Genomic DNA, 57,671 nt, shown 5'->3' with positions numbered 1-57,671 from the left:
GGCCGAGCAGCAGGTGATGCTCAGCCTGGCCAAGCGGCAGATGTGGGCCCGGCTCGTGGGCGAGGCGCTGGGCGGGCTCGGCAGCGGCCTGGTCTACCTGGCGCTCGGCATCCTGCTCGCGATCGCCGCGATCCCGCTGGCCGTCGCGGGCACCGCCGTGCTGGCGATCAGGTCGGGCCAGGGGTCGCTGTCCAACCTGATGTTCGCCACCAACCACCTCTACGAGGAGGGCCTCTACTTCACCGACTTCCTGGAGTTCTGCGCCGACGCCGAAACCCGTCTGCCCGGCCCCCGGCCGGCCGCCGCCCCGCGGAGCTTCCAGCGGATCTCCGTCTCGGACGCCACGTTCACCTACCCCGGCGCCGACGATCCCGCGCTGCGCGGCGTCTCCATCGAGATCGAACAGGGCGAGGTCATCGCGTTCGTCGGCGAGAACGGCTCGGGCAAGACCACCCTCGCCAAGATCCTGTCCGGCCTGTACGAACCCGACAGCGGCGCGGTCTTCTGGGACGACCTCGACCTGCGCGACGTCGACCCCGAGGAGCTCCGGCTGCGCACCGCGGTCATCGCGCAGGACCACACCCGCTGGCCGCTCACCGCCCGCTACAACATCACCATGGGCACCGGCAAGGGCGAGCCCGCCCTGCACGCGGCGGCCTCGGTGGCCGGCGCCGACGAGGTCATCGCCGAGCTGCCCCACGGTTACCGCACCCTGCTCGACCGGCGCTTCAAGGACGGCCACGAGCTGTCGGGCGGCCAGTGGCAGCGCATCGCGGTGGCCCGCGGCTTCCACCGCGACGCGCCCCTGCTCATCTGCGACGAGCCCACGGCCGCCCTCGACGCCCGCGCCGAACACGCCCTGTTCGAACGCATCCGCGGCCACTCCGACGGACGCACGGTCCTGCTGATCACCCACCGGCTGGCCAGCGTCCGCTACGCCGACCGCATCTACGTGCTCGACCACGGCAAGGTCATCGAGCACGGCGACCACGCCGCCCTGATGTCACTCAACGGCCTGTACGCCGACCTCTACACCCTCCAAGCCAGCGCGTACCGATAGCGGCCCGCTAGGAAAGAGCGGCCTCCAGGACGGCGCGGGCGATGGGGCCGGCGGCTGACGGAGCGGCGCGTTCCACGACCACACCCACGGCCACCTCCGGCCGGTCCGCCGGGGCGAACCCCGTGAAGAGCGCGTGATCCTCCACCGCCCCCGACTTGGCCGCCACCGCCACCCCCCGGGACGAGGCCGCCGTCCCGGAGCCGCCGGCGCCGGGCGCCGTGAGCATCATCGAGGTGAGCTGCCTGGCCAGGGTGGCGGGCATGGTCACCCGGTACGGCTTCGGGTTGGCCCGGTCGATGAGCGAGCCGTCCGGCAGCCGTACGTCCTCCACCAGGTACGGGCGCATGAGGACGCCGTGGTTGGCGACGGCGGCCGACAGCATGGCGATCATCAGCGGAGTGGCCCGGTCGTGGTAGCGGCCGATGGCCGACAGGGCGGTCTGGGCCCGGTCCATGTTCAGCGGATAGGTGCTGGCGGTGACCCGCAACGGGATGGTGAGGTCGCCGGCGTTGAAGCCGAACGCCTCCGCCTGGTCGCGCAGGATGTCCTGCCCCAGTTGGAGGCCGATGCCGGCGAAGGCGGCGTCACAGGAGGACCGGAAGGCGTCCGGCAGCGTCGGATGAGCCTGTCCGCAGAGCCCGGAGCCGGCCAGGCCGGCCACCGTGCCGCCGGGGAACCGCAGCCGGGCAGGGGTGTCGACCCGCGAGGTGGGTGTGTACTCACCCGACGACAGCGCGGCGGCCGCGGTGACCAGCTTGAACGCCGAGCCCGGCGGGTAGCTCTGGTTCACCGCCCGGTTGAGCAGCGGCCTGCCGGGGTCGCCGCGCAGCCGCCGGTCCGTCTCGGCCAGTTCGGCGAGGTCGGTCGTGGTGTAGGCGTTCGGGTCGTACGACGGGTAGCTGGCCAGGGCGAGGATCGCGCCGGTCGCCGGGTTGATGGCGACCGCGGCGCCCGGCCGGCCCGCCGCCCTGAGTCCCTCGTACGCGGCCCACTGCGCGCGCTCGCTGATCGTGAGCCGGACCGCAGCACCCTGGGCGCCGCCGTGCCCGACCAGCGAGCGGACCTGGATCCTCGGGTCGTCGCCGGACAGCACGCCGTCCGCGGCCTGCTCGATGCCCGTGGTCCGGTCGAGCGACGCCTCACCGGTCACCGGCGCGTACAGTTCGCCGTCGGTGTAGACGCGGCGGTACGCGTACGCCTCGCCGTCCGTCTTCCGGTTCGTGGCGATGATCGCGCCCTCGTACGTGAGGATGTCGCCGCGTGGATGATCGAACCTGGCGATGACCGAGCGCTGGTTGCGCGGATCGGCGTTGAGCCCCCGTGTCCCGAACCCCTGGACGAGCGTGAGGTCGGCCAGCAGCACGAACAGCAGCGCCGCGCACATCCTGGCGACGCGGCGCAGCGGGATGTTGATCCGTTTCGCCCTGGGTCCGGCCATAGTGCCGGTCTAACAACCGGACCCCCAAGGCAGGGCTAGACGACTCTGCGGTAGTAGGAAATCTTGTTCTGGATGTAGTGCTGCCGCTCGGTGAGGTTGGCGATCTGCTCCCGGACGCGGCCGTCATGCTCCTCCAGGAGCTTGATCCGGTCCGGGATCGTGTGATCGCCCGCGCGGACCAGATCGGCGAAGCGGAGCATCTCGGCGATCGGCATGCCGGTGTCGCGCAGGCACCGGATCGTGCCGAGCCAGCCCACGTCCTGCTCGCTGAACCTGCGCTGCCCGGCCGCGTTACGGCCAACGGGTTCGAGCAGGCCGATCTTCTCGTAATAGCGCAACGTGTCCAGGGTGAAGCCGGTCTCCTCGACCACTTCGGCGGGTGTGTAGACGCTCACGGCAGAAGCATCGCACCTGGAGCCCACTCCAGGTCAACCGAGCCCGCGACTTGACATGGACCGCACTCCAGCTTTCACAGTCGGGGCCATGAACATCGCACTCGGCACGATCGCGTTCGGCACCGCCGTCGACGAGAAGGACACCTTCGCCATCCTGGACCGGTTCGCCGAGGCCGGAGGCACCATGCTCGACACGGCGGAGGGGCTGTCCGCCGCCGCCATCGCCAAGGCCGCCGAGGGCAGCCTGCAGAGATTAAGGACGGACTACATCGATGTGTATTGGTCGCACATCGAGGACCGCTCCGTCCCCGTGGAGGAGACCCTGGGAGCGTTCGACGAGCTCGCCCGGCAGGGCAGGATCCGCAGCTCGGGCGCCAGTAACCTGGCCACCTGGCGGGTCGAGCGAGCCAGGAACCTGTCGGCGGCGCGGGGCTGGCTGCCGTACACATATCTGCAGCTCCGCCACACCTACCTGCGTCCGCGACCGCTCACGCGGCTCGCCGAGGCGGGGCACACGCTGGCGACGGACGAGACGCTGGAGTATGTACGCGCCGAGCCCGATGTGACGCTGTGGGTCTACAACACGCTGATGGCGGGCGCCTACACACGGGCAGACCGCCCGATCCCGGAGATCTACCACCACCCGGGCACCACCCGGCGGCTGGCCGTGCTGCGCGAGGTGGCGGCGGAGGTGGGCGCGGCGTGCTGAGCCCGCGCTTGTCGCTGAGACGGTCAACACTGAGACGATCAACACTGTGGCGGCCTCGGGAGCGCTCCCGTGGAGAGCCGCAGGGACGACTGATGCTGGCCACCGGCGGTCTGTGGCTGGTCGAGGACATCCCCCAGACCACCCGCCGCAGTCAGGGCAGGTGGTTGGCCAGGTAGCGGTGGACCAGCTGCTTGCACTCGACGATCATGTCGGGATCGCCGTCGGGGCTCATCCGGAACGCCAGCTTGAGCACCGCGTCCGCCGCCTCGACCGCCACCAGCAGCGCCCGGTCGAGCCCCGGCCCGACCGGCGCGTCGAGCAGGTCGAGCGTGAGCGCCCGCAGCCGGTCGGCGACGATGACGTTGTTCTCCAGCGCCGCGTCGAGCATCCGGTTGGTGCCCTCGATCGCCGGCCCGCCCGGCGCCACCAGCACCTCTCCGAAGTCGACCACCGCGAACCCCGGAACCGTCCGCTTCATCTCGACGAACTCGTCGATGGACAGGTCGACCAGGTCGGTCCAGTGGTCGAGATCGGCCTCGGCGATCCGTTCGGTGAGGCGTTCGGTGACGCGGTGGAGGAAGGCGTCGAGGTTGCGCAGGGCCAGCGCTCGCACCAGGCCCTGCTTGTCGGAGAAGAACTGGTAGAACGTGCCTATCGGCACCTCGGCCCGGCGCGCGACCTCTTTGGTGGTCAGTGCCTCGTAACCGACCTCGTCGAGCAGGTGTGCGCACTCGTCGAGCATCCGTTCGACTCGCTCCACGCTGCGGCGTTGGGCCGGACGCCGGCGCAGGGTACTCGTCATGCCCCCCATCTTGGCGTATTACCGCCAGGTAGGGTTCCGGAGTCCTCGGCCAGTTAACATGAGTGGCACTCGGATAATCGCTAAGGAGCGGATATGTTCCTGTGGGGTACGGCCACTGCCGCCTACCAGATCGAGGGCGCCGCCAAGGATGACGGCAGGGGCGCCTCCATCTGGGACACCTTCGCCCATGAGCCGGGCCGTACCCGCGACGGGCACACCGGTGACGTCGCGTGCGACCACTTCCACCGCTGGCCCGAGGACATCGCGCTCATGGCGGACCTCGGCGTCAACGCCTACCGCTTCTCGATCGCCTGGCCACGGGTGCTGCCGCTCGGCACGGGCCGGGTGGAGCCGAAGGGCCTGGACTTCTACGACCGGCTGGTCGACGGGCTGCTGGCGGCGGGGATCGCGCCGGTGCCGACCCTGTTCCACTGGGACCTGCCGCAGGCGCTGCAGGACGTCGGCGGGTGGATGAACCGCGATATTTCCCATCACTTCGCCGAATACGCGGCAATCGTGGCCGAGCGCCTCGCCGACCGCGTCCCCATGTGGATCACGCTGAACGAGCCGTTCGTGCACATGGCCTTCGGGTACGGCATGGGCGTCCACGCCCCCGGCCAGGCCCTGCTGTTCGACGCCCTGCCCGTCGCCCATCACCAGCTGCTCGGCCACGGCCTGGCCGTACAGGCGTTGCGCGCGGCCGGGGCACGACAGGTGCTGATCACGAACAACTGCACCCCGGTCTGGCCCGCCTCCGGGTCGGCCGAGGACCTGGCCGCGGCCGACGCGTACGACACCCTGCACAACCGCCTGTTCAACGACCCGATCCTGCTGGGCGAGTATCCGGACCTGAAGGCCATCGGCGCCCTGGACGACGTGGTCCGCGACGGCGACCTGGCCGTCATCTCCACGCCCCTGGACGGCCTGGGCATCAACTACTACAACCCCACCCGCATCGGCGCGCCCGCGGACGACGGACTGCCCTTCACCGATCTCGGCGTCACCGGCTACCCCACGACCGCCTTCGGCTGGCCGGTCGTGCCCGACGGCCTGCGCGAACTCCTGACGGGCCTGCGCACCAGGTACGGCGCCGCGCTCCCGCCGGTGTACGTCACCGAGAACGGCTGCTCCCAGGAGGACGTCCCCGGCCCGGACGGCACGATCGACGACCAGGGCCGCATCGCCTTCCTCGACGGCCACATCAGGGCGGTCGAGCAGGCGGCGGCGGAGGGCGTCGACGTGCGGGGCTACTTCGTCTGGTCGCTGCTGGACAACTTCGAGTGGGCCGAGGGCTACCACCAGCGCTTCGGCCTGGTGCACGTGGACTTCGACACCCTGCGCCGCACCCCGAAGGCGTCGTACGCCTGGCTGCGCGACCGCATCGCCGCCGCGGAGCCGCAGAGCCCCTAGAAGACCGAAACGTGCACGTGGTCGTAGTGGTTGGCGGTGACGCCGCCCCGGTCCGACATGGGATCCCAGCCGCCGCCTGACCGGATGTCGTAGTAGCGCTGCTTCCAGATGATGTACATCACGCCGATCCGGGGCCCGTTCTTGATCAGCCACTCGGCCAGCGCGTCGCCCCGGTCGGCGTCGGCCCCGGTGGCCGCCCTGCCGCCGCTCGACATCATGAAGTCGCAGGCCCGGCCCTTGCCGTGCTCGCCGGGGTCACCGGGACGCAGGCAGCCCACGCCGTACGGCATGGGGAAGTTCTGCATGATCTGTGCGCGTACCGCGATCAGGCGCGGCGTGAGCCCCGAGGAGCCACCCGGCTGCTGGAAGCCGAACTTGGCGAGCAGCCGCTCGATCTCGCGGCGCTTGCCCTGCATCTCCTTGATCTCTTTTCGCAGCTTGTCGATCTTGCCGGCGGCGGTCCGCTTGGCTTCCTTCGCCTTGTCGATCAGCACCTGGATGCTCTGCATCTTGCTGATGCGCTCGTTGGCCAGGTAGGTCATGTTCGCCGCCTGGCCGAGCGCGACGTACGGGTCGACCGTCGGGATGAGGAGCTGGGTGCCGTCGATCGGACCCGCGATGTAGGTGTTCTGGGCGATCGACGCCACGGCGGCCTTGGCGTCGGCGAGCCGGGCTTCCAGGTCGCCGGAGTTGTCGGTGGCCTTCTTCGCCTGGATCCGGACCTCTTCCAGGCTCTGGATCTGGCCTCGATAGAGCTCGTTGAGCTGGGACGCCTGCTTGGTCAGCTTGCGCAACTCGGCCGGATTGGGATCGCCGTAGGCCGGGAGTGGGAACGCGAACAGCCCCGCCAAGACGATGGCGAATAGGGCGAAGCGACTGATTTTCACGTCCGTCCTCCCCTCATAGACGGAGCGAAACTATAGAAGATGATCTTGATTTCTGTCACCTGAACGCCACAAGTCACGCCCCCTTGGCGAACTATCGAGTCGTTTGTCCGATCTAAGTCTGAGATAAAGATTGGGTCTTGCCGGACGCGACAGATCGGTCTGAGATGGCGACGAAACTCGTCTCTGCGAAGGGGCAGATCCGTGTCTCGATTACTGGCCCTGTCCACGGCCGTCATCCTCGGCCTCGGTACCTCCCTCGTCGCCCTGGAAGCCCAGGCCACGATAGACCCGTTACCAGCCCGCGACAGGATCGAGCTCTACCAGCTTGAGAGCACTCCCGGCACCGGCCAGGCGCTCAGGGAGAAGGGCTTCGACGTCGTTCAACAGGACACGCGGGGCGGCAGGGAACACGTCGAGGTGACCGCCGCCCAGACCGGCCTCGACGGCCTGCGCAAGCTCGGCTACCAGCCGGAGCCGGTACGCAACCCGCAGGGCCAGAGCCAGTTGGAGGCGGCCAAGGCGCAGGCCGCCGGCGGCTACACCGTCTGGAGGTCCTACTCCGAGCCCGGCGGGATCGCCGACCAGCTCAGGGCCATCGCCAACGCGAACAAGGACCTCGTGAAGATCGAGTCCCTCGGCAGGACCCTGAAGGGCCAGGACATCCTCGCCGTCAAGGTCAGCGCGCTGGCCAGGGTGCTGCCCGACGGCGTCAAGCCGGCGACCCTGTACTCGGCGACGCAGCACGCCCGCGAGTGGATCTCCACCGAGGTCGACATGCGGCTGCTGAAGTACGTGATCGCCAACAGATCCTCGCTCAGAGACCTGCTGAACAGGACCGAGCTCTGGTTCGTGCCGGTCGCCAACCCCGACGGCTACGACTTCACCTTCACCGAGGGCAACCGCCTGTGGCGCAAGAACCTGCGCGACAACAACGGCGACGGGCAGATCACCACCGGCGACGGCGTCGACCCGAACCGGAACTACGCCACCAACTTCCACTACGACGAGGAGGGCTCCTCGTCGATCCCGAGCAGCGAGACCTACCGCGGCACGGGGCCCGCCAGCGAGCCCGAGACCAGGGCGCTCGACGGGCTGCTCCGGCGGATCAGGTTCAAGGGCCAGGTGAACTACCACTCCTTCGGCCCGCTGCTGCTCTATCCGATGGGCTGGCAGATCGCCACCAAGACCGCGGACAACCCGATCTACGAGGCCATCTCCGGTAACGACGCCAACCCGGCCATCCCGGGCTTCGACCCCGACCTGGGCGCCGAGCTGTACACGACCAACGGCGAGACCACCGACCACGCGCACAGCACGTACGGCACCCTGGCCTGGACGCCCGAGCTCGACGAGGGCTGCGACGGCTGCGGATTCGTCTTCCCCGACGACGAGGCGCTGGTGCAGGCGGAGTTCGCGAAGAACATCCCGTTCGCCATGGACGTGGCCAAGTCGGCCACCAACTGGTCCGAGCCGGTCAACCACCTCGGCAACGCGACGGCCGACTTCGTGCTCGACCCGTTCGAGGTCAGCTACGGCAGGGACCAGGTGGTCCAGGTGGACGCCAAGCGCAAGCTCGGCCCGGTCCTCCTGAACTACCAGGTCAACGGCGGCAGGACCAGGACCGTGCCGACCGGCGAATGGCGGGGCGGCGAGCGCTACGGCAAGGGCTACAACACCTACTACCACTGGCTGCGCGGCAAGATCACCGGAACCCGGCCGGGAGACAAGGTCAAGGTCTGGTTCAGCTCGATCGGCAGGAAGAGCGGGGACTTCACCTACCAGGTCGCCGGCGACATCGGCGGCAAGGTGCTGGTGCTGGCCACCGAGGACGTCACGGGCCTCAGCCCTGTCCAGGGCGTGACCGAGGCCAAGTACGCCGACGACTACGTCAAGGCGCTCGACGAGGCCGGTTACAGCTCCGACGTCTACGACATGGACACGATGGGCCGCAAGGCTCCCCACCCGCTCGGCGTCCTCAGCCACTACAAGGCGGTGGTCTGGGAGACGGGCGACGACATCATCCCCCGATCGGCCGGCCAGGTGCCCGGCACCACCTCCAAGGGCGGCGTCGACACCGAACTGGCCGTGCGCGACTACCTGAACGAGGGCGGCAAGCTCGTGCACGCGGGCAAGTACCCGTCGTACGCGGCCAACAACAACGGCGCGTACTACTACCAGCCCGACCAACCGGCCCAGCCCGAGTGCGCGGATCCCGACGACCCGCCGTGCATCCAGGTGTTCAACGACTTCCAGCAGTACTGGCTGGGCGCGTACGTCTTCTTCGACGACTCGGGCACCGACCCGGCCACGGGCGTCCCGTACGCGCTCGACGGCGCGGGCGGCCGCTTCCGGGGCTTCCACGGCACGCTGGAGCCGAGCCACACCAACTCGTTCGTGGCGACGTCGGCGATCCTGCCGGCCGCCCAGTTCCCGCGGTTCGCCAGCTCCGCCCCCGTCAAGTGGGCCCGGCCCGGCGGGCCGTTCGACCCGCACACCGGTTCCTGGGACGTCTACAGCGGCATCGCCGACGTCTCCTGGAAGCGGCTGACCAAGACCGTCGACCTGACCGGCAGGACCAGCGGCGACCTGTCGTTCTGGACCTCCTACGACACCGAGGCCGGCTGGGACTTCTTCACGGTCGAGGCGCACACCGTGGGCGGGGACGACTGGACCACGCTGCCGGACGTCAACGGTCACACCACGCAGAGCACGGGCAGCAGCTGCGACCCGCCCGGCGGCGGCGAGGGCTGGCGCGCGATCCATCCGTTCACCCAGCGCTACCAGGGACCGGGCTGCGAGCCGACCGGCACCTCCGGCTCGTGGAACGCGGCCACGGGCAACTCGGCCGGCTGGCAGCAGTGGAAGGTCGATCTGACCCCGTACGCGGGCAAGCAGGTGGAGCTGTCGCTCTCGTACGTCAGCGACTGGGGCACCCAGGGCGCGGGCGTCTTCCTCGACGACTTCACCGTCACGCTGAACGGCGCGACGGCGGAGCAGACCTCGTTCGAGTCCGACCTGGGCGACTGGACCGTGGCGCCGCCGCCGGCCGGCAGCCCACCCTCGATCAACAACTGGGCCCGTACGGACCAGGTGTTCGAGGAGGGCGGCGGCATCACCACCGAGGACACCGTCTACCTCGGGTTCGGCGTCGAGAGCCTGACGACCCAGGCCATGCGCACGGACCTGGTCAAGCGGTCCATGCGGCACCTGCTCGGCTGATCCGCCGGAGGGGCCCGGCATGCGAGTACGCGTGCCGGGCCCCTCTTGCGCGCGTGGACAGAACATGGTTCGGTCAGCTTGAGGCGTCCGTAGGCAAGCAAGCATTCGGTCAAGCAGGAGGCTCACGACATGCGCCAGCACGACACGCTGTTCATCGGGGGCGAATGGGTGGCCCCGGCGGGGACCGGCACCATCGAGGTCATCTCCCCCCACACCGAAGAGGTCGTCGGCCGCGTGCCCGACGGCACCGCCGAGGACATGGAACGCGCGGTGGCCGCGGCGCGGCAGGCGTTCGACCACGGCCCGTGGCCGCGCATGACGTTCGCCGAGCGGGCCGAGGTGATCGGCAGGCTGGCCGAGATCTACGCCGCCCGGCAGGGCGAGATGGCCGCGCTTATCACGGAGGAGATGGGCTCGCCGATCACCTTCTCCAACCTGGCGCAGGCGCCGCAGCCCCTCGGCATGCTGCAGTACTACGCCGACTACGGCAAGACGTTCGCCCAGGAGGAGCAGCGGCCCGGCCTGTTCGGGCCGACGACCGTGCGGCGGGAGCCGGTGGGCGTGGTCGCGGCCATAGTGCCGTGGAACGTGCCGCAGTTCGTCGCGATGACCAAGATCGCGCCCGCGCTGCTGGCCGGGTGCGCGATCGTGCTCAAGCCCGCGCCCGAGACGCCGCTCGACGCGTACCTGCTGGCCGAGATGGTCATCGAGGCCGGGATCCCGGCCGGAGTCCTCAACATCGTGCCCGCGGGCCGCGAGGCCGGCGAGCACCTGGTCTCCCACCCGGGCGTGGACAAGGTGGCCTTCACCGGCTCGACCGCCGCGGGCCGCCGCATCGCCGCCATCTGCGGCGAGCAGCTCAAGCGGGTCAGCCTGGAGCTCGGCGGCAAGTCCGCGGCGATCATCCTCGACGACGCGGACCTGCCGGGCAGCATGGGCATGCTGGCGATCGCCTCGCTGATGAACAACGGCCAGGCGTGCGTCGCCCAGACCCGCATCCTGGCCTCCCGCAGCCGCTACGACGAGGTCGTGGACGCGGTCGCGAACATGGTCACCTCCCAGCCCGTCGGCGACCCCGCCGACCCCGGCACCGGCATCGGCCCGCTGGTCGCCAAGCGGCAGCAGGACCGCGTCGAGGGCTACATCAAGGCCGGCATGGACGAGGGCGCCAAGGTCGTCGTCGGCGGAATGGACCGGCCGATGGACCACGGCTGGTACGTCGCCCCGACCGTCTTCGCGGGCGTCACCAACGACATGCGCATCGCCCGCGAGGAGATCTTCGGCCCGGTGCTCGCGGTGATCCCGTACGAGGACGAGGCGGACGCGATCCGCATCGCCAACGACAGCGACTACGGCCTGGCCGGCACCGTCTGGACCGCCGACACCGACCACGGCATGGAGGTGGCCCGCCAGGTCCGCGCCGGCACCTACGGCGTCAACTGCTTCATGCTGGAGTCGAACGCGCCCTTCGGCGGCTACAAGGCCAGCGGCGTGGGCCGCGAACTCGGCCCCGAGGGCCTCAGCAGCTACCTGGAGTACAAGTCGATCGCCCGCCTGGGCTGAAGAGCGAGGGCTCCGGTACGACGTACCGGAGCCCCACTCCGCAGGATGTACACCCAGCGCGCCCCCGCAACGCTAGGTGCGAAACCCGCTACTCCACGAAGTATGTCCCATGGTCACCGCCTCGACGGTTTCCTTCCCCAAGGACTTTCTCCCGGCGGATTTCTTCCATCCGCCCTAGATAGACGTCCATTACTCAGAAAAGGTTCGAGCCGATCCACTTTCCGATGCGACGGATGAGTTCCGGCCCGGCGGCGGACTCCGCGTGGCCGTACCCCTGCTCGATCCAGAGCCTCTTGGGCTCGCGCGCTCCCTCGTAGAGCTGGTACGCGTGATCCAGCGGAAAGAACGTGTCGGCGTCGCCGTGGACGATCAGCAGCGGCGTCGGGGAGATCAGCGCGGCGGCCTCGTGGGGCGGCACCGGGATCGGCTCCCACCGGCCGCGGGCGATCCTGGTGCGCTTGGCCATCCTGGCAGCCCATCTGCCGATCGGCTGCTCGATGGCCCAGTGCACCTGGCGCATCGGCTTGGTGCCTCGGTAGTACCAGCGGGCCGGGCCGCTCACCGACACCACCGCGTCGACGCCGCCGATCAGTCCGGCATGCCGTACGGCCACGGCGGCGCCCATGGAGAAGCCGACCACGGCGATCTTGGGGTAGCCGATCACCCGCGCGTGCCGTACGGCGGCCTCGACGTCGAGGATCTCCTTGTCGCCCACGGTGGACTCGCCACCGGACCGCCCGTGCCCGCGGAAGTCGAACGCGATCACGCCGCCATAGTTGCTCAGCACGTGCACGATGCGCCTCGTGGCATGGTCGCGCCACCCGCCGGTGAATCCGTGCGCCACCACGATGCCGAGGCCGGAGCGGGTGGAGGGCGTGTGCGCGGCGTCTATGCGGACGCCGTCCTCGGTGCGGAGCATGACCGGGAAGTTCGGGGCGAGCGGCATGCTTCCGAGCTTATGGTCACCGGTTGTCGAGGCCGTGTTCGGCTGCCCAGACCGCGATCTGGGCGCGCGAGCTGAAGCCGAGCTTCTCCATGATGTTGGCGACGTGCCTGGCGACCGTCGCGGGGCTGATCACCAGCTGCGCCGCGACGGCCCGGTTGCTCAGGCCCTCGGTGAGCAGCCCGGCGATCTCCCGCTCGCGCACCGTCAGCGTCGCGTTGCGCAGCTCGCGGATGGCCGGGCCCGACAAGGACACGAACAGCGAGGCGGGCAGGGAAGGGGTTGGGAAGGCGGGCTCGTGGACGTCGGCGGCGTCGGACGCCCGCCCATCGCACGCCCGCCCATCGCACGCCCGCCCATCGCACGCCCGGCCATCGCACGCCCGGCCATCGGACGTCCGGTCGAGGATCCGCCGGGCCACCGCGCCCGGTTCCTGTTCGGTGCCGCTCGCCCAGAGCAGCGCCACGCGCCCCTCACCGAGCTTGTCGCGGGCCAGCGAGAGCAGCTCCTGGGTGCGGGCCGGGCCGTCGTGCTGGCCGATCGACTCGCGCAGCGCGCTCGCCGCCGCGGCGGCGAGGACCGCCCCGTCGAGATCGCCCTCGGCCTGCGCCAGGACGGACAGGGCGACCAGCGCACGGACGACGCCGCTGCGCCGGCCGGTCTGCCTGCTCAGCACCAGACTGGCGGCCAGACTGCGCCGGGCGGCGGGGAAGTCGTGCAGCCGGGCCGCCACCCTGCCGACCTTGGCCTGGCAGCGGGCCAGCTCGACCCGGTTGTCGAGCTCCTCCAGGATGGGCAGCGCCGCCGCGTGGTGCCGCATGGCGGCCTCCAGGTCGCCCCGCGCCTCGGCCACCGCGCCCAGATGGGTCAGGGCCCTGGCGAGGGTCCAGTGGTGGCCGGCCTCCATGGCCAGGGCCAGCGCCTCCTCACCGAACCGCTGAGCCTGGCGCGGCTGCCCCTGGAACAGCGCCAGGTTGAGCCGGGCGATGCGGGCGGTCGTCAGGTTGAACAGGTCGTCGTGCCCGGCCGCCGCCGCTTCGAGCTCGCGCAGGTAGCGCAGCGCCCTGTCGCTCTGGCCGGTGCGGAAGAAGACGGCCAGGGCCACGCCATAGGTGACGCCGAGCCAGTGCGTGTAGGGGTGCCGCTTCTGCTCCTCGATGCTCTCCTCGATGAGCCCGGCGGCCCGGTCCAGCTCGTCGCGGGTTTCCAGCCCGAAGGCGAGGCCGCCCTTGGCCACGCCGATCAGGTCGGCGGGCACGTCGGACAGGTCGAGACCGAGCAGCCGCTCGTACCAGCCGACGCTCTCCCTCAGGTCGCCGCGTACCGCGAGGATGGCCAGCGCCGCGCGGGCCAGTCGCAGCCCCAGCTCGGCGCTGCCGGACTCGGCGGCCCAGTCGATCGCCGCCCGGCAGTCGTCGAGGAGCGTGCGGCCCCTGGCGAAGTGCACGGCGCGGGCCGGCCACGACAGCCGGCGGTGGAGCGAACCGGCCTCGTAACAGCGCTCCATCTCGGCGCAGATCACCCGGAGGTGGCCGCCGCGCAGCCGCGCCTCCTCACCGGCCTCGCGCAGCCGCTCGGCGGCGTAGTGCCTGATGGTGTCCAGCAGGTGGTAGCGGCCGCCGTCGCCGTGGTGGAGCACCAGCGACTTGTCGACCAGGCCGCTGAGCACGTCGAGCACCTCGCCGCCGCGCAGGAGGCCGCCGTCGGCGCACACCTGCTCGGCCAGGTCGAGGTCGAAGCGCCCGGCGAACACCGACAGCCTGCGCAACAGCACGCGTTCCTTGTGGTCGAGCAGGTCATGGCTCCACTCGACCGTGGCCAGCAGCGTGCGCTGACGGGCATGGGCGGTGCGGTCGCCGGTGGTCAGGAGCCGGAAGCGGTCGCCGATCCGGTCGGCGATCCGGCCGGGGCTGAGCAGGCTGCTGCGGGCCGCGGCCAGCTCCAGCGCCAGCGGCAGCCCGTCGAGCGCCCGGCACAGCCGGATGACGTCGGGCATGCTGTCGGTCACCGCGCGGGCTCCGGCCGCGGCCGCCCGCTCGACGAAGAACAGCACGGACTCGGCGTCGGGATGACACTCGTCGGGCAGGTCGAGCGGCGGCACCCGCCAGATCAGCTCACCGGGGATGCGCAGCGGCTCGCGGCTGGTGAGCAGGAATCGCAGCTCGGGGCAGTCGGCGATCAGGCCGGCGACCAGCTCGGCGCACGGTTCGACGAGGTGCTCGCAGTTGTCGAGGAGGAGCAGCGTCCTGGTGCCGCGCAGCCGGACCCGGAGGCCGTCGAGCAGCCGCTCGGAGCCTTCCTCCCGGACGCCGAGCACGTCGGCCATCTCCTTCACGATCAGCTCGGGGTCGCTGACGCGGGCGAGCTGGACCAGCCACACGCCGTCGGTGAAGCCGGGCAGCGCCGTGGCCGCGACCCGCAGCGACAGGCGGGTCTTGCCGATGCCGCCCACTCCGCTGAGCGTGACCACGCGCTCACCGCGGACCAGCGCGCTCAGCTCGGCCACGTCGCGTGCCCGTCCGACGAAACGGTTCGGTTCGGCGGGGAGGTTGTGCTGGACTTGCGCAGTCATGAGGTAGGTCCAAGTGTTGGCGGGGGGATCACACTCCCTCACAGTCTCCCTTGGTTCGCCACCTGGCGCGATCACTTTCCGTACACAGTTCGCGACTGACCGGATATGAGTGAAGATCCGCGACGCTCACCACCATGCGGACCCAGGACTCTTTCGCCGCGTCCATCGCCTGAGGCAGGTCGGAGATCATCAGCCGGGCCCGGCTGGCGACGATCCGATCTCGCAGCCGGCCCGCGTCGAGCTCCGGCGGGATCGGCCAGACGATCGCGCCGGCGGCTATCACCGCGTCGGTCGCCACGAGCAGATCGGGACCGACGGTCAGGCAGATGAGCACCGTGTCGCCCGCGCGCACGCCCCGGCGGCGCAGCTGGACGGTCGCGGCGGCCGACCTCTCGTCCAGCTGCCCCTCAGTGAGACACAGACCGGTGCCAGAGTCCACCATCACGATGCGCTCCTCCATGCCGCCCACGCTATGGAGGGCATCTCGTGCACACATGGGGCGGAATATGCAGATCGCTATGCAGAACCGCGGGGCTGTTCGGCGGCCCACACCGCGATCTGAGCGCGCGAGGTGTAGCCGAGCTTCTCCATGATGTTGGCGATGTGCCTGGCCACGGTGGCGGGGCTGATGACCAGTTCCTCGGCGATGGCCCGGTTGGACAGGCCCCTGGTCAGCAGGGCCGCGATCTCCTGCTCGCGGGCGGTCAGCAGCGAGTGCCTGACGGGCTCGGCCACCACGGGACCCGCCTGGACCGGCCGTTCGCCCGCGAGGACCTGGCGGGCGGCGTCGTCGGGACTCATCGTCCTGCCCCGCGACCAGAGCGCCGCGGTACGGCTTTCGCCGAGCTTGCCGCGGGCACGGGTGAGCAGCTCCTCGATGCGGCTCGTCGCGGAGAGCTGGCCCATCGACTCGCGGAGCGCGGTGGCCGAGGCGGCGGCCAGCACCGAGCTCTCCAGGTCGCCTTCGGCCTCCGCCAGCACCGACAGGCCCACGAGGCAGCGGGCCACGCCCTGGCGCTGCCCGGTCAGTCTGCTCAGTGACAGGCTCGCGGCCAGCCGTTCCCTGGCCACCCCGAACTCGTGCAGCAGCGCCGCGACCCGGCCGATCCTGGCCAGGCAGCGGGCCAGCTCGATGGTGCCGTTGAGCTCCTCCAGCCACGGGACCGCCAGTTCGTACTGGGCCAGCGCCTTCACCAGGTCGCCGCGTGCCTCGGCGACCGCGCCGAGCTGCGTCGCGGTCCTGGCCAGCAGCCAGCGGTGCCCGTGCTGGCGCGCCTTGGCCAGGGCCTCCTCACCGTGGCACTGGGCCTCGCGCAACCGGCCGCGGGTGAGCGCCACCGCCGACAGCCCGGCCAGCCCGGCCGCCTGGTTCCACTGGTCGCCGGAGGCGGTGGCCACGGCCAGGCCGGTCTCGGCGTGGTGCAGGGCCTCGTCGGACAGGCCCATGCGCAGCAGCACCACGACGATCAGGCTGTGCATGACGCAGGTGGGGAAGACGTTGTCGTCGCCCAGGCCCGCCAGGCTGGCCCTGGCGCACTCCAGTGAGCGGGCCAGCTCGTCGCGGCCCTCCAGCCCATAGGCGAGGTACGCCTGGGCGTGCGCGATCTGCTCGTCGGACACCTGAGTCAGGTCGAGTGCCAGCAGGCGCTCGACCCAGCCGACGATCTCGGCCGGGTTGGCGCTGCTGACCGGGAGCAGGCTGGTGCTGTACGCGCACAGGCGCAGGCCCAGCGGCGCGTTGCCGGACGCGATCGCCCAGTCGAGCGCGGCCCGCTGGTCGTCGACCAGGCTCCGGCTGGCGGTCAGCGCGGCCAGCCGCACCGGCCACGGCAGGTCGGGCTCGACCATCTCCGTGCCGAAGTGGCGCAGCTGCAGCTCGCACAGCACCTCCAGGTGCCGGTCGCGCAGCACCTCGCGCTCGGCCGCCTCCGCCAGCCGTTCGGCCGCGTAGTGCTTGATGGTCTCCAGCAGCCGGTAGCGCCGGCGTTCCTCGTCGCACAGCACGAGGGACTTGTCGACCAGAGCGCCGAGCAGGTCGACGATCTCGGCCTCGGAGATGGGCCGGTCGGCGCAGATCTGCTCGGCGAGTTCGAGGTCGAAGGACCCGGTGAACACCGACAATCTGCGCAGGAGCACCTGCTCCTTGGCCGACAGCAGGTCGTAGCTCCATTCGACCGCGGCCAGCAGCGTGCGCTGCCGGGGCGGAGCCGTGCGGCCGCCGGTGGTGAGCAGGGAGAAGCGGCCGTCGATCCGGTCGACGATCTGCCCGGGGCTGAGCAGGCTGGTGCGGGCCGCGGCAAGCTCCAGCGCGAGCGGCAGCCCGTCGAGCGCCCGGCACAGCCGTACGACGTCTCCCCGGCTCGCCTGGCTCAGCTTGGTGCCCGCGGCGGCGGCGCGGTCGACGAAGAGCAGCACGGACTCGGCGTCGGGATGCCGCTCGTCGGGCAGGTCGAGCGGCGGCACCCGCCAGACCAGCTCGCTGGCGATGCGCAGCGGCTCGCGGCTGGTGGCCAGGATGCCGAGACCCCGGCACGCCGCGACGAGCTCGGCGGCCACTTCCGCGCACTGGTCGATCAGGTGCTCGCAGTTGTCGAGCAGCAGCAGGGCGTGCGTGTCGCGCAGCCGGGCCGTCACCGTGTCGAGCAGCGGGCGGGTGCCCTCTTCGTGGATGCCGAGGGCGTGGCCGATCTCCTGAAGGATCAGCTCGCCCCGGGTGAGCCTGGCCAGCTCGACCAGCCACACGCCGCCCGGATAGGAGGGCACCAGCCGGGTGGCGACCCGCAGGGCCAGCCGGGTCTTGCCGATGCCGCCGACCCCGCACAGGGTGACCACGCGGGTCTCGCCCAGCAGCCCGCACAGGTCGTCGACGTCGCGTTCGCGACCCACGAACCTGTTGGGCTCGGCTGGAAGATTGTGCCTGGGGGGCTCGGACATTGTGGTCACCCTGCGTCGCGGAAGGATCACACTCTCCCACAGTGTCGCAGATTTCACCGGGTGAGCGAGCTGACGACGGCCCTTTCGTCCACAACCCGCAACGTTGGATCACCGAGCAGGCGCCTGACCACCTCGTTCGGCGCGACCACAAGGGTGGCCTCGTGCTCGTGGGCGAGCACGCGGCAGCCGATCAGGCTCGGCTCGTGCGCGATGATCACGTGGGCGCCCGACATCAGCGCCAGGTCGAGCACCCGCAGTCCTTTGAGCGGATCGCTGACCGCCGCGAGCACGACGTCGTCCTGCCTGACCAGCACCCGCGACGACAGCTTGCGCAGGTCCGACGCCAGCTCGTCGTGGTCGTAGACGTGTTCGCCGTCGACGCTCAGCGCGGGGCCGGCCAGCGGGCCGAACTCGACCGTACGCTCGCCCAGCAGGTCGCCGAACGACAGCTCCCCCGGCGTCGGCTCGAAGGTGAAGACCTTCTGCACGTCCACCGCGAGCGGGTCGTAGTCGCGCTGGGCGATCATCATGCGCGCCGTGCCGGTGGCTCCGAGCACCGCCACCCCGCCGGACCAGGCGACCGAGTGGACGGCGACGGCGAACCCCGCACCGAGCGGCATGTCGACGATCACGCGGTCGCCGTAGCGGAGACCGTGGCGGCGCAGCCCCGCCGCCGCGTGCGTGACCTTCCGCGCGAACGCGGAGTACGACAGCACCTCTCCGGTTCTGACGTCGCTCACCGCAGGCTGCTCGCCCTGTACGGGAGAGGCGCCCAGCACCAGCTCTGTCCAGGTCATGCCGCCAATGTAGGCATCCGGGCGCACAGGGACATGCGCAGAATTGTGCAACCCGCTATGTACGTACGGCGCCCGGGAGAACCGCCCATAGTCTTGATCCATGCGGGACGACTCCACCGAGGCGACCTCCACGGAGCGCATCCTCGACGCGGCCTACGCGCGGATGCTGGAGCACGGCCTGCGCCGCCTGACCGTCGACGACGTGGCCAGGCAGGCGGGCCTGTCGCGGATCACCGTCTACCGCCGCTTCTCCCGCAAGAGCGACCTCATCCAGGGCGTGATCCTGCGCGAGCTCGCCCGGTTCCTGCGCGCGTTCGAGCAGGCGGTCGGGCCGCTGCCGACCATGGCCGACCGGGTGACGGAGGGGTTCGCGGTCACCCTGCGCCTGGTGCGCGGGCATCCGCTGCTGAGCAGGCTGCTGGCGACCGAGCCGGAGCTGATCCTGCCGCACCTCACGCTGGAGGCGGGCGCCTATCTCGCGGTCGCCAGGGAGTATCTCGCCGCCCACCTCGACACCCCGGACGCGGAGGCGGTGGCCGAGATGTTCATCCGCATCGCGCTGTCGTTCGTGCTCACTCCGGACAGCGCGATACCGCTGGACAGCGACGACGAAACCCGTGCATATGCCAGGCGTCACCTCGTCCCGCTCCTGCCATCAGAGGGGATCAACTAGACTTATAACGCCGCGACTTCGCGCGGTCGCCCCCACGATCACAGAGCGAGACGTCATCATGCCTTTGAACAGCCGCGACGACCTGCGGAACATCGCGATCATCGCGCACGTCGACCATGGCAAGACCACGCTGGTCGACGCCATGCTCTGGCAGTCCGGGGCGTTCCGCGCCAACCAGGACGTCGACGACCGCGTCATGGACTCCAACGACCTAGAGCGCGAGAAGGGCATCACCATTCTCGCCAAGAACACCGCCGTAAGTCACGGCGGCATGACCATCAACATCATCGACACTCCGGGCCACGCCGACTTCGGCGGCGAGGTGGAGCGCGGTCTGTCGATGGTCGACGGTGTCGTGCTGCTGGTCGACGCGTCGGAGGGGCCGCTGCCGCAGACCCGCTTCGTGCTGCGCAAGGCGTTCGGCGCCAAGATGCCGGTCATCCTCTGCATCAACAAGGTCGACCGGCCCGACTCGCGCATCAAGGAGGTCGTGGACGAGGTCTACGAGCTCTTCATGGACCTCGACGCGACCGAGGAGCAGATCGACTTCCCGATCATCTACGCCTCGGCCAAGGCGGGGCGCGCCTCCATGAACCGTCCCGAGGACGGCGGCCTGCCCGATGCCGAGGACCTGGAGCCGCTCTTCGACATCATCAAGTCGACGATCCCGGCGCCCACCTACGACCCCAACGCCCCGCTGCAGGCCCACGTCACCAACCTCGACGCCTCCTCCTACCTGGGTCGCATCGCGCTCTGCCGGATCCACCAGGGCGTGCTGCGCAAGGGCCAGCAGGTGGCCTGGTGCCGTACCGACGGCACGATCCAGCGGGTCAAGATCACCGAGCTGCTCATGACCGAGGCCCTGGAGCGCAAGCCGGCCGAGGAGGCGGGTCCCGGCGACATCATCGCGATCGCCGGCATCCCCGAGATCATGATCGGCGAGACGCTGGCCGACCCCGAGGACCCGCGCCCGCTGCCCCTCATCACGGTCGACGAGCCGGCCATCTCGATGACCATCGGCACCAACACCTCGCCGCTGGTCGGCAAGTCCAAGGGCTCCAAGGTCACCGCCCGCATGGTCAAGGACCGGCTGGAGAAGGAGCTCGTCGGCAACGTGTCGCTGCGCGTGCTCCCCACCGACCGGCCCGACTCCTGGGAGGTGCAGGGCCGCGGCGAGCTGGCGCTGGCCATCCTGGTCGAGCAGATGCGCCGCGAGGGCTACGAGCTGACCGTCGGCAAGCCGCAGGTGGTCACCAAGACCATCGACGGCAAGGTGCACGAGCCGGTCGAGCGCCTCACGGTCGACTGCCCGGAAGAATACCTGGGCGCGATCACGCAGCTCCTCGCCGTCCGCAAGGGCCGCATGGAGCACATGACCAACCACGGCACCGGCTGGATCCGGATGGAGTTCGTGGTGCCGGCGCGCGGCCTGATCGGCTTCCGCACCGAGTTCCTCACCGAGACGCGCGGCACCGGCCTGGTGCACCACGTCTTCGACTCCTACGAGCCGTGGTTCGGCGAGCTGCGCACCCGCAACAACGGCTCCCTGGTGGCCGACCGCTCCGGTCCCGTGACCGCCTTCGCCATGCTCAACCTCCAGGAGCGGGGCACGCTGTTCGTGTCCCCGACCACCGAGGTCTACGAGGGCATGATCATCGGCGAGAACTCCCGGTCCGACGACATGGACGTCAACATCACCAAGGAGAAGAAGCTCACCAACATGCGCTCCTCCACGAGCGAGGAGACCGAGAAGGTGATCCCGCCGCGCAACCTGTCCCTGGAGCAGGCCCTCGAGTTCATCCGCGAGGACGAGTGCGTGGAGATCACCCCGGACCACGTACGCATCCGCAAGGTGGTTCTCGACGCCTCCGCGCGTGGGCGGACCGCCGCTCGCGCCAAGCGCGCCTGATGGGTTAAAAGTCAGGTGTGACCACACCGTGACCGGACTGGATGGAACAACTCCCGCCGCGAGTGAATCATCCACTCTGTGGGGAAGCTCCGGATGTTCATCGCGTTCGGGCTGGCGATGGTCTCGGCAGGAGCGATCGTCTGGTGCACGGTGGCGGCCAGGCCTGTGCCGCAGACCGCGCGGGCCGTGGAGCCCGCTGTGCCCGATCCGTGGGAGTTGGTGCAGAACGAGCCGCGCGTAGATCACGACCGGCAGGCCACGACCGAGGTCCAGGTGACCGGGGCCGGGCCGGGTGATCTACGCGCCGTGCCCGAGGGCCGGCTAGACGAGCGGCAGCGCCAGGTGAAAGTGACCATCAAGCACCGGCTGCGCATGAACGAGGCCGACAAGCTGGTCGAAACGCTGCGGCAGGGCGGTGGCTTCCCCGACGGGATCCGGCGGTTCACCGACGAAGGGTTCGGGGCGATCAAGGTGGGCGGCACCGCGCTGGCCCCGACCACCCGGCCGGCGCCGACCCTCACCACGAAGGACGGGGTGACGACGGCCGAGTTCCGGGTGACGTTGCTGCGCCAGTTCGCGCCCGGCGCGCTGATGACGCTCGACTTCAACGCGCCCAGCGCCAAGCCGCTCCTCGTGCAGCAGCGCACGATCAGCCTGCTGCCGGGCGAGTGGACCGTGCTCCAGTCCGAAAGCATCAAGCCCGACCGGGAGGAGCCGGACCTCCTGCAGTTCACCGTCGGGTCGTATCTGGTGCGCGTGACGTTGGCCCAGGACTCCTACGGGTTCCCGGACGCGATGGAGGAGAGCGACTTCTCGTGGACGGCCGGGCTCGGCGTGCTCACCGCGATCGCGCTGGTCGCCTTCCTGGCGCGCTCGCTCGGCATGGCCTGGTGGAACCGGCAGCCCAACCGTGAGCTCGTCCTCGGGCTCGCCCTGATCGCCCCCCTGGTGCTGCTCCCGCTCCTGGCCCCGAGCTGGCGGCCCCTGGCGTACGTGGCCCTGTTCCTCGCGGTGCCGGCGCTCACGGCGCGGCACGCGAGCCGGGCCCTGCCGACCAGCCCGCCGTGGACCACCCGCGACATGCTCGTCGTGACCGGGCTCGGCTGCCTCGTCGGCCTCGGCATGCTGTCCTGGTCGTGGCTGCATCAGCAGTTGCCCGGCCAGACGTTGCTGATCGGCTCCGTGGTCGCGGCCGTGGCGGCCGCGGCGGCGGCGGTGGTGTTCAGCGTGGACCTGGGGGTCCGCGTGGTGATCGTCCGGCTGGCGGTGCTGGCGGCCGAGGCGGCGATCGGCCTGCTGGCGCTGGCGCTGTGGGGCCGGGCGCTGCTGACCGGGGTGTACCCGCCGGACAGCATCCGGCTGGTGCTGGCCCTCGGCTGGGCGATGATCCCGATCGCCGCCATCGCGGTGGCCACCAAGACGTGGACCCGCACGGCGGTCGTGGGCGCCCTGCTCGTGAGCCTGCTGGTGCAGAGGTGGCCGACGGAGTGGCTGGACGCCGGGTCGTGGGACATGCCCTCGACGAACGCGGCGAACCTGCCGATGATCGGCATCCTGCCACTCGACCCGCTCGTACGCGGCGTGCTCGGGCTGTTGCTGCTGGCGTTCGCGCTGCTGGTGCTCCGGCTCAGGCGGCTCGGCGGCTCACTGGCCGCGCTCGACCACCCGGCGACGCACGCCACGGTGATCGTCTGCCTGATGGTGCTCTACCTCACCCCACGGGGCAGCACCACGCTCACCGCCGTCAACGTGGCGCTGCCCCAGCTGTCGATCACCTCGATCATCGCCTGGGTGACGGCCCGCTGGCTGCTCGTACGCCCCCACCCGGCCGTCGTCGAGCCCACCTCCGCCGAGGAGCACCGGCAACTGGTCAGGGCCGCCCTGCACAAGCGGCTGCTGCTCATCTCCGAGCAGGAGCTCTATCGCATCGGCCGGGGCAAGCTGGGCGCCGGCGAGCTGTCGATGGCTGAGTTCGACACGCGGCGGCTCGAACTGGAAGCCGCGCTGCACGAGCACGGGCGGCACCCCGAGACGGCTCTCGCCACCGCCGCCGGCTGCACCCCCTGGCACAACGGCGTGCACGCGTTCGTGATCAGCCTGCTGCTGAGCACGCCTTTCGTGCTCGTGTACGGCTGGCCGTCGGGGGCCGACCTGAGCAGCTTCGTGTTCGACTCCCGTTACCTGCTCACCCTGCCCGCCTTCGGCTTCCTGTTCGGGTACTTCTATCCGCGCATCCGGGGCACCCAGCCGATGACCAAGGCGCTCCACCTGATGGCGGCGGCACTGGTCACGGAGCTGTCGGCGTACCTGCCGACGCTGTTCGAGCCGGACGTCGGGGCGGCGGACAAGGTGCAGGTCATGGCCATCGTGGTGGGCGAGGTGGCGCTGGTCTGCATCGGGCTCGGGCTCTACTGGGAATGGCGCATCATGCATCTGGCCGGGGAGCCGTGGGCGCGGGTGCGCAACATCCGCAGCGTACGCAGCCTGGCCACGCCGCTGCTGGCCGTCGTCATCGCGGCGGGCACCACGGCGGCGACGTCGGCGGCGGGCCAGACCGTGGACCGCATCCTCAAGGGAGACCAGGTGTCGTCGTCGTCCTCCCCGTAGCCGCCAGGACCACGTAGCCGTCCTGGGAGAACCGCACCTGGTAGCCGCTGCCGACCAGGAACCGGACGCGGTCCCGCTGTTCGGTCACGTTCGCGAACGGGAAGATCCGCCGCCCCACGTCGGCCACGACCCAGGGGGCCCCACGGTGCGTACGGTCCCACAGCAGCACCGTGCTCCGCCCGGACAGGGCCGGCGCCAGGTTGTTGGCCGCCTCCACGAGCGCCCCGTCGGGCACCACGGCGACGGCGGCGGCCGCGGCCCGCTCGCGGGCGTCGTGCTGGTAGGAGCCGGGGTCGGCGAGGTCGGCCAGGGCGAAGAACGGCACGGAGGCCAGGGCGACGCCGGCCACCCCCAAGGCCCAGACCCGCGGCACCCGGTCCCCGCCGAGCACGCCGCGGGAGCGCAGCCGCTGGACGCCGTCGACGCCGGCCGCGAAGACCACCACCACGATGAAGGCGTTGTAGTGGTAGCCGGGCACCCACCAGTTGGGGAACGAACTGGCCAGCATCCGCTCGGCGAGCAGCGGAACCGCCATGATCAGCAGCGGCGAGAGCGGCGCCGCCATCAGCGTGACGCCGAGCAGCAGGGCCAGCGTGACGAGCTTGACCGGCGGGCTGCCGAGCTGGGCCAGCACCGCCAGCGGATCGGTCAAGGCGGTGTGCGCGACGCCCCCCATGTCCGGCCCGAGCGCGCCGTACGCCCAGTAGTAGTCCGACCGTCCCCCGAACAGCGGGATGAGCACCTGCGAGGCCAGCCACGTGTAGGCCGCCCCGCCCACCACGAACGCGCCGCCCAGGACGCGCCAGCCGCGCTGGACGAGCAGGACCGTCCCGAACCCCGCGACCAGCAGCCCCATGTCCTCCTTGACGCACAGCAGGGCCAGGGCGGCCAGTACCACGGCGACGCGCTTGCCCGCCTGGCGGCGTTCGAGCAGCACGGCGGTGAGCAGGGGCGCGAACGCCGCCTCGTGGAAGTCGAACGCCACGGTCTCCACCACGGGCCACGAGAGCGTGTAGGCCACGGCGACGAGGTGCGCGGCGCCCGGCCCGAGGGCCCGCCGCGTGAACACCCACAGCGGGATCGCCGCCGCGGCCAGCAGCACCGCCTGGGCGACCAGCAGCGTCTTCGGGCCGTCGAACAGCCAGTACAGAGGGGCCAGCAGGGCCAGGATGGGCGACCAGTGATCGCCGAGGGTGGAGAAGCCGGGACCGAAGCCGTTGTGGACGCCCTTGACGATGGCTATGGGCAGACGGAACTGCGCATAGGAGCGGACGGCCTGGTCGAAGATCACCAGGTCGTAGGCGCCGGCCTTGAAGTTCGCGAGCTTGGTCAGGGAGAGAGTGGTGTAGAGGGCGCCCGCCGTGGCGGTGATCGCCGCCAGCGTGACGCGGTCGCGGCGCGTCCGGCCGACGCGCTCGGGGGTGTCCGGCGGCGTGACGGTCGTCACGGCCTGTTCGCTTCCCATGGTCGGGCGGTCAGCGGCGGGGCTGCTCGCTGGCCCGTACGTGGGCGCTGAGCCAGTCCACCAGGGGCCCGAAGGCGCGCCAGGTGTCGCGGACGCGGTCGAGGACCTCCGCGGTGTGCACCCACGGCTCGGGCTCCCACTGGCGGCCCGCGTAGAGGGACCTGTGACGCAGCAGGTCGAGGCGTGGATGGTCCTCCGGGATGCCACGGGGCCGGGTCTTGAGCCGGTCGCCGCCGATGACGTAGCCCTCGGCCACCAGAGCCGTCACCAGGTCCGCCAGCGGCTTGCCCGTGAGGTCCTCGTCGACCGCGGCGCGGTAGCGGGCCACCTGGTCGGACGCCTGGGTGTAGATGCCGCCGGCCGCGTAGACGCCGTCGGCGCCGAGCTGGAGGTAGAGGCCGATGCCGGGCGTGAGATCCACGAAGGCGCCCTGGTGGGTCTTGTAGGGCGACTTGTCCTTGGCGAAGCGGACGTCGCGGTAGGGGCGGAACAGCTGGGCCTCCCCGAACTCGGCGGCCAGCTCGCCGGTGAGGGCGAGCATCGGCGCCCGCACCGCCTCCTCGTAGAGGTGCTTGTGCCGGGTGAAGTACGTCTTGCTGTTGTCCGCCTCAAGGCCCTCGTAGAACAGGAAAGCCTCGTCGGGAAAACCGGTGAACCCCATGCCCTCAAGAGTGCCACGGCCGGACGACGCTTGACGCGGGACCGTTCATCGGCCCAGGTACGTCCGGCCCGGTACGGGCGTCCTGCCGTACAGCTCCGAGATGGTCACCGGCGTGCAGCCCTTCTTCGCCAGCGCGTCGAGCAGGGTCGGGACGGCCTGGACGGTGGTCCGGTGGACGTCGTGCATCAGCACGATCGCTCCCGCCCGCGCCTTGCTCGCCCGCCTGGCCACGATGGCGGGCACCGGGTCGTGCCAGTCCAGGGTGTCGATGCTCCACAGGATCTGCGCCAGCCCCTCGTGCCCCGCTTCGGCGGCCACCCGGCGGTTCGTCGCCCCGTACGGCGGGCGCATCATCCGCATCCGGACCCCGGTCACCCGCTCCACCAGCTCGTTGGTCTGCTTCAGCTGGAAACGCAGCCGCCGGTCCGCCAATCCGGTGAGCGGGGGATGGTTCCACGAGTGGTTGCCGAGCTCGTGCCCCTCGGCCACGATGCGGCGCACCAGGTGGCCGCCCCGGTCGGCGGCGACCATCTGCCCCAGGACGAAGAACGTGGCCCTGACCTTCCGGGCGCGCAGCAGGTCAAGCAGCTTGCCGGTGTAGGGGCCGGGCCCGTCATCGAAGGTGAGCGCGACGCACTTCTGGTGCTCGCAGTCGATCCCGCGGGCGACCGGCCAGCCGGGCTGCATGGCCGCGAGCCGCTTGGCCAGCACCTTGGGGTCGATGGGCGCCTGGGGGCGGGCCGACTGGGGGTGGATCACCGGCTGGGTGCCGCATCCCGCCATGATCAGTAGTGCCAGCGACAGAGCCCAGGCCCGCATGGCGCCCTCCGAGAGCGTCCGGCGGGGTTACGGATATTCCTGCGCCGGATGCCCCCGCAACTCCTTGGCCAGGTCGTCCCACCACAGTGGGATATCCGCCTGGAGTTCGGTGTAGTGACGCGCCACGCGTATAGCGCAACCAACCGGATCCGTACCCAAATGCCGACGTCGCACCGCCCCTTCCTGCCAGCGGTAAAACCCGTCCCTGTAGTGCACGACCAGGCCGATCCACACCGAGACGGTGGCGTCGTCGCCTATCTCGTAGGCGCTGGCGACGCCGAGACCGTGCAGCTCCGCGTGGAGCTTCTCCGTCGCCGTGCGCCCCTCGGTCACGCGCCACCCCCAGCTGACGTTTCGTCGCACACACCGGGATGTACCCACCATCCGGCCTCAGCCGTCAAGGACATGGAGTAATCATGAAACTCCAGAAGGTGATCCGGAGGGCGTTCGGCGTTATTGGTCGGGCGCCTCTCTGGGCTCGGCCACGACCATGACCAGCCGAAGCTCCTCGGACCCCTGGTTGGCGTAGCGATGGGGTCTGTCCGCGGTGAAGAGCACGGCGGCGTCGGTCTTGACCACATAGCTCCTGCCGTACACCGTCAGCGTCAGCTCGCCCGCCAGGACGGTCAGCATCTCGCGGGTGCCCGGCGGGTGGGCGTCGCCGTCGTGGTGCTGGCCGGGCCCCAGCCGCCAGTCCCACAGTTCGAGGATCATCGGCGCGTCGGCCCCGACGAGCAGCTTCGCCTGCACCTCACCCTGGTCGAAGGTGACCACGTCCGCCTTCTCGACGATCCGCACCACCGGCACGTCGGAGACCTCCACGAGCCTGGCCACGGTCACGCCGAGCGCGGAGGCGATCCGGGTGAGCGTGGACACACTGGGGTTGGTCCGGCCCTGCTCGACCTGGACCAGCATGCCTCTGCTCACTCCCGACCTGGCGGCCAGCGCGTCGAGCGTGAGCCCGCGGTGCGCGCGCTGGGCGCGCACGTTGTTCGCGATGGCCTGCGTGATCGTCTCCGGATCCTCCATGCGGTGCAGTCTAGTGAATTTGATTTGCAGTGTATTGCACCTAATGTGTTGTACTAGGAGTTCATTCTGATGCACTGGATGGTGTGAACGTGACTGCGGTGATCCTCGCGACGGCCTGCGCGATGGTGTACGGCACGGCTGACTTCTTCGGCGGCCTGGCCACCCGGCGATCGCGCGTGTTCTCGGTCGTGGCGCTGTCGCAGCTCGCCGGCCTGGCCGTGATCCTCGCCCTGCTCCCCCTGCTTCCCGGCCGGCTCAGCGCCGGGGCGATGCTCTGGGGGCTGGGCGCGGGCGTGGCGGGCGCCACCGGGCTGGTGCTCTTCTACCGGGCACTCGCCACCGGCGTCATGTCGGTGGTGGCGCCCACGACCGCGGTCACCTCGGCGGCGCTCCCCGTCGTGTACGGCCTGGCGACCGGCGAGCGCCCCCAGCCCATGGCGCTGGTCGGGGTGGCGCTCGCCCTCGGTGCCGTGTTCCTGGTCAGCCAGGGCGGCTCCGCAGGGAAGAGCGGCTCGGCGGGCTCTGTGCTCACCGCCCTGGCCGCGGGGGCCGGGTTCGGCGGCTTCTTCATCCTGCTCGCCCTGGCTCCGGCCGAGGGCGGGCTGTGGCCCCTGGTGGGGGCCAGACTGTCCTCGGTGGCGCTGGTGGTGCTCCTCGCGGTGGCGACGCGGCGCACGCTGAAGCCGGGCGGGGGATCGCTGCACATCATCGTCGCGGCGGGCGTGCTCGACATGCTGGCCAACGTGCTGTACCTGCTGGCCAAGCAGGAGGGCCTGCTGAGCCTGGTGGCGGTGCTGGTGTCCCTCTACCCGGCGAGCACGCTGCTGCTGGCCAGGCAGGTGCTCGGGGAGCGGCTGCACACGATCCAGGTGGCGGGCGTCGCGTGCGCGCTCGGCGCGGTGGCGCTCATCGCCGTCGCCTGACGCGGTCGGTTGGCGCGCCGACGTTCACCCGCCGCGTTCAACTGCGGTCGCTTGTTGGCGCGTCGGCGTTCACCCGCGGTCGCTTGGCGCGCCGATTCCGCCGCCGGGCGCGGCGGCGCTCGCAGCCGTTGCGTAGATTGCAAGCGCTTGTTACGTTTCGGCCGTGCGCCCCGATCGGGCACCTCCAGCCCCCGAGCCGTTCAAGCACGTCGCGGTGCCGTACGACTCGGATGACGCCTTTCTCGCACTGATCGTGCCCCGCGTGCGCGCGGCGCTCGCCGACGACAGGCGGGTACTCGTGGTGACCTCGGCCGGGAGGCTCCGGCTGCTCGAAGAGGCGCTCGGCGACGAGGCCGGGCAGATCGACCGCCGGGACTCCCGCACCTGGTACCACCACCCGCACCGCACGCTGGCCGCCTACCACGAGTACACCCGGGGGCGGCGCACGCTCGTCGTCGGCGAGGCCACCTGGCGCGACCGCGGCGATCGCGAGATACGCGAGTGGATCCGCTACGAATCAGTGCTGAACGCCGCCCTGGAGGATGCCAGGGCCGTCGTCCTGTGCCTCTACGACCCGCGGACGATCCCGGCGGCGGTGCTGGATCATCAGCCGATGATCCATCCCCTGCTGCTCAAGGCCGGCGGTGAGACGGTCAGCACGGACTTCGTCCAGCCGCACGAGCTGGTGCTGAACGGCGACCTGGCGCCGCTGCCCGCGCCGAGCGGCCAGGTGGCGACGGTGACCTTCACCGCGCAGCAGATCAAGGGACTGAGGCACACGGTCCGCGACTACGCCAGCGCCGCGGGGATGGACGTCAACCTCATCGGCTCCCTGGTGCTCAGCGTCTCCGAGATCGCCGCGAACAGCGTCGAGCACGGCGCGGGCCACGGCCTGATCAGGATGTGGGTGAGCGGAGGGGAGATGGTCTGCGAGATCGCCGACCCGGGCGGCGCGCTCGATGACCCCTTACCGGGCTACATACCACCAGAGCCCGAATCCTCTCGAGGATACGGGCTCTGGATCAGCCGACAGCTCTGCGACTTCGTCGACCTACGGGCTGAGAACGGAACACTCCGCGTGCGGCTCCATATGGGGTTGGACGGCTAGGCAGCGCTCTGGGCCGGGACGCGTACCGCGCCCTCTTCGCGGGCGTAGCCCTCAAGCATGCCGCGCAGCTGACGGCGGCCCCGGTGCAACCGGGACATGACCGTGCCGATCGGCGTGCCCATGCGCTCGGCGATCTCCTTGTAGGCGAACCCCTCGACGTCGGCCAGGTAGACGGCGACGCGGAAGTCCTCCGGCAGGGAGCGGAGCGCGTTCATCACGACGTTGTCGGGCAGCCGTTCGATCGCCTCGGTCTCGGCCGACTTCAGGCCGGTCGAGCTGTGGGACTCGGCGGCGTGCAGCTGCCAGTCCTCGATCTCCTCGGCGGCCGCCAGCTTCGGCGAGCGCTGCTTCTTGCGGTAGTCGTTGATGAAGTTGTTGGTGAGGATCCGGTGGAGCCAAGCCTTGAGGTTGGTGCCCTCGCGGAACTGGTGGTACGAGGTATACGCCTTGGCCACGGTCTCCTGGACCAAGTCCTCTGCGTCGGCGGAGTTACGGGTCAGACGCATGGCGGAGGCGAACAGCTGCGACGTCACGGGCACGACATCGCGCTCGAACCAGTCTTGTCGCTGCTCATCGGTCATAGTGATCAAAACATTCCCCCTTGCGATCTATCCCCCATCTCGGCCAAGCCGCTGACCTTCGTACCAGTGTCGCAATCCCCACGTAAGGACTGCGTTAGCGGTTCCGCCAGGTCAGGGAGGTGAAAGGCCCACAGGCTCGCGGCATGCGTCATCACGTCCACGGCCGGACCAGTCTCATTAGCATAACACTATACCCCCAATATCACGATTAATGTGGTCAGAGTCACATGGGATAGCGTATAGAGATGATTTTTGTGGACCGTCATGACATGGAGGAACGACTCTGGGTGACGGACGCCATCCGTAGGGTCGAAGCCGACGCCAACCGGAGTTGCGATACGCACCTCCATGTCTTTCCGCTTCCCTCGCGCTGGGGAGTAAACCTCTACTTGAAAGACGAGTCAGTACACCCCACCGGTTCACTCAAACACCGGCTCGCCCGATCTCTTTTCCTGTACGGCCTGGCCAACGGCTGGATCGGCCCGGCCACCACGGTCGTCGAGGCGTCCAGCGGCTCCACGGCGGTCAGCGAGGCATACTTCGCCCGGCTCCTCGGCCTGGCCTTCATCGCGGTGATGCCCGCCTCCACCTCACCGGAGAAGATCGCGCTGATCGAGTTCTACGGCGGCAAGTGCCATCTGGTCGACGACCCGGGCACCATCTATGACGAGTCCCGGCGCCTGGCGGCCGAGACGAACGGCCACTTCATGGACCAGTTCACCTACGCCGAGCGGGCCACGGACTGGCGGGGCAACAACAACATCGCCGAGTCCATCTACGCCCAGATGGCCCTGGAACCCCACCCGGAGCCCACCTGGATCGTGGTGGGCGCGGGCACGGGCGGCACCTCCTCGACGATCGGCCGCTACATCCGCTACCGCCGCCACCCCACACGCCTCGCGGTGGCCGACCCGGAGGGCTCCGCCTTCTACCCGAGCTGGGTGTCGGGCGACTCCTCCGTCACCGCCCGAGGCTCCCGCATCGAGGGCATCGGGCGGCCGAGGGTGGAGCCCTCGTTCCAGCCGATGGTCATCGACCGCATGATCGCCGTACCGGACGCCCGGTCGATCGCCGCCATGCACTGGGTCCGTGAGGTGACGGGCCGGGACGTGGGCGGCTCCACCGGTACGAACGTGGCCGCCTGCGTGGACCTGATCCGCGAAATGCGCGCGGCCGGCGCCCAGGGCAGCATCGTCACCCTGATCTGCGACGGGGGCGAGCGCTACCGGGGCACCTACTGCGACCAGGACTGGCTCTCCGCCCAGGGCCTGGACCTCGCCCCGCACCTGGAAGACCTGCGGACCTTCCTTTCAGCGGGCTGATCCCTCAGGAGACGGTCTTGGCGGCATCGACGGCGAAGAACCTCGCCACGTCGTCGAGGATCGCATGGGCGCCCTGGATGCCGACCGCGGTCATCCAGGTCACGTCGCTGACCTCGCGCTTGTCTCCCTTGAGCTTCCCCCACAGAGGGTTGCCGACGAACTTCTCCTTGGGCGCCGCAGCCGACGGGTCCGCGAACGTCGCCACAAAGATCTGGTCCGCGTCCAGGTCGCCGATGCGCTCCTGGCTCACGTCCACCGCGATCGCGTCCTGCTTGGTGGGCTGGCCCTCCGGGCGCGGGAAGCCGATGTCCTTCATCACGATGCCGGAGTAGGACTTCTCGACGTACAACCGGACCGTCGGCTCACCGGCGAACCTGACGATGGAGATGGTCGGCAGCTTCCCGTCCTTCTCCTTGATCTCGGCGCCGATCTTCGCGGCCCGCTCCTCGTACGACTTGATCGTGGTGTCGGCGAGCTGCTCCTTGCCCAAGGCCTGTCCCATGAGCCGGACGTTGTCCTTCCAGATGGCGCCGGTGGTCTCGCTGAAGACGGTCGGGGCGATCTTGGACAGCTTGTCGTAGAGGGCCGCGTGGCGGACCCTGGCCGAGACGATGAGATCGGGCTTGAGCGCCATGATCTTCTCCAGGCTGGGCTGCTCCAGGGTGCCGACCGGGGTGGCCTCCTTGCCGTACTCGGCGGCGACGGAGCCCAGGTAATCTGGCAGCTTCGAGTCGATGGACCGGTAGGTGGTGTAGCCGACCACCGGCGTGCGCAGCGTCAGCACCGCGTCGACGAAACTCTGGTCCAAGGCCACCACCCGCTTGGGCTGGGCCGGGATCGTGGTCTCGCCCATCGCGTGCTTGATGATCCGAAACGGTTCCGTCAGCTTCTGCGCGGCGGGCGTCGAACCACATGCGGAGAGCGTCGTCACAAGGACGACTCCCACCAGGGCGCGCAACGGTCTCATCCGATCCCTTTCCATGAACCTTAGGCAATCCTAAATTAGGTTAGGTCTGCCTAACCTGGCATACTTCACCGAGGTCGGGCAAATGCTGAGGAGGACGCGTGACCGCTACGGCTGTGACGCCGCGCCCACACGGCGTTCAGCATCGGCGGCTCTCCGTACTTCTGGTCCTGCTCGGGGCCGTTCTGATCGGTGTGGTGCTGAGCATCACGATCGGCGCCAAGTCCGTACCGCCGGCCGACGCCTGGCACGCGCTCACCGCCCCGACCGGCACCGAGAACGACATCGTCATCCGCTCGCTGCGGATCCCCAGGACCGTGCTCGGCGTGCTCGCCGGACTGGCGTTAGGCGTCGCGGGCGCGCTCATGCAGGGCCACACCCGCAACCCGCTCGCCGACCCCGGGCTGCTCGGCGTCACGCAGGGCGCGGCGTTCGCGATGGTGGCCTCGATCATCCTGCTGGGCGCCTCCAGCCTGCTCGCCTACATCTGGTTCGGCCTGGCCGGCGCCCTGATCGCCAGCGTCGGCGTGTTCGCGCTCGGCATGGTCGGCGGGCGCGGCGGTCCGACGCCGGTCACGCTCGCCCTGGCGGGCACCGCCGTGAGCGCCTTCCTGTACGCGCTGACCTCGGCCATCGTGCTGCTGGACGAGCAGGCGATGGACGTGTTCAGGTTCTGGCAGGCCGGCTCCATCGCCGCCCGCGGCTCCGACGTGGTCTGGCAGGTGCTGCCGTTCATCCTGGCCGGGCTGCTGCTGGCGATGGTCAACGCCCCGGGGCTGAACGCGCTGTCCCTCGGCGAGGACGTCGCCCGCAGCCTGGGCCAGAACATCGCGCTCACCCGGACCGTCGGCGTCACCGCCGTCACCCTGCTCTCCGGCGCCTCGGTCGCCGCCTGCGGGTCGCTCGCGTTCGTCGGGTTGATCGTGCCGCATCTGGCCCGCCCGCTGTCCGGCACCGACCACCGGTGGCTGCTGCCCTACTCCGGGCTGATCGGCGCGGCGCTGCTGCTGCTCGCCGACGTGATCGGCCGCGTCAGCGGCGGAGCGGGCGAGCTGGAGGTCGGTGTGGTGCTCGCGCTGCTCGGCGCCCCCTTCTTCGTCGTCCTGGTCCGCCGCAGGAAGCCGGTGCGACTGTGATGACGACGTTCCCGCTGCGGGTGGCGGGCCTGTCCTGGCAGGTACGACTGCGCGGCGTCGCCGTGACCCTCGGCGGCCTGGTGCTCCTCGGCCTGCTCATGGCCCTGAACATGCGCATCGGCGACATCCGGATGACCGTGGCCGAAGTGCTGGGCGGCACGTTCGACGTCAACAGCGCCAACCACTTCGTGATCATGGAGCTCCGCCTGCCGCGCGCGCTGACCGGCGCCCTGGTGGGCGCGGCGCTGGCGCTGTCCGGCGCGATCATCCAGTCCATCGCGCGCAACCCGCTGGCCAGCCCCGAGATCCTCGGTGTCACCACCGGCGCCTCCGTCACCGTCGTGGCCGGCGTGGTGGCCAGCGGCAGCGCCGTCGGCGGGGCCAGCGGGCTGCTCTCGACCCTCGGCATCCCCGTCCTGGCCCTGCTCGGCGGCCTGGGGGGCGCCGCGATCGTGTACGCGCTGGCCTGGCGGCGCGGGCTCGACGGCTACCGGCTGGTCCTGGTCGGCATCGGCGTGGCCGCCGTGTTCACCAACGTCAAGTACTGGCTGCTGACCGTTGGCGACGTGAACGACACCGGCAGGGCCATGGTCTGGATCAGCGGCTCGCTCAACGGCCGGGGCTGGGAGCACGTGGTGCCCGTGGCGCTCGCGCTGGCCGTGCTCGTGCCGCTGACGCTGCTCGGCACCCGCTCGCTCGACGCGCTGCGCTTCGGCGACGACACGGTCACCGCGCTCGGCGTGCGGATGAACCCGGCGCGGGCGCTGATGATCCTCGCCGCGGTGCTCCTCGCCGCCGTCGCGACGGCCTCGGCGGGCCCGATCGCGTTCGTCGCGCTGGCCGCGCCCCAGATCGCGCTCCGGCTCACCCGCTCCGGACAGCCGCCGCTGCTGTCGTCGGCGATGGTCGGCGCCGTGCTGACCGCCATCGCCGACCTGATCGCACGTACCGTCTTCTCCCCCATCGAACTCCCCGTCGGCGTCGTGACCGCGGTCCTCGGCGCCCCGTACCTCATCCACCTGATCTGGAAGGCGCGCAAATGAGGCTCCAGGCCGTCGACGTCAAGCTCGGGTACGGGGACCGCACCATCGTGGACGGCCTCGACCTCGGTATCGAGGCCGGCACGGTGACCACGATCATCGGCCCGAACGGCTGCGGCAAGTCCACCCTGCTGCGCGCCCTCGGCCGCCTGCTCCGGCCGCAGGGCGGCGAGGTGCTGCTGGACGGCAAGCGCATCGACCGGATCCCCACCCGCGAGGTGGCCAAGATCCTCGGCGTGCTGCCGCAGGCGCCCACCGCGCCGGAGGGCCTGACGGTCGCCGACCTGGTCGCCAGGGGCAGGCACCCGCACCAGACGTGGTACCGGCAGTGGTCGTCGGACGACGAGGCGGCCGTGGGCGAGGCACTGGCCATGACCGGCCTGGCGGACCTGGCGGAACGCCCCCTGGACGAGCTCTCGGGCGGACAGCGGCAGCGGGCCTGGATCTCCATGGCGCTGGCCCAGGGCACCGACCTGCTGCTGCTCGACGAGCCGACCACGTTCCTGGACCTCGCGCACCAGGTGGAGGTCCTGGAGCTGGTACGACAGCTGCACCGGGAGGCGAGCCGGACCATCGTCATGGTGCTGCACGACCTCAACCTGGCGGCCCGCTACGCCGACCGGCTGGTGGCCATGCGAGACGGCCGCGTGGTGGCCGCCGGCGACCCGCACGAGGTGCTGACGGAGGAGCTGATGCGGGAGGTGTTCGAGCTGGACGCCAAGATCATCACTGACCCGGTGGCAGGCACCCCGCTCGTCATCCCCATCGGTACCCACCGCTGATGGTTTCTCCCGAGTTCAGCCGAGTTCGGCCAGCGCCCGTCGTACATCCTCATCGTCCGGCGCCAGCTCGCGCGCCCGCCGCAGGTCCGCCCGCGCCCGCTCCGAACGCCCGGCCATGCGCAGGGCGAGCGACCGGTTGAACAGGACCTCCGCGCTCTCCTCCAGCTCGATCGCCCGGGTGAGGTCCGCGATGGACGTCTCGTGGTCGCCCTCCTCGAACGCCAGCGCCCCCCGCCCCGCCCAGACCGCCGCCAGCCGGGGGTCGCGGCGCAGCGCCGAGTCATACGCCTTGCGGGCCTTCACCCGGCTCCCCTGCGCGGCCTCGACCTGGCCGAGCACGCACAGCAGGTACGGATTGTCCAGGTCGCGCTCGGCGTCGGCCCGGGCCCTGTCCAGCTCGTCCAGCGCCACCAGCAGCCCGGCCCTGTTGACGTAGGCGTCGGTGAAGCCGGGATCGAGCTCGATGGCGTGGTCGAGGTCGGCCAGCGCGCCCGCGAGGTCTCCCCGGGCGTAGCGGATCTCCGAACGGTTGTAGTACGGCTCGGGGAAGGGCGGTCCCACCCGCATGGCCGTCTCGTAGTCGGCCAGCGCCTCCTCCAGGCGACCGAGCCGGTGCAGCAGATTGCCCCGGTCGAGGTAGGGATCGGCATATCCGGGGTCGGCCGCGATGACCGCGTCGAGGTCGGCCAGCGCCCCTTCGGCATCGCCCATCAGGGCGGTCAGCTGGGCACGGTTGGCGCGCAGGACGGCCTTGTGCACCGGATGCCTGCCCGGCTCCAGGTCGCGTTCGGCCAGCTCGATGGCCTGCTGGACGAGCCGTAGCGCGACCTCGGTGTTGCCCCTGCGTACCTCGATGAGCGCCTTGCCATTGAGGTCGAAGCCCAGGTGGAAGGCGCGCTCGCGGCGGTCGGGCAGCAGCGAGGTCAGGGCGACCGCCTCGTTGATCCAGGCCATCGCCTCCTCCGGGTCGCGTTCGCCCGGATCGTGGTGCCTGACCAGCAGCATCGCGGTCGCGTAGGCGGCCGTGGCACGGTGTTTCGGGTGCGCGCTCACCCGCCTGGCATGGTCGAGCAGGGCGCGGGCCGCCTCCTCCCGATCGAGGGCGGCCAGCGCGGTGGTCGTGCGGTGCAGCAACCGCCACCACTCCTCGCCGTCCTCCGCCAGCGTGGGCAGCAGTGCCGCACCGGCCTCGGCCATGGCGTGATGGAACCCCTCGTCGCGGTAACGGTCGAGATCCACATCCCGTACGGGCACTCCGCGCGGGCCCGGCACCTCGAACGCGGGGTCCTCGAGGGCGATCGTGAGCAGTTCGGCGGGCACCCGGCGACGTAGTACGGCCACCAACTCGATGTCCGTCGGGTCCGCCTCATGCGCGTTCGTCACCCGCACGGCCAGCGGACCACGGACGCTCAGGTGGTCACGGACGAACTCGGCGAGCCCGTTGGCCAGCCGGAGCGTACGCAGCCGGCCCGGCACCAGGATGCGCTCGTCCTGCGGCAGCCGGTCAACCAGCGAGACGCGACCGGCCGGGACGGAGACACGCAGGCCGGGAGCCGCCGCGAGGATCTCGATGTCGTGTGCCGCGACCAGCCCCGGCGCCGCCTCCGGGACCAGGAGGCCGAGGAGATTGGCCGCGAGCGTGTAGGGACCGTTGCGCCGACGATCGGCGTCAAGTGTGATCTCTGTCAAAGGCGTCCCCCGGATCACCCGCCGAGGCCGGGGTCTCCACCCAGACACCGGCCCAGCCCGATGACAGATCAGGCGGCGTGCTTCGGCGTCGCGGCGCCGGTCAGTTTGACGGTCCCGGGTCTGTGGACGACTACCTTCTTCATGGGTGCTCTTTTCGATCTATAGCTGAGGACCGCTCAATATCAACACGGCCTCGGCCAAACGACAACCCATTCCCCGGTAAGCCGTATTTCCATTTCATTTTGCGTTTTCGTCGCCGAGAATCGCGTCGACGAACACCTCCGGATCGAACGGCGCCAGGTCGTCGGGGCCCTCTCCGAGCCCGGCCAGCTTGACCGGAACCCCCAGCTCACGCTGGACCGAGATGACGATGCCGCCCTTGGCCGTGCCGTCGAGCTTGGTCAGTGCGATGCCGGTGATGTTGACCACCTCGGCGAACACCTGGGCCTGCCGCATCCCGTTCTGGCCGGTGGTGGCGTCGAGGACGAGGAGCACCTCGTCGACCGTGGCCTTCTTCTCGATGACCCGCTTGACCTTGCCCAGCTCGTCCATGAGGCCGGTCTTGGTGTGCAGGCGGCCGGCGGTGTCGATGATGACGACGTCGACCTTCTCCTCGATGCCCCTGGCCGTCGCGTCGAAGGCGACCGAGGCAGGATCGCCGCCCTCGGGCCCGCGTACGACGTCGGCGCCGACCCGGTCGCCCCAGGTCTGGAGCTGTTCGGTGGCCGCGGCCCGGAAGGTGTCCGCCGCGCCGAGCACGACCTTCTTGCCGTCACCTACCAGCGAGCGGGCCAGCTTGCCCGTGGTGGTGGTCTTGCCGGTGCCGTTGACGCCCACGACGAGCACGACGGCGGGCCGCTCGCCGTGCTTCTGGATGTGCAGCGTACGGTCCAGGTCGGGGTTGATCTGGGCGAGCAGTTGCTCCCTGAGCAGCTTGCGCACCTCCGCGGGGGTGCGGCTGCCGAGGACCTTGACCTTCGTGCGCAGCTCCTCGACCATGGCGCGCGTCGGCGCCACACCGACGTCGGCGGTGATCAGGCTCTCCTCGATCTCGTCCCAGACGTCGTCGTCGAGACGGTCGCGGGACAGCAGCTCCAGCAGGCCGCGCCCGAGCGCGCTCTGTGAGCGGGCCAGCCGGGAACGCAGCCGCACCATCCGGCCGGCGGACGGCGGCGGCACCTCGATTTCGGGCACGACGACAGCGGGTGGCGCCGGAGGCGGGAGCGTGGTGGTCGCCCCCTCACCTTCCTCCGCGCTGGGCGCCGGACGCTGCTCGGGGAGCGTGGGCGTCTGGGGCGGCTTGGGCGGCTCGACCGGCGGCGCGGCCTTGCCACCCGGCCTGAACAGCAGGAAAAGGCCGCCGGCCGCCAACAGGGCGACGACGACCACGATCACTATGACGCCGAGATAACCATCCACAACAGGTCAGTTTTCCAGATCGACCGGCATGCTGATGACCCGCGCCGCGCGGTCGGGGCCCATCGGGCCGGGACGAGGTCAGGCGGACTCGCGCTCCCGGAGCCGCTGGCTGACCACCTGAGTGACGCCGTCGCCGCGCATCGACACGCCGTAGAGGGCGTCGGCGATCTCCATCGTGCGCTTGTTGTGGGTGATGACGATCAGCTGCGAACTCTCCCGCAGCTCTTCGAAGAGCCTCAGCAGGCGCTGCGTGTTGGTGTCGTCGAGAGCCGCTTCGACCTCGTCCATCACGTAGAACGGGGACGGCCGCGCCTTGAAGATGGAGATCAGGAACGCCACCGCGGTCAGCGACCGCTCACCGCCCGACAGCAGCGACAGCCGCTTGACCTTCTTGCCGGGCGGCCTGGCCTCGACCTCGATGCCGGTGGTCAGCATGTCGGTGGGCTCGGTCAGCACCAGACGGCCGTCACCACCGGGGAACACCCGGGTGAAGATCTGCTCGAACTCCCGCGCCACGTCCTCGTAAGCCGAGGTGAACATCTGCTCCACCCGTTCGTCGACCTCCTTGACCACCAGCATGAGGTCGCGCCGGGTCTTCTTGAGGTCTTCGAGCTGCGAGTTGAGGAAGGCGTGCCGCTCCTCCAGCGCCGCGAACTCCTCCAGGGCCAGCGGGTTGACCTTGCCGAGCTGGTTCATCTGCTTCTCGGCGATCTTGGCCCGCTTCTCCTGCTCCTCGCGTACGTAGGGGATGGGCGGGTCGCCGGGGACCGGGGCCTCCGGGCCGTACTCGGAGATCAGTGACTCCTGCTCGACGCCGAACTCCTCCAGGGCGCGCTGCTGGAGCTGTTCGAGGCGGAGGCGCTGCTCGGTGCGGGCGACCTCGCTGCCGTGGACCCGGTTGACCAGCCGGTCGAGCTCCTGGCCGAGCTCGCGTACGTGCAGACGGACCTGCTTGAGCTCGGCGTCGATCGCGACGCGGGCCAGGTCGGCCTCGTCGCGTTCGCGGGCGGCGAGCTGGATGGACGCCCCCAGGGCCCTGAGCACCTGCTTGGCGCCCCTGCTCACAGCCTCGGCCACCGTCGCCTGCTGGCGGCGCCTGGCCCGCTGGGCGGCGGCCTGGGCACGCTCCTGGCGCTCGCGCTGGGCGGCCCTGATCAGGCCGTCGGCCCGGCCCTCGATGCCCTTGACCCGCTCCTCGGCGGTACGGACCTGCAGGCGGGTCTCCATCTCGCGCTGCCTGGCGACCTGGCAGGTGCCGGCCAGGTCGTCGCGGAGCTCGGTGGTCGGCTCGGTCTCCAGCTCCTGCGCGTATTCGGCCTCGGCCAGCCGGATCTCCAGCTCGGCCAGCTCCTCCAGGCCCTCGGCGCGGGACTCCTCGGCCGTCGTGACGTTCTTGGCGAGGCGCTGAGCCTCGTCGCGGGCGGCGTCGGCGGCGGCTTCGAGCTGGGCCAGCCGCTTGGCCGCCGCGGCGTTGCGCTGGTCGGCCTCGCGCTGCCGGGCTCTGACCTGGTCGAGTGTGCTCTGGGCGGTGTTGACCCCGGCCTGGGCGGTGCCCGCGGCGGACTGCGCCTCGTTGACGTGGGTCTGGGCCGACTCCAGGGCCAGCTGCGCGGCCTGCTCGGCGGCGGCGGCCTCGTCGAGGGCTTCGGCGGTCTCCTCGGCCCTGCCCTCGGCCTCCTCCAGGTCCGCGACAGCGTCGTCGAGCGCCGCCCGCACCTGCAGCACGGAGGTGCCGCCCTCGGAGCCACCGCTGGCCAGATGGGCGCCGACGAGATCGCCGCCCCTGGTCACGGCGCGCAGCCCGGGATGGCTGTCCACGATCGCACGGGCGGCATCGAGGTCGTCCACGACGACGACGTCTGCCAGGACGTGGTCCAGGGCGGCCCTGAGATGCTCGGGCACCGTCACCAGCGCCGCGGCCCACCGACTCCCCTGCGGCGCCGCCCCGCGAACCCGATCCGCGGCCTGCCTGTCGAGACCAGCCGCTGCGGCCTGTCCGTTGGTGTGCGCCACCAGGAGTGTCGCCTGGCCTGCCTCCTTGACGCGGAGCAGCTCCAGCGCGGCGAGCGCGGTGTCCACCGTCTTGACGGCGATGGCGTCGGCGATGGGCCCGAGAACGGCCGCGACAGCCGGCTCGGCGCCCGGGGTGACCTGCATCGACGCGGCCAGGGGACCGAGCACCCCGGCCAGGTCGGTCTCGAGGAGGGCCGCACCACCGTCGCCCTTGGCCAGGCCGAGCTCAAGGGCCTCGCAGCGGGCCCGGAGGGCGGCCACGGTCTGCTGGGCCTTCTGGTCGGTGGCGCGAGCCGTGCCGATGCCCGATCTGGCGGCCTGGAGGGCGGCTCGCGGCGCGTCGAGCGCGGACTTGGCCTGCTCGACGGCGGCGCGGGCCTCGTCGGCCGCCGCCTTGGCCTCGTCGACCAGCGCCTGGGCGGCGGCCAGCTCCGCGGCCAGCGCGGGATCGACGGCGGGCTCCTCCAGCCGCCGCGACTCCAGGTCTTCGCGGGCCTGGCGCTCCCGCCCGGCGGCCTCGGTCACGGCGCGGGTGAGGCGGCCGATCTCGTCCTCGGCGGCGCGCGCCCTGCTGCGTACGGAATCGACCTGGCCGCGCAGTCTGGCCAGGCCCTCGCGCCGGTCGGCGGCGGCCCGGGAGGCCATGGCGAGCCGCTGCTCCTCGGCGCTCAGCTCGGCCTCGGCCTCGGCGCGCCGCTGGACCGCCTCTTCCAGCAGGTCCTGGGCGTGCTCCAGCTCGGCCTGGAGGATCAGCTCGTGTTCGCGGGCCTCGGCCGCCTCGCGTTCGAGCTCCTCCGGATCGCGCCCGCGCCGCTCGATGGCGGCCGCGTCGAGCGCGTGCCGGTGCCGTTCGGCGGCCAGTTGTTCGAGGCCGGTGATGCGTTCGCGCAGGGAGGAGAGGCGGAAGTAGGTCTCCTGGGCGGCGGTCAGCCGGGGCTGGGCCTCGGCCTCGGCCGTCTCCAGGGCGGCCTCACGCTGCTGGCCCTCAGCCAGCTCGGACTCCACCCTGGTGCGCCGGGCCAGGATCGCCGCCTCGTCGGCCGCCTCGCGCTCAAGAGTCACGCGCAGGACGCACACGTCGTCGGCCAGCAGGCGCAGCCGGGCGTCGCGCAGGTCCGCCTGGATGACGGCGGCCTTGCGGGCGATCTCCGCCTGGCGGCCGAGCGGCTTGAGCTGGCGGCGCAGCTCGGTGGCGAGGTCCTGGACACGGGTGAGGTTGGCCTGCATCGCGTCGAGCTTGCGGAGCGCCTTCTCCTTGCGTTTGCGGTGCTTGAGCACGCCCGCGGCCTCTTCGATGAACGCCCGCCGGTCTTCGGGGCCCGCGTGCAGCACGGCGTCGAGCTGGCCCTGGCCGACGATGACGTGCATCTCGCGGCCGATGCCCGAGTCGGACAGCAACTCCTGGATGTCGAGCAGGCGGCAGGTGTCGCCGTTGATGGCGTATTCGCTCTGGCCCGACCGGAACATCAGGCGGCTGATCGTGACCTCGGTGTAGTCGATCGGCAGCGCGCCGTCGGTGTTGTCGATGGTCAGCGTCACCTCGGCCCGGCCGAGCGGCGGCCTGGAGGAGGTGCCGGCGAAGATGACGTCCTCCATCTTGCCGCCGCGCAGCGACTTGGCGCTGTGCTCGCCCATGACCCAGGCCAGGGCGTCGACCACGTTGGACTTGCCGGAGCCGTTGGGGCCCACGACACAGGTGATGCCGGGCTCGAAGCGCAGGGCGGTCGCGGAGGCGAACGACTTGAAGCCGCGCAGGGTGAGGGTCTTCAGATACAAGACCACGCCCCCTTCTCCCTGAACCGAGCTTTCGCGAGGAAAGACTACTTGGTGTTCACTGCCCTGCGAGGGCGTGTGCAGTCAGGGCTAGCGCAGGTTGGGCAAAGGAGGGATAAAGTTCGCTGAATATCCGCAAAATAACAAGGGACGCCTCTTCGAGACGTCCCTGGGTCGTGCGCTCCGGCACCCTTAGGTAAGTGCCGGCTCGCGCTCTTGCATACGGCTGAGCGCCTCGTCGCGGGTTTGCGCCGCAAGAGCGTCATTCGTGGCCTGGAGTCGGATGAGTTCTGCCTCCAAATCCCGGATCCGCTGTTGCAGACGGCGCATCTCCGAGACCATTCGAGGGTCAGGACCGCCGACGTGGCCGAGTAGAGCCTTCGCCATGGTAAAGGGTCCTCCACGCTGAGTGACCAGACTGGTTCGCGCACTTCTTATTCCGCGGGAGGGGTGCGCGTGGTACCTAACAAGAGTCGCACCGGCAGTGTGGGCGGTCAAGTCGAACGGGCCGCGTAGACCATCCCCCGGGCACTCCCGACATACAACTATACCCTATTTGGGCGGTTAAACGAAACCCCTCACCGCTCCACAAACCCCCCCAAACTACCTCGGGCTTCGCTCCAACGTTCCACCACTCCATCAACTCTGCCCGGCGTGTCGCAACCTCTGAGCAGCCCTAGGAGCTTGACGCAGGCCTCTTCGGAGCCTTCCATCACGACTTCCACCCGGCCGTCGGGGGTGTTCCTCGCCCACCCCGTGAGTCCGAGCTCCAGCGCCCGCGCGCGCGTCCACCATCGGAAGCCCACGCCCTGCACCCTCCCCCTCACCCACACCGTCAGCCTCACCATTGGGATCTCCCCTTTTTCCTTTGCGGCTCCGTGACCGCCGCACGAGGCTTCCGGTGCGGCGGGCCGGGCACCGTACCTCATTCTCCAAACCATCCATTACGGCCGGCCCGGTGGGCCCCACCCACCGCACGGGGCCGGGGCCCGTCCAGGGGCACGCTCCTCCGGTGGAGACGGCCGGGCGCCGCTACGTGCGCGCTCTTGACCGTCTTCTTCGGACCAGCTCAGCGGGGCTTCCGCTGGCAGGTCGGGCAGCTGTAGGACGAGCGGTTCATGAACGGGTCGCGCCTGATCGGGGTGCCGCAGCGGGAGCAGGGCTGGTCGCGTCTGCCGTAGACCTCCAGGGAGCGCTCGAAGTAGCCGCTCTCCCCGTTGACGTTGACGTAGAGGCTGTCGAAGGACGTCCCGCCCTGCAGGAGGGCGGCGCCCATGACCTGGCGGACGGCGGCCAGGAGCTCGACGATCTTGGGGCGTGTGAGGGTCTGGGTGGGTCGTGCCCAGTGGAGTTTCGCCAGCCAGAGGGCCTCGTCGGCGTAGATGTTGCCGACTCCGCTGATCAACGACTGATCGAGCAGGGCCCGTTTGATCTCGGTCTTCTTCTTGCGGAGGTTCGTCGCGAACGCGTCGGCGTCGAACGGCTTCTCGAACGGATCGGGGGCGATGTGCGCGATGGGCGCGGGAATGCCCTCGACCAGAGGGGTCAGCATGACGTGGCCGAACGTTCGCTGGTCCACGAAGCGGAGATCGGCGCCGCCATCGGTGAAGCTGAGCCGGACTCGCAGATGCTTCTCCAACGGCGAGTCGGGCGGCACGACGAGCAACTGGCCACTCATGCCCAGATGGGCCAGGAGCGCCTCCTCGTCGCCCGAGAGCGGCAGCCACAGGTATTTGCCGCGACGCTCCGCCGAGAGCACTGTGCGCTCTCTCAGGCGCGCGGAGAACTCCTCCGAGCCCGGCACGTGGCGTCTGGTGGCACGGGGATGGAGCACTTCGGCCGAGGCGATCTCCCGGCCGGCCACCCATTCGGCGAGGCCGCGGCGGACGACCTCGACCTCCGGAAGCTCTGGCACCTAGCCCGCCGGCTGGCTCTCGCGCTGCTCGCGGCGGGCCCTGATGCGGGTCCACGCCGCCTCGGCCGCCTGCTGCTCGGCCTCCTTCTTGCTGCGTCCGTTGCCCGAGCCGTAGGACTCGCCGCCCACCCGCACCTCGGCGGTGAAGGATTTGGCGTGGTCGGGGCCGCTCTCCTCGACGTGGTATTCGGGCACGCCGAGCGCCTCGGAGGCGGTGAGCTCCTGCAGCGAGGTCTTCCAGTCGAGGCCGGCGCCCAGCGACGCCGAGCGGACGATCAGCGGATCGAACAGCAGGTGCACGACCCGGAACGCCTCGTCCAGGCCCTTGTCGACGTAGACGGCGCCGATCAGCGCCTCCAGCGTGTCGGCCAGGATCGACGACTTGTCGCGGCCGCCCGTGCCCTCCTCGCCCCGGCCGAGCCGCAGGAACCGGCCCAGGCCGAGCGTGCGGGCCACGTCGGCCAGGGCACGCATGTTGACCACCGCGGCCCGCAGCTTGGCCAGCTGGCCTTCGGGCAGGTCGGGGTGGTTGCGGTAGAGGGTGTCGGTCACGACGAGGCCGAGCACCGAGTCGCCGAGGAACTCCAGGCGCTCGTTGGTGGGCAGGCCGCCGTTCTCGTACGCGTAGGAGCGGTGGGTCAGCGCCCGCTCCAGGATGTCGGCACCGAGGCCGACCAGCAGCACCCGCTCCAGCTCTTCTCTGGCGACCTCGACGGCCACCGGCTTAGGACCTGCGCCCACGTGCTTCCTCCTCGGACATCTTCACAAGGCGCGACGGCTGCGGAAGATGCCCGAAAACGTGGTGGGCGTCGGGGGGACTAGACCCCGGCGTCCACCACGGCCGCGGGCGAACCGCCACCGCACGCGTCAGACGGTAACGCCGACCGGGGCACCATGGCACCCGGTCGGCAGTGCGTCAACCCTTTGAGCGGTCACGGTCCGCTCACCAGGCGGTGCGATCAGGCGGACGGCTCGATCACCTGACGGCGGTTGTAGGTGCCGCAGGTCGGGCACGCGATGTGCGGCTGCTTCGGCGAACGGCACTGCGGGCAGCTCACCAGGGCGACAGCAGTCGTCTTCCACTGGGAGCGACGGGCGCGGGTGTTGCTCCGCGACATCTTTCGCTTCGGGACGGCCACGTCACTTCTCCTGATCGTTATCGTTCTCGGTAACCAGACCTTGCAACGACGCCCATCGGGCGTCGATCTTCTCGTGCCGGTGATCATCGCCGGCCTCGGCCAGCTTGACCCCGCATTCCGTGCAGAGACCCGCGCAGTCTTCACCGCAGACGGGACTCAGCGGCAGTGCGAGCACCGCCGCGTCGCGGAACGTCGGCTCGAGGTCGAGCAGCTCGCCGTCGAGCAGCGAATCCTCCTCCGAGGCGTCCTCGTCGGAGTAGAAGAACAGCTCCTGCAGGTCGACCTCGATCTCCGAGGTGACCGGGTCCAGGCACCGCGCGCACTCCCCGGCGAGCGGGGCCTGCGCCGTGCCCGAGACGAGCACGCCTTCCATCACTGCTTCGAGCCGGAGATCCAGCTCGACTTCGGCGTCCTTGGGGACACCGATCATGTTGACGCCGAGATCCACCGGTGCCGGGAGGGACAGGGTCATCCGCTTCATCGAGCCCGGTCGCCTACCCAGGTCGTGAGTGGAGATCACCCAAGGGGAGCGGGGGTCGAGGTGCTGAGTCATCTGCTCTCGCTAGGCATGGCGAAATTATCGCCGTCGTACAAGGCCGAAATGAAAGGATAGCAGGTCGGCGTCAGCTCCTGAGCCGCTCGATGAGGAGCTCGTGGACCAGGTCAGGCACCAATCCGGACACGTCACCACCGTATCGAGCGATCTCTTTGACCCGGCTGGAGGACAGGAAAGAGTATTCGGGATTCGTCGGCATGAACAGCGTCTCAACCCCGGACAACCGGTAGTTGAGCTGCGCCATCTGCAGTTCGTAGTCGAAGTCGCTGACCACCCTGATCCCCTTGACGATCGCGGGGATGTCGTTCTGCTTGCAGAAGTCCACGAGCAGGCCATGGAACTTCTGGACCTTGACGTTCGCGTACTCCTTGGTCACGGTGTGCAGGACCTCGATCCGCTCGTCGACCGTGAACAGGCCGCTCTTCTCGAGGTTGATGAGCACTGCCACGGTCACCTCGTCATACAGCCGGGCGGCCCGGCCGATGATGTCAAGGTGACCGTTGGTGATGGGGTCGAACGACCCCGGGCAGACAACGCGGCGCAAGACGCCTCCCCAGGTCTACGGGTTCCCGGCGGCGCGACCGTACCAAACGGACGCTTCGCCGTAGCGACGGACCCTCTCCTCAACGTAGCCTTCAGGCCACACGAGGGACTTTCCCCTGCTTTCCCGCTCGAACGCCACCAAAGCCCCATCGGCCAACCAGCCGTTGTCGCGCAGGGACTCCAGCACACGTGTGACCTCACTGTCGGTGACGGCATAGGGAGGATCCGCGAAAACTATCCCGTATCCACCGTCCTCGGGCTTGGCCAGGAACCGCTCCACCTTGTCGGCCACCACCCGGGCCCCGTCCAGCGCCAGCGCCTCGACGTTCGCCTTGATCGTCCGGACGGCCTTCGGGTCGGACTCCACGAGCACCGCGCACTCCGCCCCCCGGGACAGCGCCTCCAGCCCGACGGCCCCCGAACCCGCGTACAGATCGATCACCCGGGCCCCCTCCAGCCCGTACAGGGAGTCGAGAGTCAAGAAGATCCCTTCTCGCGCCCTGTCACTGGTCGGCCTCGTCCCGCGCCCCGGCGGCACGGCCAGCCGCCTGCCACCCGCGCTCCCCGCGATGATCCGAGTCATGCGGGCCATTGTTCCGCATGTCCACGCAGGTCAAGAGTGGACAAGTGTCGGCCTCGAGTACGCAAGGGTGATTCCCATCGTGGGGAGGGTCTCGCATGATGGGTCCTGCGGCCTTCAAGGTGACCCAGTTGAAGGCCGACCGGCGTGATCGTGAGCCCTTCCGCACGCCGGTTCCCTCGGCACCTGACCCGAGGGTGGGCCCAGCCGGGGACGGCATTCGGGGGGAGGCCGTCCCCGCGGCTGGGAACTCTATCAACATCAAATTCAAGGGCTTTTTTTGTTTTTACGGCACGGCCGGGTCGGCCGCCACCCGCCATACGTGGCTGAGGGCCTCCAGGAAAACGGCCGCTGAACCCGCACATGGCCGGGCGCCGTTACGTGCGATTCTTACTCGGATTCCGTGGACTCAGGTCTTCTCCAGGTACTCCGCTTTTTCGTCTGCCAGTAGACGATCTATCTCCGCGCGCAGGGCGTCGTTCGAGGTCAGCCTTGGGTCGTCTGCCAGGAGGGCCGAAGCGTCTTCTCTCGCTGTTTCTATGACGTCCTCGTCGCGGAGGAGTTGGAGCAGCTTCAAGGACGAGCGCTTGCCTGACTGGGCCGCGCCCAGGACGTCGCCCTCGCGGCGTTGTTCGAGGTCTACGCGGGACAGCTCGAAGCCGTCCAGGGTGGCCGCCACCGCCGCCAGGCGGGCTCGGGCGGGGGTGCCCTCGGGGAAATCGGAGATCAGGAGGCAGAGGCCGGGGAGGCCGCCGCGGCCTACTCTGCCGCGGAGTTGGTGGAGCTGGGAGACGCCGAAGCGGTCGGCGTCCATGATGATCATGACTGAGGCGTTGGGCACGTCCACGCCGACCTCGATGACCGTGGTGGCGACGAGGACGTCGAGCTCGCCGCGGGTGAAGGCGCGCATGATCGCGTCCTTCTCCTCCGGCGGGAGCTTGCCGTGCAGGACGCCCAGCCGGAGATCGTGGAAGGGCCCCTCGGAGAGCAGCTCGGCCACGTCGAGGACGGCCAGCGGCGGGCGCCGCTCCTCGTCGGACGACGGCGGCGCCTCCAGGTCCCCCTCGTCGCCCTCCAGATCGCCGATGCGGGGGCAGACGATGTAGGCCTGCCGCCCGAGTGCCACCTCCTCGCGGACCCGCTCCCAGGTGCGCTCCAGGAAGTGCGGCTTCTCGGCGGCGGGCACGACGTGAGTGGTGATGGGCGCCCGGCCCGAGGGCAGCTGCGACAGCGTCGAGACCTCCAGGTCGCCGAAGACCGTCATGGCGACCGTGCGCGGGATCGGGGTGGCGGTCATGACCAGCACGTGCGGACGTCCGCCGCCGGCCTTCTCGCGCAGCGCGTCACGCTGCTCCACGCCGAACCGGTGCTGCTCGTCGACCACGACCAGCCCCAGGTCGGCGAACTGGACGTGCTCCTGGAGCAGGGCGTGCGTGCCCACCACGATGCCCGCGGTGCCGGACGCGGCGTCGAGCAGCGCGGACCTGCGCGCGGCGGCGCCCATGGAGCCGGTGAGCAGGGTGACGGCCGTGCCGCCGAACATGCCGCCCTGCGCGAGGTCGCCCAGCATGCCGCTGATCGAGCGGTGGTGCTGCTGGGCCAGCACCTCGGTGGGCGCCAGCAGCACGGCCTGGCCGCCCGCGTCGACCACCTGCAGCATCGCGCGCAGCGCCACCACGGTCTTGCCCGCGCCCACCTCGCCCTGCAGCAGCCGGTGCATGGGGTGCTCAAGCGCCAGGTCGGCGGCGATCTCCTCGCCGACGAGCGCCTGCCCCTCGGTCAGCGTGAACGGCAGCCGCCCGTCGAAGTCGGCCAGCAGGCCGTCGGCGCGCCGGGGGCGCGGCCTGGCGGGCCACGCGGTCGCCGCCTGCCTGCGCTGCAGCAGCACGGCCTGCAGCACGAACGCCTCGTCGAACTTCAGCCGCTTGCGCGCCCGCTGCATGTCGGCGAAGTCCTTCGGCCGGTGGATGGCCACCAGCGCCTCGCCCAGCTCCTCCAGCCCGCGACGGGCCCGCAGCGAGGCGGGCAGCGGATCGTCGAGGGGCCCGAGCGTGTCGAGGACCACGCCGATCGCCCGCCTGATCGCCCACGGCGTCAGATCCTTGCCCGCCGGATAGATCGGGACGGGCGCCGCCGCGAAGTCCTCGGCGCTCGCCTCGCCCTCCTCGAACAGCTCGAACTCCGGATGCGACAGCTGCCAGCGCGGGTTGGTCCTGGACCCGAACAGGCCCACCTTCCCGGCGAACATGCCGCGCCGCCCGGGCTTGAGCCGCGACTCGGCCACGTGCGAGCCCTTGCCGAAGAACGCCAGGTAGATCTTGTTGCGCCCGCCGTCGACGACCTCGGCCTCCAGCCAGGTGCCGCCGCGGTTGCGCATGGGCTTGCGCATCAGCCTGGTGACCTCGCCCACCACGGTGACGTGCTCGTCGACCTCCAGCGCGTCGAGCGAGGTCAGCTCCCCGCGCTCGGCGTAGCGGCGTGGGTAGTGGCGCAGCAGGTCGCCGACCGTCTCCAGGCCGAGCACGCTGTGCAGCAGCTTGGCGGTCTTGGGGTCGAGCGCTTTCGTCAGGGGCTCGTCGAAACGGCTCACGGGACTATGTTCTACCGCTTGCGGCCGACAGGAATCATTCGACACCGATGAGCAGCGGGTAACCGCCCTGTTCTCCGTCGTAGACGACCAGGTCCACGTCGGGCCTCCCGGCCCCGAGGTGCGCTTCGACGTGCGCGGCCAGCCGTACCGGCGCGTCGGCGCCCGTGACCAGGGTGACCAGTTCGCCGCCGCCCGCCACCATCCGGTCCACGACGAGCGTGGCCACGTCCTCCAGCGTCTCGCCGATCACCGACACGTCGCCGTCGATCAGCCCGAGCACGTCGCCGGGACGGCACACGCCCGCGCTCGTGACCGCCTCGCGGTCGGCCACCACCAGGTGGCCGTGGCGCGTGTGCCCGGCCGCGTCCGTCATGGCCACCACATCGTCGTCGAAGCGGCGCAGCGGATCGTGTACGGCCAGCGCGGCCAGACCCTGCACGGTCGCCCTGGTGGGCAGCACGCTGACCACGACGCCGTCCTCGCGGGCGATCTCGGCCGCCGCGGTCGCCACCGCCCCGGCGCCCTCGTCGTTCGGCAGCACCGTCACCTCGCTGCCCGCCTCCCGGATGGCGGCCAGCATCGCGGGCAGCGTGGGCCGCGTACCGGGATCACGGCGCACCACCACCGCGCCGCACTCCTCGAACAGCGCCGCGATCCCGTCACCCGCCGCGACCGACACCACTCCCCTGCCCGCGCTGGCCCGGTGCGTACGCTCGGCCAGGTAGGTGATCCTGATCCGGTGCGGCCGGCCCGCGCGCAGCGCCGCCTCGACCGCGGGACCGGCCTCGCCGACATGGACGTGGACGTTCCACAGGCCCCCGCCGCCGACCACCACGAGCGAGTCGCCCATCGCGTCGAGCTCCGCGCGCAGCTTGGCCACCGCGTCGTCGTCGGCGTCGAGCAGGTACATCACCTCGTAGCCGGCGCCCACCTCGGTCATCGGCGAGATCCGCGCGGTCGGCGCGGGCACGTCGTAGCGGTCGCTGTGGGAGTCGGTGATCACCCGTTCGAGCGACTCCAGGATGATCGCCAGCCCGGCGCCGCCCGCGTCCACGACGCCGCTGCGGGCCAGCACGTCGAGCTGTTCGGGCGTGCGCCGCAGCGCCGCGCGCGCCGCCCCGGCCGCCCGCCGCGCGACCGCCGCGAGGTCTCCCGTCACCTCCTGCACGGCCCGCGCCGCGGCCTCCAGCACGCTCAGCACGGTGCCCTCGACCGGCCTGGCCACGGCCTCTCTGGCCAGGCCGGCCGCACGCAGCAGCCCGGCGCGCAGGTCGGAGCCGTCCTTCAGCACCTCCGCGAGCCCGCGCAGCGCCTGGCTGACGATGACCCCCGAGTTGCCCCGGGCGCCGATCAGCGCGCCGTACGAGAGCGTCTGCCACATCACCGCGGCGTCCACGTCCTCGGGCAGCGCCTCGACCGCCTCGGCCGCGGAGAGCATGGTCAGGTGCAGGTTGGTGCCGGTGTCGCCGTCCGCGACCGGGAACACGTTGAGCGCGTCGATCTCCGCCCTGGCGCCGCCCAGCGCGTCGGTGGCCAGGCGTGCCCAGCGGCGTACGGCGGGCGGGTCGAGAACCTCCATCTGCGCGCTCCGACCTCCCAGCATGCGCTACCGTTCATGGAGGAGGATATCGCCGCATTTGGGCTCGTCTAGTGCTCGGGTTCGCGCCCAGTGGTGCGGATCGGATATTCTCGTCTGGCTGGCCGGGTGTCCCGGCATGCCCTTCGCCCGGAAAGCATCAAGCGGACAGGGCTACATCGACTGTTTTAAGGAGCGATACCGTGGCTTCCGTCTGCGATGTCTGCCGCAAGGGGCCGACCTTCGGCAACAACGTGTCCCACTCGCACCGCCGCACCCGTCGTCGTTGGAACCCCAACATTCAGACGGTCCGCGCGGTCATCGGCGGCACGCCGAAGAAGCTCAACGTGTGCACCTCGTGCATCAAGGCCGGCAAGGTCACCCGCTAGCCGGTTCCGACTTTCGCCAAAGCCCGCCTGCTCGGTTCCGAGCGGCGGGCTTTCGCCATGTTCGGTGTCGAGCACGGCGGGGGCGGATTCAGCGCCAGCGCCAGGCGTGGTCGACCGGGCCGATGCCGTCGCCGAGCGGGAAACCACTGGCGATGGCGCCCGTCACGTACTCCTTCGCCTTGCCCACCGCCGTCGGCACGTCGTCCCCCAGCGCGAGGCGGGCGGCGATCGCCGAGGCGAGCGTGCAGCCCGTGCCGTGCGTGTGCCGGTTGTCCAGGCGCGGGGCCGAGAAGCGATACTCGCTCGTGCCGTCCGTGAGCAGGTCCACGGGCTCGCCGGGCAGGTGACCGCCCTTGATCAGGGCCCAGGTGGGGCCCAGCTCCAGGATGGCGTCCGCGGCGCGGCGCAGGCCGTGCTCGTCCTCGACCTTGACCGAGGTGAGCTGTTCGACCTCCCACAGGTTGGGCGTGACGACGGTGGCGACCGGCAGCAGCCGCGTCCTGACCGTATCGACGGCCTCGGGCGCCAGCAGCGGGTCGCCGTGCTTGGACACGCCCACCGGATCGACCACCACCGGCGCCGGGTACGCGCCGAGCACCTCCGCCACGACCTCGACCAGTCCCGGCGAGGCCAGCATGCCGGTCTTGACCGACTGCGCGCCGATGTCGCCGAGCACCGAGTCGAGCTGCGCCCGTACGGCCTCGGGCGGCAGCTCCCAGTAGCCCTGGACGCCCAGCGAGTTCTGGGCGGTTACCGCGGCGATGACGCTCATGCCGTGGACGCCCAGGGCGAGCATGGTCTTGAGGTCGGCCTGGATGCCCGCGCCGCCGCCGGAGTCGGATCCGGCGACGGTCAGCACGCGTGGAGGGGTCGTAACCGTCATATCGCCCATCCAACCATCTGGCCGATTAGTTGACGGCGCACTCCCCACCGACCAGGCCGCAGTTCACCGGTGCGGCGCCGCGGCCCGTGGCCGAGATCGTCAGCTGGGTGGAGCCGCCCGTGTCGAGCGACTCGGACAGATCGATGATCAGCTGATCGCCGTCCTGCGTCCACCCGGCGCCCGTCACGTCCAGGACCCGGCCGCGAATGGGCAGGGAGACCGTGAGCGACGGCAGCGTCTCCGCGGAGGCGTTGACGACGTCCAGGTGCGCGGTGTAACCCACGAGCCCCTGGTTGACCACGTCGAAGTTCAGGCTCACCGACTGGCCGCCCGCGGGGTTGGTCGTGACGGTGGACTGGGGATCCACGGGAGCGCCCGTGTTGGGGTCGGTGATCGTCGTGGACTCCTCGGTCGGCTCCGTGAGGCTCTCCGTGGGGCTCGCGACCGGCTCTCTCGTGGGCCTGACCGGATCCTTCGTCTTCGTCTTGGTCGGCGTCGGCGTCGGTGTCGGGGAGGCACTACGGCGTGGCGTGTGCACGTTGACCGTGGCCGACGGCTTCGGGGTGTCCGCGGGCTTGCTCTCCTTCTCGGTCGGCTCGTCGGAGGGCTCCTCCGTAGGCTCCTCCTCCGGGGCCGACTCGGTGACCTTCGGGCCGGGCTGGTTCGAGACCTGTACGGCGGCACAGGTGGCGCCGGCGCACTTGGCCGGGTCGTCCGAGGAGCTCATGAACTTGACGCCGGCGACGGTGCCGCCCAGAACGACGGCCACGGCGGCGACCGAGAGCAGCGCCACCTTGCCCCGCCCGCCACTGGATGGTGCGGCGAGCATGTCGGGGTCGGCGGCCGGCTTCTTGCGGCCGCGGCGCCGGCGCGGCTCCGGCTCGTCGAGCGGCTCGTCCGAGGACCAGCCCGAGCCGAGGAAGCCGTTGTCGGCGTTGTCACCACTGTCCGCCCAGGCGGGCGTGGGCGCGTCGACCATGGTCGGCGCGCCGTACACCTTGATGTCGCCCGGCGCGGGCGGGTCGTTCGGCGGCGGCCCGAACGCCTCGTTGGAGCCGAAGACCTGGGTGGCGCCGAACGGCTCGTTGAAGTCACGCGTCTCGTTCGAGGAAGGCTCCCCGGCGAGGCCGGGGACGTCCCACTGCGGACGCGTGAAGGCGCCGGTCGTCTCGAACGGCCCATCCTGACGGTTCGGGCCGCCCGCTGGAGGTTGCTGCGGTTGGTTGAACGCGCCTTCGGGGGGTAGGAAGGCCCCCGTGGTCTCGGTAGGCCCTTCCGGAAACGCGCCCGGCCCCCCAGGAGGGCCTGCGGGCCGCGTGAAGGAGTCCTCGGGACGCATGAACGCACCCGGAGCCCCCTCGGGCCGGGTGAAGCTCCCTGCGGGGCCTTCCGGGCGTGTGAACACGCTCGCGGGTTCGGAGGACGACTCCGGGGGCCTGCCCGCGGCCTTCGACCGCGGCGGCGGCGCGAACGCGCCCGTCGTCTCGAACGGGTCAGGCCGTGCGTCGGGAGCCGGTCCGGCCGGGGCCGGTCCGCCTTCCCGTTGCGGCATCGGTGCCCACTGACCCGTCACCTCGACCTGGTCCGGCGGCGAGGGCCAGCCTGGCGGCTCGGCCCCTTGCTCGTCCGGGCCCCAGAAGGCGCTCTTGGCGGTCGGATCCGGGACGGCGGCCCACCTCGCGGCGGGGTCGGTGGTGAACCTGAGGTCCTGAGAGTCGTCGGAGCCCTCGTCCCCCCATTCATCCTCGTCGTCGGATCCACCTGTGCCGTGGCGGCCCATATGGCTGCCCTTTCTGCCGGTTACAGTGGCCGCCAATCTTCATAACACCTTTACTACGGCTTTGTCCCAACATTCCCCGTAGTCACACCCCAAATCCGCCAAATCTTACACAAATCGCGCCAGAATGTCACGCAAAGTGATCCCATCCGGCATGACCAGTTTCGCGGCCTCGGACGACCACGCCCTGACCTGCGATGATCTCTCCCACGATCCGCCACGAAGGCGGGAGCACCACCTCTGCGGGGAAGACCGCCGCGAGCGCGTGATCCTCGCCCCCACCGAGGATCCAGTCCAGCGGATCGGCCCCCAGCTCCTTGGCCGCCGCCGCCACCGGCTCCCCCACGACGAACGCGGCCGGGTCCAGCTCGACGCGCACGCCACTGGCCGCCGCGATGTGCCCGAGGTCCTGAAGCAGCCCGTCGCTCACGTCGAGCATCGCGGCGGCCCCCAGCTCCGCCGCCTCGGGTCCCGCGGAGTAGGGCGGGCACGGGCGCCGATGCGCGGCCACGGCCTCCCAGAGCGCCTCCTGCGACGGGGAGAGGGGCATCCCCTCCGAAGCCACCCACCCGGACTCCAGCAGCGCCAGCCCCGCGGCGGCGTACCCGAGACGCCCGGCCACGGCCACCACCTGCCCCGGCCGCGCGCCCGACCGGGTCACCGGCGCCCGGCCGCCCAGGTCGCCGAGCGCGGTCACCCCGATGACGACCAGCTCGCTGCGTGCGATGTCGCCGCCCACGACGCTCGCCCCCACCACCGCGCACTCCTCGCGGAAGCCGTCGGCGAGCGCGTCGAGCCACTCGACGGGCAGGTCCGGGGGCATTCCCAGGCCGACCACGATGGAGGTCGGCACGGCCCCCATGGCAGCCACATCCGAAAGGTTCTGAGCTGCGGCTTTACGACCTACGTCGTACCCGCTGGACCAATCGCGGCGAAAGTGCCTACCCTCGAGTAGCAGATCCGTAGACACCACTACGCGTCCGTCGGGCGCACTGACCATCGCGGCGTCGTCGCCGGGACCGAGCAGCACCGTCGCACCTTGCGGCAATCGTCCGGAAATACGAGACACCGCTCCGAATTCGCCGAGATCTCCGACTGTGATGACGCACCTCCTGACGCACACAGGGTACGGTGGCCCTTCGGCGTGATCGAATCGCCCGGGAGGACGTAATGGTGCAGGCCTACATCCTTATTCAGACCGAGGTCGGCAAGGCCGCGAGCGTGGCCCTCGAGATTTCCGGCATCCCGGGAGTCACACAGGCGGAGGACGTCACCGGCCCCTATGACGTGATCGTGCGGGCGGAGGCCAACAACGTCGACGAACTGGGCAAGCTGGTGGTCGCCCAGATTCAGGCCGTGGAGGGCATCACGCGTACGCTGACGTGCCCGATCGTGCACATCTGAGGTAAATCTAGTTCATGCGCCGCACCACTGTCCTGCTCGCCCTGCTGGCCCTCGCCGGGTGCGGCGGTGCCGTGCGGGTGGAGCCGCCCAAGCCATCGGCCGAGGCGGCGGCGGCCTGCGTGAGCCTGGCCGGGCGGCTGCCCAAGACGCTCGACGGCGCCCCACGCGGTGAGTCCACGCCCGCGTCGCCGTACGTGGCGGTCTGGGGGGAGGCGGAGATCGCGCTCCGGTGCGGTGTGCCGCGCCCCGCGCGGATGGCGCCGACCGACACACTGCAGGAGATCGACGGCGTGGGCTGGTTCGCCGACCCCGACCGGCCGACCCTGTACACCGCGATCGCGGACCCCGCCTATGTCGAGGTCACGATCGCGGGCACACACGTGGCCCCCTCGGTCCTCGCGGACCTGTCGGGGCCGATCGGCAAGGTGTCAGCGCAGTCCGGGTGACCGGTTCAGCGCGAGCTGGATGAGCCGGTCGACCAGCGCCGGGTAGGACAGCCCCGAAGCGGCCCACAGCTGCGGCGCCACCGACAACGAGGTGAACCCGGGCATGGTGTTGATCTCGTTGAAGACCAGCTCCCCCTCGGGCGTGTAGAAGAAGTCGACCCGCGACAGCCCCTCGCAGTCGAGCGCCTCGAACGCGCGCACGGCCATCGCCCGCAGCTCCTCGGCCACCGCCTCCGGCAGGTCGGCGGGCACGGTGAGCGACATCTGGTCGGGGTAGTACTTGGCCTCGAAGTCGAAGAACTCCTGGCCGCCCTGGACCCTGACCTCGCCGGGCGTCGACGCGATCGCGGGCTCGTCGCCGAGCGATTCGAGCACCGCGCACTCGATCTCGCGCCCTTCGATGGCGGCCTCGATGAGCACCTTGGGATCGTGCTCGCGGGCGAACTCGACCGCCCGCTCCAGCGAGGCCCGGTCGTGCGCCTTGGAGATGCCCTGTGACGACCCGGCCCTGGCCGGCTTGACGAACACCGGCCAGCCGAGCCCCTCGGCCTCCTTCAGCACCCGGTCACGGTCCAGCCGCCAGTCACGCTCGCGTACCACCACGTAACGCCCGATCGGCAGCCCGGCGGCGGCCATGACCGTCTTCATGTGGGCCTTGTCCATGCCCACCGCGCTGGCCAGCACGCCGGAGCCGACGTAGCGCACCCCGGCCATCTCCAGCAGGCCCTGGATCGTGCCGTCCTCGGCGAACGGGCCGTGCATGACGGGGAAGACCACGTCGACGTCGCCCAGCTCGACGGGGATGCTGCCCGGGTCGTAGGCCACCAGCGAGTTGCCGCCTGACGGCAGCGCCAGGGCCGCGCCGGTGGTGTCGACGGCGGGCAGCTCGCCGGCCTCGATGGCGAACCGCTGGTCTGCCGCGGCCAGCACCCACCTGCCGTCCTGGGCGATCCCGATGGGGATCACCTCGTACTTGCTCCTGTCGATCGCCTCCAGCACGCTGCCGGCTCCCATGAGGGATACGGCATGCTCGGAATTGCGACCTCCGAAAACGACGGCGACGCGTGGCTTGCTCATGACGTCCGAATCTACCGGCGCGTACCCAGGACAGCGAGTCAAGCGCGCGGTCACGTACTCAAACGCCGTAACGCTCGGGCTTGGGCGAGCGGGACATGAGCAGCATCCCGGCCTCGCTCGGCGACATACCGTCATGCACCACGCCCACGACGAC

The 57,671-nt window shown here is 70.5% G+C and carries 51 protein-coding genes (2 of these 51 cut by a window edge); 17 read left to right on the top strand and 34 right to left on the bottom strand.

Annotated features, from left to right (window positions below):
* Positions 1-1,060 carry the 3' portion of an ABC transporter ATP-binding protein gene (locus ACGFNP_RS41560; RefSeq protein WP_358323027.1) on the top strand. The gene continues 803 nt to the left of window position 1, outside the view, so the window shows 1,060 of its 1,863 coding nt (coding positions 804-1,863); its start codon lies beyond the left edge, outside the window; it ends in the stop codon at positions 1,058-1,060.
* Positions 1,061-1,067: 7 nt separating this feature from the next.
* Here the strand turns inward: ACGFNP_RS41560 and ACGFNP_RS41555 are convergent, their stop codons facing one another.
* Positions 1,068-2,498: a penicillin-binding transpeptidase domain-containing protein gene (locus ACGFNP_RS41555; protein WP_358323030.1), complete on the bottom strand. Its 1,431-nt coding sequence runs from the start codon at positions 2,496-2,498 to the stop codon at positions 1,068-1,070.
* A gap of 35 nt (positions 2,499-2,533) precedes the next feature.
* Positions 2,534-2,893, bottom strand: a complete 360-nt coding sequence (locus tag ACGFNP_RS41550) for a MerR family transcriptional regulator (protein ID WP_358323032.1) — start codon at positions 2,891-2,893, stop codon at positions 2,534-2,536.
* Positions 2,894-2,981: 88 nt separating this feature from the next.
* On the opposite strand from ACGFNP_RS41550, the gene ACGFNP_RS41545 reads away from it, so the two are divergent.
* Complete coding sequence (locus tag ACGFNP_RS41545; protein WP_358323035.1) at positions 2,982-3,602, top strand: aldo/keto reductase; 621 nt, start codon at positions 2,982-2,984, stop codon at positions 3,600-3,602.
* 151 nt (positions 3,603-3,753) lie between these two features.
* On the opposite strand, the gene ACGFNP_RS41540 is transcribed toward ACGFNP_RS41545, so the two are convergent.
* Positions 3,754-4,404, bottom strand: coding sequence for a TetR family transcriptional regulator (locus tag ACGFNP_RS41540; protein WP_393328258.1), 651 nt, complete (start codon positions 4,402-4,404; stop codon positions 3,754-3,756).
* A gap of 93 nt (positions 4,405-4,497) precedes the next feature.
* On the opposite strand from ACGFNP_RS41540, the gene ACGFNP_RS41535 reads away from it, so the two are divergent.
* Positions 4,498-5,814 (top strand): GH1 family beta-glucosidase, encoded by a 1,317-nt coding sequence (locus tag ACGFNP_RS41535; RefSeq protein ID WP_393328255.1) that lies wholly within the window; start codon positions 4,498-4,500, stop codon positions 5,812-5,814.
* Here the strand turns inward: ACGFNP_RS41535 and ACGFNP_RS41530 are convergent.
* Entirely contained in the window at positions 5,811-6,701 is an 891-nt protein-coding gene (locus ACGFNP_RS41530; protein WP_358323043.1) for a hypothetical protein, read from the bottom strand. The two genes, ACGFNP_RS41535 and ACGFNP_RS41530, sit on opposite strands and share 4 nt — an antisense overlap.
* A 201-nt stretch (positions 6,702-6,902) precedes the next feature.
* On the opposite strand from ACGFNP_RS41530, the gene ACGFNP_RS41525 reads away from it, so the two are divergent.
* Both ACGFNP_RS41525 and ACGFNP_RS41520 read left to right on the top strand, forming a co-directional pair.
* Complete coding sequence (locus ACGFNP_RS41525; protein ID WP_393328253.1) at positions 6,903-9,920, top strand: M14 family zinc carboxypeptidase; 3,018 nt, start codon at positions 6,903-6,905, stop codon at positions 9,918-9,920.
* A gap of 129 nt (positions 9,921-10,049) precedes the next feature.
* On the top strand, positions 10,050-11,483 hold the full coding sequence (locus tag ACGFNP_RS41520; protein WP_393328250.1) for an aldehyde dehydrogenase: 1,434 nt from the start codon (positions 10,050-10,052) through the stop codon (positions 11,481-11,483).
* Between the two features lie 193 nt (positions 11,484-11,676).
* Here ACGFNP_RS41520 and ACGFNP_RS41515 read toward each other — a convergent pair whose 3' ends face one another.
* The 5 genes from ACGFNP_RS41515 to ACGFNP_RS41495 are packed head-to-tail and all read right to left on the bottom strand — an operon-like array spanning position 11,677 to position 18,729.
* Positions 11,677-12,429: an alpha/beta hydrolase gene (locus tag ACGFNP_RS41515; protein ID WP_393328247.1), complete on the bottom strand. Its 753-nt coding sequence runs from the start codon at positions 12,427-12,429 to the stop codon at positions 11,677-11,679.
* Between the two features lie 16 nt (positions 12,430-12,445).
* Positions 12,446-14,998, bottom strand: a complete 2,553-nt coding sequence (locus tag ACGFNP_RS41510) for a LuxR C-terminal-related transcriptional regulator (protein ID WP_393328245.1) — start codon at positions 14,996-14,998, stop codon at positions 12,446-12,448.
* Positions 14,999-15,026: 28 nt separating this feature from the next.
* Entirely contained in the window at positions 15,027-15,458 is a 432-nt protein-coding gene (locus ACGFNP_RS41505) for an AMP-binding protein (RefSeq protein ID WP_358323057.1), read from the bottom strand.
* A gap of 56 nt (positions 15,459-15,514) precedes the next feature.
* Positions 15,515-17,932, bottom strand: a complete 2,418-nt coding sequence (locus ACGFNP_RS41500) for a LuxR C-terminal-related transcriptional regulator (protein ID WP_393328243.1) — start codon at positions 17,930-17,932, stop codon at positions 15,515-15,517.
* Between the two features lie 53 nt (positions 17,933-17,985).
* Positions 17,986-18,729 (bottom strand): AMP-binding protein, encoded by a 744-nt coding sequence (locus tag ACGFNP_RS41495; protein ID WP_358323063.1) that lies wholly within the window; start codon positions 18,727-18,729, stop codon positions 17,986-17,988.
* Positions 18,730-18,829: 100 nt separating this feature from the next.
* Between ACGFNP_RS41495 and ACGFNP_RS41490 the strand changes: the two genes are divergently transcribed.
* From ACGFNP_RS41490 to ACGFNP_RS41480, 3 genes are all read left to right on the top strand, one after another.
* Positions 18,830-19,402 carry a TetR/AcrR family transcriptional regulator gene (locus ACGFNP_RS41490; protein ID WP_358323065.1) on the top strand — a complete coding sequence of 191 codons (573 nt, stop codon included), beginning with the start codon at positions 18,830-18,832 and terminating at the stop codon, positions 19,400-19,402.
* Positions 19,403-19,460: 58 nt separating this feature from the next.
* The gene (gene typA, locus ACGFNP_RS41485) at positions 19,461-21,311 is read left to right on the top strand and encodes a translational GTPase TypA (protein WP_358323068.1); all 1,851 of its coding nucleotides are present in this window, start codon (positions 19,461-19,463) and stop codon (positions 21,309-21,311) included.
* Positions 21,312-21,389: 78 nt separating this feature from the next.
* Positions 21,390-23,918, top strand: coding sequence for a hypothetical protein (locus ACGFNP_RS41480; RefSeq protein WP_393328240.1), 2,529 nt, complete (start codon positions 21,390-21,392; stop codon positions 23,916-23,918).
* On the opposite strand, the gene ACGFNP_RS41475 is transcribed toward ACGFNP_RS41480, so the two are convergent.
* The 5 genes from ACGFNP_RS41475 to ACGFNP_RS41455 form a co-directional block, all read right to left on the bottom strand.
* A complete protein-coding gene (locus tag ACGFNP_RS41475; protein WP_393328237.1) occupies positions 23,881-25,383 on the bottom strand; it encodes a DUF2079 domain-containing protein in 1,503 nt (500 codons plus the stop codon). The genes ACGFNP_RS41480 and ACGFNP_RS41475 overlap by 38 nt on opposite strands.
* Positions 25,384-25,393: 10 nt before the next feature.
* Positions 25,394-26,044: a DUF2461 domain-containing protein gene (locus ACGFNP_RS41470; RefSeq protein WP_393328234.1), complete on the bottom strand. Its 651-nt coding sequence runs from the start codon at positions 26,042-26,044 to the stop codon at positions 25,394-25,396.
* A gap of 45 nt (positions 26,045-26,089) precedes the next feature.
* Entirely contained in the window at positions 26,090-26,863 is a 774-nt protein-coding gene (locus tag ACGFNP_RS41465; RefSeq protein WP_358323080.1) for a polysaccharide deacetylase family protein, read from the bottom strand.
* Between the two features lie 27 nt (positions 26,864-26,890).
* Entirely contained in the window at positions 26,891-27,226 is a 336-nt protein-coding gene (locus ACGFNP_RS41460) for a hypothetical protein (protein WP_358323083.1), read from the bottom strand.
* A gap of 90 nt (positions 27,227-27,316) precedes the next feature.
* Positions 27,317-27,892: an XRE family transcriptional regulator gene (locus ACGFNP_RS41455; RefSeq protein ID WP_358323086.1), complete on the bottom strand. Its 576-nt coding sequence runs from the start codon at positions 27,890-27,892 to the stop codon at positions 27,317-27,319.
* Between the two features lie 89 nt (positions 27,893-27,981).
* On the opposite strand from ACGFNP_RS41455, the gene ACGFNP_RS41450 reads away from it, so the two are divergent.
* Positions 27,982-28,815 carry an EamA family transporter gene (locus tag ACGFNP_RS41450; RefSeq protein WP_393328230.1) on the top strand — a complete coding sequence of 278 codons (834 nt, stop codon included), beginning with the start codon at positions 27,982-27,984 and terminating at the stop codon, positions 28,813-28,815.
* A 163-nt stretch (positions 28,816-28,978) separates the two neighbouring features.
* Positions 28,979-29,923: a sensor histidine kinase gene (locus ACGFNP_RS41445; RefSeq protein WP_358323092.1), complete on the top strand. Its 945-nt coding sequence runs from the start codon at positions 28,979-28,981 to the stop codon at positions 29,921-29,923.
* Here ACGFNP_RS41445 and ACGFNP_RS41440 read toward each other — a convergent pair.
* Positions 29,920-30,504, bottom strand: a complete 585-nt coding sequence (locus tag ACGFNP_RS41440; protein ID WP_214636970.1) for a sigma-70 family RNA polymerase sigma factor — start codon at positions 30,502-30,504, stop codon at positions 29,920-29,922. The genes ACGFNP_RS41445 and ACGFNP_RS41440 overlap by 4 nt on opposite strands.
* A 245-nt stretch (positions 30,505-30,749) precedes the next feature.
* Here ACGFNP_RS41440 and ACGFNP_RS41435 point away from each other — a divergent pair, with 245 nt between their 5' ends.
* On the top strand, positions 30,750-31,826 hold the full coding sequence (locus ACGFNP_RS41435) for a PLP-dependent cysteine synthase family protein (RefSeq protein WP_358323095.1): 1,077 nt from the start codon (positions 30,750-30,752) through the stop codon (positions 31,824-31,826).
* 4 nt (positions 31,827-31,830) lie between these two features.
* Here the strand turns inward: ACGFNP_RS41435 and ACGFNP_RS41430 are convergent, their stop codons facing one another.
* A complete protein-coding gene (locus ACGFNP_RS41430; protein WP_393328226.1) occupies positions 31,831-32,793 on the bottom strand; it encodes an ABC transporter substrate-binding protein in 963 nt (320 codons plus the stop codon).
* Between the two features lie 98 nt (positions 32,794-32,891).
* Between ACGFNP_RS41430 and ACGFNP_RS41425 the strand changes: the two genes are divergently transcribed.
* The 3 genes from ACGFNP_RS41425 to ACGFNP_RS41415 are packed head-to-tail and all read left to right on the top strand — an operon-like array spanning position 32,892 to position 35,748.
* On the top strand, positions 32,892-33,926 hold the full coding sequence (locus ACGFNP_RS41425; RefSeq protein ID WP_358323101.1) for an iron ABC transporter permease: 1,035 nt from the start codon (positions 32,892-32,894) through the stop codon (positions 33,924-33,926).
* Positions 33,926-34,969, top strand: coding sequence for a FecCD family ABC transporter permease (locus ACGFNP_RS41420; protein WP_393328223.1), 1,044 nt, complete (start codon positions 33,926-33,928; stop codon positions 34,967-34,969). Before ACGFNP_RS41425 ends, ACGFNP_RS41420 begins: the two co-directional genes overlap by 1 nt.
* Entirely contained in the window at positions 34,966-35,748 is a 783-nt protein-coding gene (locus ACGFNP_RS41415) for an ABC transporter ATP-binding protein (protein ID WP_219530156.1), read from the top strand. The genes ACGFNP_RS41420 and ACGFNP_RS41415 overlap by 4 nt, the downstream gene beginning before the upstream one ends.
* Before the next feature lie 15 nt (positions 35,749-35,763).
* On the opposite strand, the gene ACGFNP_RS41410 is transcribed toward ACGFNP_RS41415, so the two are convergent.
* From ACGFNP_RS41410 to ACGFNP_RS41350, 13 genes are all read right to left on the bottom strand, one after another.
* Positions 35,764-37,437 (bottom strand): tetratricopeptide repeat protein, encoded by a 1,674-nt coding sequence (locus ACGFNP_RS41410; protein WP_358323109.1) that lies wholly within the window; start codon positions 37,435-37,437, stop codon positions 35,764-35,766.
* Positions 37,438-37,674: 237 nt separating this feature from the next.
* Complete coding sequence (gene ftsY, locus ACGFNP_RS41405) at positions 37,675-38,856, bottom strand: signal recognition particle-docking protein FtsY (protein WP_358323112.1); 1,182 nt, start codon at positions 38,854-38,856, stop codon at positions 37,675-37,677.
* A 78-nt stretch (positions 38,857-38,934) separates the two neighbouring features.
* Entirely contained in the window at positions 38,935-42,645 is a 3,711-nt protein-coding gene (gene smc, locus ACGFNP_RS41400) for a chromosome segregation protein SMC (RefSeq protein WP_358323582.1), read from the bottom strand.
* A gap of 189 nt (positions 42,646-42,834) precedes the next feature.
* The gene (locus tag ACGFNP_RS41395) at positions 42,835-43,029 is read right to left on the bottom strand and encodes a hypothetical protein (protein WP_090938435.1); all 195 of its coding nucleotides are present in this window, start codon (positions 43,027-43,029) and stop codon (positions 42,835-42,837) included.
* A gap of 191 nt (positions 43,030-43,220) precedes the next feature.
* Positions 43,221-43,496 carry an acylphosphatase gene (locus ACGFNP_RS41390; RefSeq protein WP_219530425.1) on the bottom strand — a complete coding sequence of 92 codons (276 nt, stop codon included), beginning with the start codon at positions 43,494-43,496 and terminating at the stop codon, positions 43,221-43,223.
* A gap of 215 nt (positions 43,497-43,711) precedes the next feature.
* Positions 43,712-44,557: a bifunctional DNA-formamidopyrimidine glycosylase/DNA-(apurinic or apyrimidinic site) lyase gene (gene mutM, locus ACGFNP_RS41385; RefSeq protein ID WP_393328219.1), complete on the bottom strand. Its 846-nt coding sequence runs from the start codon at positions 44,555-44,557 to the stop codon at positions 43,712-43,714.
* Positions 44,558-45,277: a ribonuclease III gene (rnc, locus tag ACGFNP_RS41380; RefSeq protein ID WP_358323588.1), complete on the bottom strand. Its 720-nt coding sequence runs from the start codon at positions 45,275-45,277 to the stop codon at positions 44,558-44,560. It abuts the gene before it with no gap.
* Positions 45,278-45,516: 239 nt separating this feature from the next.
* Positions 45,517-45,696: a 50S ribosomal protein L32 gene (gene rpmF / locus ACGFNP_RS41375; protein WP_033409409.1), complete on the bottom strand. Its 180-nt coding sequence runs from the start codon at positions 45,694-45,696 to the stop codon at positions 45,517-45,519.
* Between the two features lies 1 nt (position 45,697).
* The gene (locus tag ACGFNP_RS41370) at positions 45,698-46,144 is read right to left on the bottom strand and encodes a YceD family protein (RefSeq protein WP_358323117.1); all 447 of its coding nucleotides are present in this window, start codon (positions 46,142-46,144) and stop codon (positions 45,698-45,700) included.
* A 175-nt stretch (positions 46,145-46,319) separates the two neighbouring features.
* Positions 46,320-46,796: a pantetheine-phosphate adenylyltransferase gene (gene coaD, locus ACGFNP_RS41365; protein WP_219530151.1), complete on the bottom strand. Its 477-nt coding sequence runs from the start codon at positions 46,794-46,796 to the stop codon at positions 46,320-46,322.
* A 15-nt stretch (positions 46,797-46,811) separates the two neighbouring features.
* Complete coding sequence (gene rsmD, locus ACGFNP_RS41360; protein WP_358323120.1) at positions 46,812-47,378, bottom strand: 16S rRNA (guanine(966)-N(2))-methyltransferase RsmD; 567 nt, start codon at positions 47,376-47,378, stop codon at positions 46,812-46,814.
* Positions 47,379-47,784: 406 nt separating this feature from the next.
* Positions 47,785-49,965 (bottom strand): ATP-dependent DNA helicase RecG, encoded by a 2,181-nt coding sequence (recG, locus tag ACGFNP_RS41355; RefSeq protein WP_358323123.1) that lies wholly within the window; start codon positions 49,963-49,965, stop codon positions 47,785-47,787.
* Positions 49,966-49,999: 34 nt separating this feature from the next.
* Positions 50,000-51,544: a DAK2 domain-containing protein gene (locus ACGFNP_RS41350; RefSeq protein ID WP_393328215.1), complete on the bottom strand. Its 1,545-nt coding sequence runs from the start codon at positions 51,542-51,544 to the stop codon at positions 50,000-50,002.
* A gap of 200 nt (positions 51,545-51,744) precedes the next feature.
* Between ACGFNP_RS41350 and rpmB the strand changes: the two genes are divergently transcribed.
* Positions 51,745-51,930 carry a 50S ribosomal protein L28 gene (gene rpmB / locus ACGFNP_RS41345; protein ID WP_049556934.1) on the top strand — a complete coding sequence of 62 codons (186 nt, stop codon included), beginning with the start codon at positions 51,745-51,747 and terminating at the stop codon, positions 51,928-51,930.
* Positions 51,931-52,018: 88 nt separating this feature from the next.
* Here the strand turns inward: rpmB and thiD are convergent, their stop codons facing one another.
* From thiD to ACGFNP_RS41330, 3 genes are all read right to left on the bottom strand, one after another.
* On the bottom strand, positions 52,019-52,822 hold the full coding sequence (gene thiD / locus ACGFNP_RS41340) for a bifunctional hydroxymethylpyrimidine kinase/phosphomethylpyrimidine kinase (protein WP_358323128.1): 804 nt from the start codon (positions 52,820-52,822) through the stop codon (positions 52,019-52,021).
* Positions 52,823-52,838: 16 nt separating this feature from the next.
* Positions 52,839-54,629: a hypothetical protein gene (locus ACGFNP_RS41335; RefSeq protein ID WP_393328212.1), complete on the bottom strand. Its 1,791-nt coding sequence runs from the start codon at positions 54,627-54,629 to the stop codon at positions 52,839-52,841.
* Positions 54,630-54,720: 91 nt separating this feature from the next.
* On the bottom strand, positions 54,721-55,713 hold the full coding sequence (locus ACGFNP_RS41330) for a thiamine-phosphate kinase (RefSeq protein ID WP_358323134.1): 993 nt from the start codon (positions 55,711-55,713) through the stop codon (positions 54,721-54,723).
* Between the two features lie 47 nt (positions 55,714-55,760).
* On the opposite strand from ACGFNP_RS41330, the gene ACGFNP_RS41325 reads away from it, so the two are divergent.
* Both ACGFNP_RS41325 and ACGFNP_RS41320 read left to right on the top strand, forming a co-directional pair.
* The gene (locus ACGFNP_RS41325; protein WP_219530137.1) at positions 55,761-55,994 is read left to right on the top strand and encodes an Lrp/AsnC family transcriptional regulator; all 234 of its coding nucleotides are present in this window, start codon (positions 55,761-55,763) and stop codon (positions 55,992-55,994) included.
* A 14-nt stretch (positions 55,995-56,008) separates the two neighbouring features.
* Positions 56,009-56,440 carry a DUF3515 domain-containing protein gene (locus tag ACGFNP_RS41320; protein ID WP_393328208.1) on the top strand — a complete coding sequence of 144 codons (432 nt, stop codon included), beginning with the start codon at positions 56,009-56,011 and terminating at the stop codon, positions 56,438-56,440.
* Here ACGFNP_RS41320 and ACGFNP_RS41315 read toward each other — a convergent pair.
* On the bottom strand, positions 56,423-57,517 hold the full coding sequence (locus ACGFNP_RS41315) for a D-alanine--D-alanine ligase family protein (protein WP_358323138.1): 1,095 nt from the start codon (positions 57,515-57,517) through the stop codon (positions 56,423-56,425). The two genes, ACGFNP_RS41320 and ACGFNP_RS41315, sit on opposite strands and share 18 nt — an antisense overlap.
* Positions 57,518-57,575: 58 nt before the next feature.
* Positions 57,576-57,671: the end of an NAD(P)H-dependent glycerol-3-phosphate dehydrogenase gene (locus tag ACGFNP_RS41310; protein ID WP_214636947.1), read on the bottom strand. Its footprint extends 915 nt past the window's final position; the window shows 96 of its 1,011 coding nt (coding positions 916-1,011); the start codon falls outside the window, past its right edge; the stop codon is at positions 57,576-57,578.

The organism is Nonomuraea sp. NPDC049269 (assembly GCF_043197155.1).
Taxonomy (GTDB): domain Bacteria; phylum Actinomycetota; class Actinomycetes; order Streptosporangiales; family Streptosporangiaceae; genus Nonomuraea.
The sequence above is the reverse complement of the archived record's forward strand: the minus strand, read 5'-3'. Positions and strand labels throughout refer to the sequence as shown.

Coding starts and splice junctions, on each gene's coding strand:
- ACGFNP_RS41555 (WP_358323030.1), bottom strand. CDS start 2,498: ATGGCCGGACCCAGGGCGAAACGGATCAACATCCCGCTGCGCCGCGTC.
- ACGFNP_RS41545 (WP_358323035.1), top strand. CDS start 2,982: ATGAACATCGCACTCGGCACGATCGCGTTCGGCACCGCCGTCGACGAG.
- ACGFNP_RS41540 (WP_393328258.1), bottom strand. CDS start 4,404: ATGACGAGTACCCTGCGCCGGCGTCCGGCCCAACGCCGCAGCGTGGAG.
- ACGFNP_RS41535 (WP_393328255.1), top strand. CDS start 4,498: ATGTTCCTGTGGGGTACGGCCACTGCCGCCTACCAGATCGAGGGCGCC.
- ACGFNP_RS41520 (WP_393328250.1), top strand. CDS start 10,050: ATGCGCCAGCACGACACGCTGTTCATCGGGGGCGAATGGGTGGCCCCG.
- ACGFNP_RS41515 (WP_393328247.1), bottom strand. CDS start 12,429: ATGCCGCTCGCCCCGAACTTCCCGGTCATGCTCCGCACCGAGGACGGC.
- ACGFNP_RS41510 (WP_393328245.1), bottom strand. CDS start 14,998: ATGACTGCGCAAGTCCAGCACAACCTCCCCGCCGAACCGAACCGTTTC.
- ACGFNP_RS41505 (WP_358323057.1), bottom strand. CDS start 15,458: ATGGAGGAGCGCATCGTGATGGTGGACTCTGGCACCGGTCTGTGTCTC.
- ACGFNP_RS41500 (WP_393328243.1), bottom strand. CDS start 17,932: ATGTCCGAGCCCCCCAGGCACAATCTTCCAGCCGAGCCCAACAGGTTC.
- ACGFNP_RS41495 (WP_358323063.1), bottom strand. CDS start 18,729: ATGACCTGGACAGAGCTGGTGCTGGGCGCCTCTCCCGTACAGGGCGAG.
- ACGFNP_RS41490 (WP_358323065.1), top strand. CDS start 18,830: ATGCGGGACGACTCCACCGAGGCGACCTCCACGGAGCGCATCCTCGAC.
- typA (WP_358323068.1), top strand. CDS start 19,461: ATGCCTTTGAACAGCCGCGACGACCTGCGGAACATCGCGATCATCGCG.
- ACGFNP_RS41475 (WP_393328237.1), bottom strand. CDS start 25,383: ATGGGAAGCGAACAGGCCGTGACGACCGTCACGCCGCCGGACACCCCC.
- ACGFNP_RS41470 (WP_393328234.1), bottom strand. CDS start 26,044: ATGGGGTTCACCGGTTTTCCCGACGAGGCTTTCCTGTTCTACGAGGGC.
- ACGFNP_RS41465 (WP_358323080.1), bottom strand. CDS start 26,863: ATGCGGGCCTGGGCTCTGTCGCTGGCACTACTGATCATGGCGGGATGC.
- ACGFNP_RS41455 (WP_358323086.1), bottom strand. CDS start 27,892: ATGGAGGATCCGGAGACGATCACGCAGGCCATCGCGAACAACGTGCGC.
- ACGFNP_RS41440 (WP_214636970.1), bottom strand. CDS start 30,504: ATGACCGATGAGCAGCGACAAGACTGGTTCGAGCGCGATGTCGTGCCC.
- ACGFNP_RS41435 (WP_358323095.1), top strand. CDS start 30,750: ATGATTTTTGTGGACCGTCATGACATGGAGGAACGACTCTGGGTGACG.
- ACGFNP_RS41430 (WP_393328226.1), bottom strand. CDS start 32,793: ATGAGACCGTTGCGCGCCCTGGTGGGAGTCGTCCTTGTGACGACGCTC.
- ACGFNP_RS41420 (WP_393328223.1), top strand. CDS start 33,926: ATGACGACGTTCCCGCTGCGGGTGGCGGGCCTGTCCTGGCAGGTACGA.
- ACGFNP_RS41415 (WP_219530156.1), top strand. CDS start 34,966: ATGAGGCTCCAGGCCGTCGACGTCAAGCTCGGGTACGGGGACCGCACC.
- ACGFNP_RS41395 (WP_090938435.1), bottom strand. CDS start 43,029: ATGGCGAAGGCTCTACTCGGCCACGTCGGCGGTCCTGACCCTCGAATG.
- rsmD (WP_358323120.1), bottom strand. CDS start 47,378: ATGACTCGGATCATCGCGGGGAGCGCGGGTGGCAGGCGGCTGGCCGTG.
- ACGFNP_RS41350 (WP_393328215.1), bottom strand. CDS start 51,544: ATGGAGGTTCTCGACCCGCCCGCCGTACGCCGCTGGGCACGCCTGGCC.
- thiD (WP_358323128.1), bottom strand. CDS start 52,822: ATGGGCGATATGACGGTTACGACCCCTCCACGCGTGCTGACCGTCGCC.
- ACGFNP_RS41325 (WP_219530137.1), top strand. CDS start 55,761: ATGGTGCAGGCCTACATCCTTATTCAGACCGAGGTCGGCAAGGCCGCG.
- ACGFNP_RS41320 (WP_393328208.1), top strand. CDS start 56,009: ATGCGCCGCACCACTGTCCTGCTCGCCCTGCTGGCCCTCGCCGGGTGC.
- ACGFNP_RS41315 (WP_358323138.1), bottom strand. CDS start 57,517: ATGAGCAAGCCACGCGTCGCCGTCGTTTTCGGAGGTCGCAATTCCGAG.